At 48.3% G+C, this 47,640-nt stretch carries 51 protein-coding genes and 1 pseudogene (1 of these 52 only partly in view); 1 reads left to right on the forward strand and 51 read right to left on the reverse strand.

Annotated features, from left to right (window positions below; all coding sequences use genetic code 11):
- The 15 genes from ACFO4L_RS04595 to ACFO4L_RS04665 all read right to left on the reverse strand — a co-directional run.
- Positions 1-370 carry the start of a pyridoxal phosphate-dependent aminotransferase gene (locus ACFO4L_RS04595; protein WP_377908498.1) on the reverse strand. The gene continues 815 nt to the left of window position 1, outside the view, so only the first 370 of its 1,185 coding nucleotides appear in the window; its start codon is at positions 368-370; its stop codon lies beyond the left edge, outside the window.
- A gap of 35 nt (positions 371-405) precedes the next feature.
- Positions 406-981, reverse strand: a complete 576-nt coding sequence (locus ACFO4L_RS04600) for a cell wall elongation regulator TseB-like domain-containing protein (protein ID WP_377908499.1) — start codon at positions 979-981, stop codon at positions 406-408.
- A gap of 3 nt (positions 982-984) precedes the next feature.
- The gene (locus ACFO4L_RS04605; protein ID WP_377908571.1) at positions 985-1,152 is read right to left on the reverse strand and encodes a YpmA family protein; all 168 of its coding nucleotides are present in this window, start codon (positions 1,150-1,152) and stop codon (positions 985-987) included.
- Positions 1,153-1,247: 95 nt separating this feature from the next.
- On the reverse strand, positions 1,248-2,543 hold the full coding sequence (locus tag ACFO4L_RS04610) for an amidohydrolase (protein WP_377908500.1): 1,296 nt from the start codon (positions 2,541-2,543) through the stop codon (positions 1,248-1,250).
- Positions 2,540-5,308 carry an ATP-dependent DNA helicase DinG gene (gene dinG / locus ACFO4L_RS04615; protein ID WP_377908501.1) on the reverse strand — a complete coding sequence of 923 codons (2,769 nt, stop codon included), beginning with the start codon at positions 5,306-5,308 and terminating at the stop codon, positions 2,540-2,542. The genes ACFO4L_RS04610 and dinG overlap by 4 nt, the downstream gene beginning before the upstream one ends.
- A gap of 30 nt (positions 5,309-5,338) precedes the next feature.
- Positions 5,339-5,722: an aspartate 1-decarboxylase gene (panD, locus tag ACFO4L_RS04620; RefSeq protein ID WP_377908502.1), complete on the reverse strand. Its 384-nt coding sequence runs from the start codon at positions 5,720-5,722 to the stop codon at positions 5,339-5,341.
- Positions 5,712-6,569: a pantoate--beta-alanine ligase gene (gene panC, locus ACFO4L_RS04625; protein ID WP_377908503.1), complete on the reverse strand. Its 858-nt coding sequence runs from the start codon at positions 6,567-6,569 to the stop codon at positions 5,712-5,714. Before panC ends, panD begins: the two co-directional genes overlap by 11 nt.
- A complete protein-coding gene (panB, locus tag ACFO4L_RS04630) occupies positions 6,566-7,402 on the reverse strand; it encodes a 3-methyl-2-oxobutanoate hydroxymethyltransferase (RefSeq protein WP_377908504.1) in 837 nt (278 codons plus the stop codon). The genes panC and panB overlap by 4 nt, the downstream gene beginning before the upstream one ends.
- A 178-nt stretch (positions 7,403-7,580) precedes the next feature.
- The gene (locus ACFO4L_RS04635; protein ID WP_377908505.1) at positions 7,581-8,540 is read right to left on the reverse strand and encodes a biotin--[acetyl-CoA-carboxylase] ligase; all 960 of its coding nucleotides are present in this window, start codon (positions 8,538-8,540) and stop codon (positions 7,581-7,583) included.
- The gene (locus ACFO4L_RS04640) at positions 8,519-9,613 is read right to left on the reverse strand and encodes a hypothetical protein (protein WP_377908506.1); all 1,095 of its coding nucleotides are present in this window, start codon (positions 9,611-9,613) and stop codon (positions 8,519-8,521) included. Before ACFO4L_RS04640 ends, ACFO4L_RS04635 begins: the two co-directional genes overlap by 22 nt.
- Positions 9,610-10,731 (reverse strand): N-acetyl-alpha-D-glucosaminyl L-malate synthase BshA, encoded by a 1,122-nt coding sequence (gene bshA, locus ACFO4L_RS04645; protein WP_377908507.1) that lies wholly within the window; start codon positions 10,729-10,731, stop codon positions 9,610-9,612. Before bshA ends, ACFO4L_RS04640 begins: the two co-directional genes overlap by 4 nt.
- On the reverse strand, positions 10,728-11,420 hold the full coding sequence (bshB1, locus tag ACFO4L_RS04650) for a bacillithiol biosynthesis deacetylase BshB1 (RefSeq protein ID WP_377908508.1): 693 nt from the start codon (positions 11,418-11,420) through the stop codon (positions 10,728-10,730). Before bshB1 ends, bshA begins: the two co-directional genes overlap by 4 nt.
- On the reverse strand, positions 11,413-11,835 hold the full coding sequence (gene mgsA, locus ACFO4L_RS04655) for a methylglyoxal synthase (RefSeq protein WP_377908509.1): 423 nt from the start codon (positions 11,833-11,835) through the stop codon (positions 11,413-11,415). Before mgsA ends, bshB1 begins: the two co-directional genes overlap by 8 nt.
- Positions 11,836-11,876: 41 nt before the next feature.
- Entirely contained in the window at positions 11,877-12,668 is a 792-nt protein-coding gene (gene dapB, locus ACFO4L_RS04660) for a 4-hydroxy-tetrahydrodipicolinate reductase (protein ID WP_377908510.1), read from the reverse strand.
- Complete coding sequence (locus ACFO4L_RS04665) at positions 12,665-13,000, reverse strand: nucleotide pyrophosphohydrolase (RefSeq protein WP_377908511.1); 336 nt, start codon at positions 12,998-13,000, stop codon at positions 12,665-12,667. The genes dapB and ACFO4L_RS04665 overlap by 4 nt, the downstream gene beginning before the upstream one ends.
- Before the next feature lie 87 nt (positions 13,001-13,087).
- Between ACFO4L_RS04665 and ACFO4L_RS04670 the strand changes: the two genes are divergently transcribed.
- Positions 13,088-13,963 carry a YitT family protein gene (locus tag ACFO4L_RS04670; protein ID WP_377908512.1) on the forward strand — a complete coding sequence of 292 codons (876 nt, stop codon included), beginning with the start codon at positions 13,088-13,090 and terminating at the stop codon, positions 13,961-13,963.
- Between the two features lie 491 nt (positions 13,964-14,454).
- Here the strand turns inward: ACFO4L_RS04670 and ACFO4L_RS04675 are convergent, their stop codons facing one another.
- From ACFO4L_RS04675 to fni, 36 genes and pseudogenes are all read right to left on the reverse strand, one after another.
- A complete protein-coding gene (locus tag ACFO4L_RS04675) occupies positions 14,455-15,144 on the reverse strand; it encodes a zinc metallopeptidase (RefSeq protein ID WP_377908513.1) in 690 nt (229 codons plus the stop codon).
- A 38-nt stretch (positions 15,145-15,182) separates the two neighbouring features.
- The gene (lhaT, locus tag ACFO4L_RS04680; protein WP_377908514.1) at positions 15,183-15,791 is read right to left on the reverse strand and encodes a lipoprotein heptaprenylglyceryl N-acetyltransferase LhaT; all 609 of its coding nucleotides are present in this window, start codon (positions 15,789-15,791) and stop codon (positions 15,183-15,185) included.
- 215 nt (positions 15,792-16,006) lie between these two features.
- On the reverse strand, positions 16,007-16,879 hold the full coding sequence (locus ACFO4L_RS04685) for a menaquinol-cytochrome c reductase cytochrome b/c subunit (RefSeq protein WP_377908515.1): 873 nt from the start codon (positions 16,877-16,879) through the stop codon (positions 16,007-16,009).
- Between the two features lie 24 nt (positions 16,880-16,903).
- The gene (qcrB, locus tag ACFO4L_RS04690; protein ID WP_168007458.1) at positions 16,904-17,575 is read right to left on the reverse strand and encodes a menaquinol-cytochrome c reductase cytochrome b subunit; all 672 of its coding nucleotides are present in this window, start codon (positions 17,573-17,575) and stop codon (positions 16,904-16,906) included.
- Positions 17,576-17,591: 16 nt separating this feature from the next.
- A complete protein-coding gene (locus ACFO4L_RS04695; RefSeq protein WP_377908516.1) occupies positions 17,592-18,095 on the reverse strand; it encodes a QcrA and Rieske domain-containing protein in 504 nt (167 codons plus the stop codon).
- 204 nt (positions 18,096-18,299) lie between these two features.
- Complete coding sequence (locus ACFO4L_RS04700; RefSeq protein WP_377908518.1) at positions 18,300-18,776, reverse strand: YpiF family protein; 477 nt, start codon at positions 18,774-18,776, stop codon at positions 18,300-18,302.
- Between the two features lie 426 nt (positions 18,777-19,202).
- On the reverse strand, positions 19,203-19,751 hold the full coding sequence (locus ACFO4L_RS04705; protein ID WP_377908519.1) for a ReoY family proteolytic degradation factor: 549 nt from the start codon (positions 19,749-19,751) through the stop codon (positions 19,203-19,205).
- 139 nt (positions 19,752-19,890) lie between these two features.
- Positions 19,891-21,180, reverse strand: a complete 1,290-nt coding sequence (locus ACFO4L_RS04710) for a tetratricopeptide repeat protein (protein WP_377908520.1) — start codon at positions 21,178-21,180, stop codon at positions 19,891-19,893.
- A 65-nt stretch (positions 21,181-21,245) separates the two neighbouring features.
- Positions 21,246-22,541, reverse strand: coding sequence for a 3-phosphoshikimate 1-carboxyvinyltransferase (gene aroA / locus ACFO4L_RS04715; RefSeq protein ID WP_377908521.1), 1,296 nt, complete (start codon positions 22,539-22,541; stop codon positions 21,246-21,248).
- Between the two features lie 15 nt (positions 22,542-22,556).
- Positions 22,557-23,660 (reverse strand): prephenate dehydrogenase, encoded by a 1,104-nt coding sequence (locus tag ACFO4L_RS04720; protein WP_377908522.1) that lies wholly within the window; start codon positions 23,658-23,660, stop codon positions 22,557-22,559.
- Positions 23,653-24,753 (reverse strand): histidinol-phosphate transaminase, encoded by a 1,101-nt coding sequence (gene hisC / locus ACFO4L_RS04725; RefSeq protein ID WP_377908523.1) that lies wholly within the window; start codon positions 24,751-24,753, stop codon positions 23,653-23,655. Before hisC ends, ACFO4L_RS04720 begins: the two co-directional genes overlap by 8 nt.
- A 6-nt stretch (positions 24,754-24,759) precedes the next feature.
- A complete protein-coding gene (trpA, locus tag ACFO4L_RS04730; protein WP_377908524.1) occupies positions 24,760-25,569 on the reverse strand; it encodes a tryptophan synthase subunit alpha in 810 nt (269 codons plus the stop codon).
- The gene (trpB, locus tag ACFO4L_RS04735) at positions 25,566-26,783 is read right to left on the reverse strand and encodes a tryptophan synthase subunit beta (RefSeq protein WP_377908572.1); all 1,218 of its coding nucleotides are present in this window, start codon (positions 26,781-26,783) and stop codon (positions 25,566-25,568) included. The genes trpA and trpB overlap by 4 nt, the downstream gene beginning before the upstream one ends.
- Before the next feature lie 3 nt (positions 26,784-26,786).
- A pseudogene (locus tag ACFO4L_RS04740) lies at positions 26,787-27,389 on the reverse strand (phosphoribosylanthranilate isomerase); the annotation flags it as partial.
- On the reverse strand, positions 27,386-28,153 hold the full coding sequence (gene trpC, locus ACFO4L_RS04745) for an indole-3-glycerol phosphate synthase TrpC (RefSeq protein ID WP_377908525.1): 768 nt from the start codon (positions 28,151-28,153) through the stop codon (positions 27,386-27,388). The pseudogene ACFO4L_RS04740 and the gene trpC, both read right to left, overlap by 4 nt.
- Complete coding sequence (trpD, locus tag ACFO4L_RS04750) at positions 28,150-29,154, reverse strand: anthranilate phosphoribosyltransferase (protein ID WP_377908526.1); 1,005 nt, start codon at positions 29,152-29,154, stop codon at positions 28,150-28,152. Before trpD ends, trpC begins: the two co-directional genes overlap by 4 nt.
- Positions 29,132-30,652, reverse strand: coding sequence for an anthranilate synthase component I (trpE, locus tag ACFO4L_RS04755; protein WP_377908527.1), 1,521 nt, complete (start codon positions 30,650-30,652; stop codon positions 29,132-29,134). The genes trpD and trpE overlap by 23 nt, the downstream gene beginning before the upstream one ends.
- Positions 30,653-30,862: 210 nt before the next feature.
- Positions 30,863-31,240 (reverse strand): chorismate mutase, encoded by a 378-nt coding sequence (gene aroH, locus ACFO4L_RS04760; RefSeq protein WP_377908528.1) that lies wholly within the window; start codon positions 31,238-31,240, stop codon positions 30,863-30,865.
- Complete coding sequence (aroB, locus tag ACFO4L_RS04765) at positions 31,233-32,315, reverse strand: 3-dehydroquinate synthase (protein WP_377908529.1); 1,083 nt, start codon at positions 32,313-32,315, stop codon at positions 31,233-31,235. The genes aroH and aroB overlap by 8 nt, the downstream gene beginning before the upstream one ends.
- A complete protein-coding gene (gene aroC, locus ACFO4L_RS04770) occupies positions 32,316-33,488 on the reverse strand; it encodes a chorismate synthase (RefSeq protein WP_377908530.1) in 1,173 nt (390 codons plus the stop codon). It abuts the gene before it with no gap.
- Positions 33,489-33,992: 504 nt separating this feature from the next.
- Positions 33,993-34,760, reverse strand: a complete 768-nt coding sequence (locus ACFO4L_RS04775) for a CheR family methyltransferase (protein WP_377908532.1) — start codon at positions 34,758-34,760, stop codon at positions 33,993-33,995.
- An 833-nt stretch (positions 34,761-35,593) separates the two neighbouring features.
- Complete coding sequence (gene ndk / locus ACFO4L_RS04780; protein WP_377908573.1) at positions 35,594-36,028, reverse strand: nucleoside-diphosphate kinase; 435 nt, start codon at positions 36,026-36,028, stop codon at positions 35,594-35,596.
- Positions 36,029-36,159: 131 nt separating this feature from the next.
- Positions 36,160-37,128, reverse strand: coding sequence for a polyprenyl synthetase family protein (locus ACFO4L_RS04785; protein ID WP_377908533.1), 969 nt, complete (start codon positions 37,126-37,128; stop codon positions 36,160-36,162).
- Positions 37,125-37,979 (reverse strand): menaquinone biosynthetic enzyme MqnA/MqnD family protein, encoded by an 855-nt coding sequence (locus ACFO4L_RS04790; RefSeq protein ID WP_377908534.1) that lies wholly within the window; start codon positions 37,977-37,979, stop codon positions 37,125-37,127. Before ACFO4L_RS04790 ends, ACFO4L_RS04785 begins: the two co-directional genes overlap by 4 nt.
- Before the next feature lie 26 nt (positions 37,980-38,005).
- Positions 38,006-38,872, reverse strand: coding sequence for a UbiA-like polyprenyltransferase (locus tag ACFO4L_RS04795; protein ID WP_377908535.1), 867 nt, complete (start codon positions 38,870-38,872; stop codon positions 38,006-38,008).
- Complete coding sequence (locus tag ACFO4L_RS04800) at positions 38,859-39,584, reverse strand: demethylmenaquinone methyltransferase (protein WP_377908536.1); 726 nt, start codon at positions 39,582-39,584, stop codon at positions 38,859-38,861. The genes ACFO4L_RS04795 and ACFO4L_RS04800 overlap by 14 nt, the downstream gene beginning before the upstream one ends.
- A gap of 11 nt (positions 39,585-39,595) precedes the next feature.
- Positions 39,596-40,315 carry a heptaprenyl diphosphate synthase component 1 gene (locus ACFO4L_RS04805; protein ID WP_377908537.1) on the reverse strand — a complete coding sequence of 240 codons (720 nt, stop codon included), beginning with the start codon at positions 40,313-40,315 and terminating at the stop codon, positions 39,596-39,598.
- 239 nt (positions 40,316-40,554) lie between these two features.
- Complete coding sequence (gene mtrB, locus ACFO4L_RS04810; protein ID WP_377908538.1) at positions 40,555-40,776, reverse strand: trp RNA-binding attenuation protein MtrB; 222 nt, start codon at positions 40,774-40,776, stop codon at positions 40,555-40,557.
- A 27-nt stretch (positions 40,777-40,803) separates the two neighbouring features.
- Positions 40,804-41,370: a GTP cyclohydrolase I FolE gene (gene folE / locus ACFO4L_RS04815; protein WP_377908539.1), complete on the reverse strand. Its 567-nt coding sequence runs from the start codon at positions 41,368-41,370 to the stop codon at positions 40,804-40,806.
- Between the two features lie 246 nt (positions 41,371-41,616).
- Entirely contained in the window at positions 41,617-41,889 is a 273-nt protein-coding gene (locus ACFO4L_RS04820; protein WP_168007413.1) for an HU family DNA-binding protein, read from the reverse strand.
- Positions 41,890-42,115: 226 nt separating this feature from the next.
- Positions 42,116-42,835 (reverse strand): hypothetical protein, encoded by a 720-nt coding sequence (locus tag ACFO4L_RS04825; RefSeq protein ID WP_377908541.1) that lies wholly within the window; start codon positions 42,833-42,835, stop codon positions 42,116-42,118.
- A gap of 25 nt (positions 42,836-42,860) precedes the next feature.
- Positions 42,861-43,088, reverse strand: a complete 228-nt coding sequence (locus tag ACFO4L_RS04830) for a DUF2768 domain-containing protein (RefSeq protein ID WP_377908542.1) — start codon at positions 43,086-43,088, stop codon at positions 42,861-42,863.
- Between the two features lie 224 nt (positions 43,089-43,312).
- Positions 43,313-44,368 carry an NAD(P)H-dependent glycerol-3-phosphate dehydrogenase gene (locus tag ACFO4L_RS04835; protein ID WP_377908543.1) on the reverse strand — a complete coding sequence of 352 codons (1,056 nt, stop codon included), beginning with the start codon at positions 44,366-44,368 and terminating at the stop codon, positions 43,313-43,315.
- Between the two features lie 12 nt (positions 44,369-44,380).
- Positions 44,381-44,995, reverse strand: a complete 615-nt coding sequence (plsY, locus tag ACFO4L_RS04840) for a glycerol-3-phosphate 1-O-acyltransferase PlsY (protein WP_377908544.1) — start codon at positions 44,993-44,995, stop codon at positions 44,381-44,383.
- A gap of 97 nt (positions 44,996-45,092) precedes the next feature.
- Positions 45,093-46,409, reverse strand: a complete 1,317-nt coding sequence (der, locus tag ACFO4L_RS04845) for a ribosome biogenesis GTPase Der (protein WP_377908545.1) — start codon at positions 46,407-46,409, stop codon at positions 45,093-45,095.
- 91 nt (positions 46,410-46,500) lie between these two features.
- On the reverse strand, positions 46,501-47,559 hold the full coding sequence (gene fni, locus ACFO4L_RS04850) for a type 2 isopentenyl-diphosphate Delta-isomerase (RefSeq protein ID WP_377908546.1): 1,059 nt from the start codon (positions 47,557-47,559) through the stop codon (positions 46,501-46,503).
- Positions 47,560-47,640 lie beyond the last annotated feature (81 nt).

Here is a 47,640-nt window from a genome sequence, read left to right on the forward strand (position 1 = left end):
AATAAGGTGTAATGATGATAACTTCATCTTCGTCCTGTAAAATCGTTTGAAAAATAGAAGATAACGCATGCTTGGCACCCGTTGACACGATAATTTCGTCTGGACGGTAAGAAAGCCCGTTGTCCTGCTTTAATTTTTCAGCTATGGCTTGCTTCAAAGCAGGAAGACCCGCTGCGGGAGTATATTTCGTATGTCCTTCCAGCATGGATTTATAGCTGGCTTCAATGATGTACTCCGGTGTATTAAAATCCGGTTCACCTGCCCCGAGTCCAATGACATCATGCCCCTGTTCCCGAAGTTCCTTAGCCTTAGCGGTAATCGCAAGCGTAGATGATGGTGTGATCGATTCTACCTTAGGGGAAAATTGCATTTGTAATACACTCCTCTATTTATAATGAAGTAAGGTTATCTGGAAATACGCGGCGACAGTTCATATCTGCGGAGATAGTCACCATCTTCAAATGAAACGTAATAGTAGCCGAAGCGCCCTTCCGAATCACGATAACGGACCTCGTAAACAGCCGTATCACTGATAAAGCCCGGTTTAACTGAGATAAATCGGCTGATATCCGCGTCAGAAGCAGCGATTGATACAGCCTCGTCCTGCGCAATCCCATCATTCTTATTCAACACGATGATGTCACGTTCTTCTCCCTCAGCCGGTTCTTCCTGTTCCCCAGCCTCGTTGTCAGCTTCATCCAGTTCTTCTGCCGCTTCCTCTTCTTCAGGAAGCGGGTCTTCTACAAACACATAGACATCTTCTCCTGAAGCGTCGACTGCATCAATCACCTGGTAGGAGACTGCTCCATGAAAATACTCGATCTCCCGGATTTCCTGCAGTTCATATTCCTCTTCAGCAGCTTCAGCCGCAAGAGCCTGCCGTTCTTCCAGCGGGTTTAATGCAGAGTTGAGAACAGCGTATACAGTGACGCCTACCGCTGCCGTTCCGGCCAGGCCTAATATCATCAGTAATTTTTTCATGCATTATTCACCCGCAGTATCATATATCGTAAATACCATTCGGCTGCTGTCTTTATCATCCAGCGCAATACCAAACATTAAATCTCTCTCTTTTAACGTGCGATTTAAGGAATCTACCATTTTATATGCGTCCGGACATTTTTCTATCGTGACGCTGTTAAGTAATTTCACCTGATTGCTGCTCACGTTCCGTCCTCCTTTAAAAGCGACGCAGAGTATAGCCGGGTTCTGCTTGCAACGATTTTATTTTATCATACCTGGTCCTGTCAGGACGTTGATTCCGCAATTTTTCTCCACTCTGATTCTGCTTCGGCACGTACCTTCTCTTCATCGATCGTAAGAAGCGTTCCTTCACGCATCAACGCTCGTCCATTACACCAGACGTCTGTCACATCAGAGGATTCAGCTGCATAGAGCAGATGATCCTCAGCACGCTGTTCCAAGTCTGGCGACATGTGCAGCCTGTCTGTCCTTAAGAGTACGATGTCTGCGGCCTTCCCCGTTTTTAGTTCGCCTGTATTGGAGAAACCGAGCATGGAAGCTCCCGTTCTCCACGCAGCTCTCAGCCAGTCCGCCGGCTGCACTGCCGTGCTGTTTTCTTCTGCACCAGTATGAAGGATTGCTGCAGTCTGCATATCTGATAATACGCTTAAACGATTGTTGCTTGCTGCTGAATCAGTGCCGATTCCGATCCGGATGTCTGCTTCCAGCATTCTGCTGATAGGAGCAATCCCCGACCCCAGCTTTAAATTGGAGCGTGGGTTATGTGATATGGAAGCTCCGCTTTCCTGCAACAGAATAGTATCTTCTTCCGTCACATGTACGGCATGAGCAAGCACTGTCTGAGGCGTTAGAAATCCAAGCTCATATAAATGCCGGCAAGGGGTGATACCATGCTTCGCGAGGTGATCGGAGACTTCCGATGCTGTTTCAGACATATGTGTATGCCGAACAACATCATATTGATCAGCCAGCTCAGCTGCCTTGTAAATAAAGTCAGGCGGACAAGTATAAAGGGCATGAGGCGATACCGCAGCCTGAACAAGACCGCTAGTATCAGCTTCAATGGCCTGTATAAGCGTTTCTGACTCCTTCAGCCTCTCTGTCCAGCGCCCATCAAGTGCGATCATTCCTCTTCCCAGTACAGCCTTCATTCCTACTTCTGTAACCCGTTCCGCAAGATGCAGCATATCCAGATGGTACATATCCATAAACATCGTTGTTCCACTGCGGATCATTTCAGCCATAGCAAGGTTGGAGGCCGCACGAACGGTATCACTAGTAAATTGACCTTCCGCCGGCCACATGACATTTTTAAGCCACTCTTGCAGAGGAAGACCTCCGCCTGCACCTCTTAATAACGTGCTGCCTGTATGAGTGTGTGTATTAACAAAACCCGGTGTCACAAGCCTGCCTGCAGCATCTACTACATGATCTTCATCTAACGGCTCTAAGTCCGGTTCAATCCGCGTAATGCTTGTTCCTTCTATCCGAATATCCTTTTTCTCAGCCGGTTGCCCAGGAGTCAGCAGAATACCGTTTTTTATGACTGTTGCCTTCATTCCTGCAGCTCCTTCCTGAACCAGGCCTCGGCCCGGTTTTCCAAATCGTATATTGACTCTTCATACACGGCAACGTCTTCCGGAAGCGATTTTAAGAACTTCCGTCCGTATCGCGCTGTGATAATCCTTCTGTCCATAACGACAATGAGGCCCGAATCCTTTTCATTCCGAATCAGTCTGCCAAAGCCTTGTTTGAATCGGAGAACCGCTTTTGGAAGCGACAGCTTCATAAATGGAGACCCACCGCTTTCTTTCAGTTTATCTGCTTTTGCCTGAAAAACTGGGTCTCCCGGAGGCGGAAAAGGTAGTCTTGCCATAACGAGAACCGAAAGATCATCGCCTGGTATATCGACTCCTTCCCAAAAACTGCTCGTGCCAAAGAGAATGCTCCGGTCAAATTGCTGAAACATTTTAACCAGTTTTGTTCTGCTTTTAGACTGGACGCCCTGCCCGATTAGAAGATAGCTTTCGTCGAGCATTGGCTGCAGCAGACGGTAGGCACGGCGGAGCATATCATAAGAGGTGAACAATACCATCATTTTACCTTTAGTGACACTCGAAAGCCTATACACTGTTTCAACAAGTGCTTCAATATACAGCTCTTCTCCATCGTCTTTGATATGAGGCATATCCTCTGGAATCAAAATAGCTGCTTGTTCCTTCCAGCGAAAAGGAGATGCAACTTGCAGAGTCCTGATTTCAAAATCTTCCAACCCCAGCTCATCGATCATGTAGGCGAAGCTTTTATCGACTGTCATGGTGGCGCTCGTCAGCAGCACACTTTTCTTTTTACGAAAGAATCGGTCGGCAAGCAGATGGTCGACTTCAGTCGGGCTTGAATAAACCGTAATGGACTGCTTCGGTCCTTTAGCGGACTTTTCCAGCCAATAAACATACCCGTCCTGCTGTTGGAGAATAAGCTTTTCCACGAGGTGGAGCTTATCCTCTAGCTCCTGAAAAAACGCTGTCAGTTTCGGCAGATCTTTCTCTGAAGCTTCCTGCTGCAAAAAAACCCATTCATCGAGAATATCCTGCATGACCGCACGAAACCTGGCTGCTGTATCCTGGACCTGCGCCCATCTGCGGTCCATGTGAACCGTTCGTGCTCTTCCGCCGCTTTCAGAGGTTCCTGCTCCATGCGACAAATACTGGTACATCATTAAAAATGTATCATGGTATTCCTGCTTTGCATCCTCAAAAGCAGTCGTTAATCTGCTTAGTTGTGCTGGAAGGTGCTCCAGCGCCCGCTCTAGCAAGCCTTTTTGATCCCTATCCCTGCCAGCGAATTCATTCAGAAGTCTTGCCATATCAGCATATTCAAGTGAAATCCCAAATTGTCTGGAAGCGGCCTCTGATAAATGATGAGCTTCATCAATCACGGCTTTTCGGTATGCCGGAATGACCTGTGTATCATGTGCGATATCTGTCAGAAGCAGCGCATGATTGGTGATAACAAGGTCCGCCTCGCGCGCCTGCTGCTTAGCGCGCTGGTAATAATCACGTGAGAACCAGGGGCAGTCAGGCGAAGAACACGACTCCGGGTCACTCGCAATTTCTTTCATAAAAAGCTGCGAAGCTGCAGCAAGGTTAAGCTCCTCAAGGTCACCTGTCGTCGTTTCCGTCAGCCAGATGAGGAGCTGGGAGCGAGCCAGCATCGTCTCATAGCTTTCATGCAGCTGGTTTTCCAACAGCCTTTCTACTTTCTGCAAGCACGCATAATGATGCCGCCCCTTTAAGAGTGCCGTTTTTGGTCTGAAAGGAAGCAGCTTCTCCAGCAGTGGTATTTCTTTTTTTAGAATCTGTTCCTGCAGCTGGATGGTTTCCGTGCTGATAACGATCCGCTCTTTATTATTCCAGGCATGAACGGCTGCGGGAATTAAATAGGCCAGCGTTTTTCCAGTCCCTGTGCCTGCCTCTGCTAATCCGGTCTCATTCTCAGAAAAAATAGTATCTGTAAATGTCATCATGTCCGCTTGGCCGGAACGGTAAATGTAGCCAGGAAAAATGGCCTCCATGGTTTCCTGCTGTTGAAAGGTAGCGAGTACTTCTTTAAGCTGAACAGGCTCTGTCCGATTTCTCCGCGGAGCTTTAGCTGGCTTTCTTACTGCTATGCCCCGATATGTTTCGGTTTCCGACTCGGCTTCATCTGCCCCGGATGCCGTTTCATAAGCTTCTGCTACGATCGGATACATGTCACTTTTCCAGCTGGTTGAAAGAGAAAGGAGATGCTTTAACGCTGCTGCGGGAAGCTGCTGTAATTTATTATGTATGCGGAGCCATAAATCGGCAGCCGCCTCCGCATCGCTGTCGGCCTGATGCGGATTATCATGAGAGATGCCCAGAGAAGCGGAGAGTTCACCCAGCCGGAAGCTGTCTTCTGAAGGGAAAAATATGCGGCTTAGTTCGACCGTGTCAGCGACCGGTCCTTCAAAAGAGGTGTATCCCGCTTCTTCCAGCGCTTCGTTCAAGAAGGGAAGATCAAAATCAGCATTATGGGCGACAAAACAGGCATTAGACAAGTCCGTAAGCACTTCAGGGACTACATCCTCAAAAGCAGGCGCTCCCTCCAGATCCTCAAGCGATATGCCAGTGAGCTGCTGAACAAATTCCGGAATGTATGCCGCTCCGCTGATAAAGCTTGAGAAGGACTTTATTTTTTCTCCATTGTCAATCACCACATAGGCAATCTGGATAATCTGATCACCCTCTGCGGGAGACACGCCTGTTGTTTCCAGATCCATAACTACAAATTTAGACAACATCATTCCCTACCTTCTCCATAGTACTGTCAGCCTTTAGCGTATCGTCCCGGCAGGCTCTGTTCCCATTTTTTCTACAATCCGGTTCTCTTCATCCAATATGGCGACATTCGGCATGTGTACAGACGCTTCTTCTTCAGTCATCCACTTATAGGAAATGATGATTACACGGTCTCCCGGCTGAACAAGCCTAGCTGCTGCCCCGTTTAAACAGACGGTTCGGCTGCCGCGTTTACCAGATATAATATACGTTTCCAGCCTCGCTCCATTGTTATTGTTCACAACCTGAACCTTTTCGTTCTCCAAAAGCCCTACTTCATCCAGCAGGTCCTGATCAATGGTAATACTGCCTACGTACTGCAAATTTGCTTCTGTTACGACAGCCTGGTGAAGCTTAGCCCCCATCATTTCACGAAACATGATCTTCTTCCTTTCTGGTCCACATAATATTATCAATCAGACGCGCCTGGTCATATTGAACTGCACAGGCAAGCAGCAGGGTTCCACGATAGTTCTCAGCTGGAAGCTCAAGCCCGGGATACGTTCTTACCTCCGCGTACTCTACCGTTCCCTTTACAAATTTCTGCAGCATCGTTCGACCCGACTCTGGAGAAAATGGTTCTTCTTCATAAACGTTTTTCATCGTTTGCAGAGCATAGTATATGTTAGGAGCATCCTTCCGCTCCTCGGGACGAAGCCGGACATTTCTTGAACTCATCGCAAGCCCATCCGTTTCGCGGACCGTTTGTACAGTGATGATCTTCACTGGCACATGATAATCAGACACCATATTTTCGATAACAGCTGCCTGCTGTGCGTCTTTACGTCCGAAGTAAGCCCAGTCAGGTGACACGATCTGCAGCAGCTTCATAACGACAGTCGCTACGCCATCAAAATGACCCGGACGATGGGCTCCGCAGAGCACTTCCACCCCTTTGGTAACATGGATAAAGGTCGACATGCCTTCCGGACCAGCAGGGTACAGTTCGTGCAGATCAGGCAGGAACAAATGGGTGACCCCTGCTGCTTCCGCTTGACGGATATCTTCATCAAGCGTGTCGGGATAGCCCTCATAATCCTGCTTATCATTAAACTGCAGCGGATTTACAAAAATGCTCATTACGACTGCCACATGCCCTGATGCCGCTTCTTTGACAAGGGCCAGGTGTCCGTCATGAAGGGCTCCCATCGTTGGCACAAATGCTGTCGGGGAGGCTTCTTGATCAAGCGCTGATCGAAGCTCTTGAATCGTTCTCAGCACCTTCATTTTGATCCACCGTAAAGACTTTCCGGATTTTCCATCGGTTCAAACGTATGCGACGTTTCAGGAAAGGCGCCGGACCTGACTTCTTTGGCATAGCTGCAAAGCGCTGTTTCAATCATTTGGCCTGCATCTGCATATTGTTTAACGAACTTCGCCTGTTTTCCATTAAATTGACCGATAATATCGTGATACACAAGCACCTGCCCATCTGTGCAACGGCCTGCACCGATTCCTATCACGGGAATGTCCAGCTGACGGGCAGCTTCTTCAGCTGTCTTCTCCGTGACACATTCAAGTACGAGCATGAATGCCCCTGCCTGTTCTGCTTCCAACGCTTCCTTCATCAGCTTGTCCTTTTCTGCCTGTGTTCGACCGCGTACGCGGTACCCGCCATCAACGCCTACTGTCTGCGGGGTTAAACCTAAGTGGGCACATACCGGAATGCCGCCTTCCGTCAGCATGCGAATCTTCGAAAAAACTGTCCCTGCCCCCTCGATTTTAACAGCGTCAGCCCCGCCTTCCTGCATAAGCCGAAGTGCTGCATCGAGCGTTCGATCATCGGAGCCTTGAGCAGTTAGAAAAGGCATATCCGTGACGATGAACGTATTGCCGGCCCCTCGTTTGACGGCCCGCGTGTGGTGAATCATATCACTCGTCGTCACATGCGTTGTTGTGTCGTAGCCGAGCACTGTCATGCCGAGTGAATCTCCTACTAAAATCAAGTCTACACCGGCTGCTTCGGCTGCCCGTGCACCTGGCGCATCGTAGGCAGTTACCATGACGCAGCGCTCGTTCTGCTGCTTCAGTTTTTTAAAGCCAAGTGTTGTTTTTTTCATATTTTCCCCTCCGCTCTTAAAAGAGAAGGGCTGCGCAGACTGCGCACCACCTTCTGTCCCCGTCCGCTGAATGGATCGAGGCAGACATGTAAAATTTGTCTGGTCTTCCTGGTACAGCTCCAATTTATCGGATGCTGTCCAATCGTCATTATAGCAGAATCCCCTCTCTGCGTCGAAGTCAGATGCCTTCAATATCTCCGGAAACAATGGAATGGACTGTTCCGTCTTCAGCTTCCAAAAGCAGCGTCCCGTCCGTTTCAATTCCTTTCATTATACCGGTAACCCGCTGCCTGTTTTGCACGACTGTCACTGGCTTTGTATAAGAGAGCGCATGTTTTTCCCATAGAGGCCGGACAGCTTGAAATCCGTCGAGCTGAAACTGAATCATTCTCTCGTACAGCTCCGCTAGTAAATGAAAAGCTGTTTCTTCCCGGCTTACAGGGGCACCGCGCACGATCGCGAGTGACGTAGCGATTTCCTGGAGCTGTTCAGGAAATTGTTCGGTGTTAACATTGATTCCAATCCCCATCACTAATGAAGATACTCGGCTCGCCTCGCCCTGCATTTCCGTTAAAATGCCGCAAACTTTTTTGCCATTCAGCAGAATATCATTCGGCCATTTAATTTGCGGTCTGAAGTTCATCTCTTCCAGTGCTTCTGCGACGGCGGCTGCAGCGGTTAGAGTGGCCGTTGGCGCCTCACGCATGTCCATTTCCGGACGGAAGATAATGCTGATAGCTAATGCTGTACCGAATGGGGTACTCCAGGGCCGGCCGAGCCGCCCTCTTCCGCCGGTCTGTTCATCAGCAGATACCACCGTGTACGCAGGCGCCCCCTCCGCAGCTAATCGCATCGCTTTAGTCTGCGTTGAAGGAAGGGAAGGCGTGTGGTCGATAGTAACAGGCACCCCGGCTTCATCAAGCCGTGCCTGCAGCTTATCCGGAGATAAAACTGCTGTTTCATCCACCAGCAGATAGCCCCGGTTCCGGACCGCTTTAATATCGTAGCCCATTGCTCGTAAGCTTTGAATATGTTTCCAGACCGCTGTGCGTGATAACTTCAGCGAGCTGCTTATCTTTTCTCCTGACACATATGTGGATGACTGCCTCAGCAGCTTTAATGTTTCCTCTGCTCCCATTCCATTTGTCTCTCCTTTGCATAGCGAAGCAAGCTTTCGCGTTCGTTCTTTCCGCCTTGGAGCACGTATCTTTCACAAGCCTCCAGTACTGCTTTACGATCTGATGCTGCGAAAAGGGAAATATCCTCTCCGTTAAGGGCAAGCTCTCTGCGGTGCTTAATTGGCAGAAGCTGATATCTCCTTTCGGTTAACGCTGCGCCGTTCTTTTCAGGAAGAAGTTCAGCTGCCGCAACTGCCGCTTCCTTTCCATAGTAATATAACGCTTCGTTTGACCAGGGATATGTATTTGCAGCATCGGCAGCTTTACCTGTCATTTTTCTTAAACGGCGCCCGAATCCTAACTCCCGCCCTTTTTTGTCATCCCCATCTGTGAGCATCAGGCTCCAGGCCAATGCGGAGAGTGGATAATCCACGAACTCCCTGTGTTGAGGATCGTAAGAGAAACGAAACGATTCAGGCAGGCAGGCTGCCCGCTGCTCATATGCTCCAAGCAACTTTGACGATGAGATGCATGCCCGAATTGTATCCAGTTCTTTTTGAATTCGCTCTGGTACAGCAAAAAATGAATGTGCATGTACCTGAAAAGCTCGTTCAAGCAGGTCATCCGCTTTAAATCCAAGACAAATCTCAAAACGGATCATTCGAAGCAACCTGAGTTTGTCCTGTTGAAACATAACGGAAGGATCACCCGGAGCCGCAAGCCGCTTTTCTGCCACCGCACGTTCTGCTCCGAATGGATCAATCAAAGCTCCTGTTGAATCAAATGCTGCCGCGTTGCAGGAGAAATCACGCCTTGAAAGATCCTCTTCAATGGTTGCGCCTTTTAAGGGAGTAACTTCAAACGGGATTCGGCCCGAAAAAACGAGAAAAGTGTTATGGCGACGGCCAACACGAACCGTTCGTCCAAACAGCTTCTGCCACACAGCCTCTCCGGCAGAAGAGACTATATCCACGTCAGCAGGTTCTTTCTTCATGAGCGTATCTCTGACTGCCCCGCCTACTATCCAGGACTCCCAGCCAGCTTCTCTTACAGCGTTTATCATATCAACGGCAGTTGAAACAACCCTGCTCATCGGCTGCACGCCTTTTGATAGACCCTCACATAGTCATCTACGATTGCCTGTTTGTTGAATGCTACCGCAGTCCGTTTTACTGCTTCTTCCCCCATCTTTTTACGAAGCTCCGGGTTGGCCAGCATGTGAAGCGCTCTGCTGGCAGCTGCTTCTGTATCGCCGACTGGTACAACGTATCCTGTTACGCCCTCCTCGATTACTTCCGGAATGCCACCAGCACTGCTTCCAATCACCGGCACGCCGCACGCCATTGCTTCCAGGAGAACCAGTCCGAAACTCTCTTTTGAAGATAACAACAGCTTCACATCACTGATCGAGAGCAGATCCGCTACACGTTTTTGTGTACCTGTAATATGCACCCAGGGTTCAAGGCCTTCCTGTTTAACCATCGCGCGGATGACAGGGAGTTCAGGTCCGTCTCCAATTAACAGAAGGCGCACATCCATTTCCTGGCGGACCCGCATAAACGTTTTAACGACATCTTCGACACGCTTTACTTTTCTGAAATTCGATACATGCGTCATAACCGGCACCTCATCCGGTATACTAAGCGACTTCTTCAAACCCGAATCCGGCCGCTTATAGTAAACACTGTCATCAACAAAGTTATATACAGGTGTAATTGGCTTGGTTATATCAAGCAATTCGTTCGTTTGACGGATTAAGTCGTTGGAAACCGCAGTAACTTCGTCGGATCGTTCAATTCCAAAACGGATGATGTCGCTTAGGGAAGGATCATACCCGAGCACTGTGATATCAGTACCGTGAAGTGTTGTTACGATCCGAACTGGGTGAGCGGTCATTTCGCTCGCAAGAAAGGCGCTTACAGCATGGGGCACAGCGTAATGTACATGCAGCACATCCAGCTTTTCCTGCTTAATGACATCCGCCATTTTGCTTGCCAGTGCGAGATCGTATGGCGGATATTGAAAAACGGCGTATGAATTCACCTGAACTTCATGAAAATAAATGCCATCCTGAGCTTCATCGAGCCGGTAAGGAATACTGGAAGCAATAAAATGAACCTCATGCCCGTTTCTTGCTAGTGCTTTTCCCAATTCCGTAGCAATCACACCCGACCCTCCAACGGTCGGGTAGCATGTAATACCAATTTTCATATAAAATCAACTCCCGTGCTCAGAAGCGGCAGTTTCTCTGACGTAAATCCTTCAGCAAACTGGACTCCTGCTTCTCTGCCTGTCAATCTGTCTCTCGCCTCTACATCTTCCAAATAGCCGTTCGTTAACGGGGTCTTCACGCCCCCCGCTTGTTCAAACTGGGAACGATAGCAGCGCAGCGCCTCGTATTTCCGGTCTGCCCAGTCCGAGATATCGACTGCAATTTGAGGAGAGCCAGGGCCGTTAATTTGATAATAAAATAAGTTATCCGGACGAAAAGCAGCCTCGTTACCATATCGGCGTATGCCGCTCGAAAAGAATGCTTCGCGCACAATGACCGAGCAGTCACGATGATCCGGATGCCTGTCGTGAACAGAAGGAGCAAAGAGCCAGCGCGGCCGCCATTCTCTGATCAACCTGACGATCTCATCATGGACATTTCGTTCCTGCAGTCGAAGTCCCCTGTCCGAAAAGGAAAGGCTGCTGGAGTTATGAACACCCAGAATATCAGCTGCAGCTGCAGCCTCTCTCTGACGAAGCTCCGGATTCCCGTTTGACGACATCTCTGCCTGGGTCAGATTAACAAAGATTACTTCTGCTCCAGATGCCGCCAGCCTGGCAGCCGTGCCGCCCATTCCAATTTCAATATCATCCGGATGGGCGCCGATACACAGATACGTATCAGTCATGCTGATCGCCTTTCGAACGCTCGGAAATAACGCGGCGCCACTCCAGCTCCCCGCGCTTCAGCGCATTTACGAGTATTTCAGCTGTCGCCATATTGGTAGCAAGCGGAATGCTGTATACATCCGACAGGCGGATCAAAGCGTTAATATCCGGCTCATGCGGCTGCGCGGTAAGCGGGTCCCGAAAAAACAGCACAGCATCCATGCTGTCTTCTGCGATCATCGCTCCGATTTGCTGATCGCCCCCTAGAGGCCCCGATTGGAAAGCATGAAGTTTCAAGCTCGTCGCTTCCATAATCCGTTTACCGGTCGTTCCCGTAGCATAGAGCGTATGCCCAGAAAAAATGTGCTCATATGCTGTCATGAACGCGACTAAATCATCCTTTTTCTTATCATGTGCGATACAGGCGATATTCATTTTTCGTTCCTCCTGTCTAATTTATCAGGCTCGTCAGCCCGTTAGTCAATCAGATTTTCAAGTCCATACACGAGCCCCGCAGCAGCGACCGCATGCTCTACAGCCATTTTTACTCCTGGCATGAACGAAGCTCTGTTCAATGAATCGTGACGAATCGTAAGCGTCTGCCCCTCTCCGCCAAAAATAACTTCCTGGTGTGCGACTCGTCCTGGAAGACGGACGCTGTGTATCTTCATTCCTTCATAGTCTGCGCCTCTTGCACCTTTCCACGCCTCTTCCTCTTCCGGATGTCCTTGAGAAGCTTCGGGCCGAACGTCTGAAATCATCTGTGCTGTCTTCATCGCCGTGCCTGAAGGTGCATCAAGTTTTCGATCATGGTGCTGCTCAATGATTTCCACCTCCGGCATGTATTTTGCAGCCATGACCGACAGCTTCATTAATAAAATTGCCCCTATTGCAAAATTAGGTGCAATCACAGCCCCGAGCTTTTTTTCCTGTGCAAGCACTGACAATGCCTCAATATCCTCATCTGTAAAGCCCGTCGTACCGACTACAGGCCTGATTCCGAGCTCCAGTGCTCTTCGTAAATGCTTTTTACCAGTTTCCGGATTCGTTAAATCGATGAGAACATCCGGCTTATTTTTCGCAGCGTCATCCAGCGTTTCGAAAACGGGAATGTCGAGAGACTCCATGTGACCAGTATCCTGCATGGTCTTCCCGCCAAATTTGTAATCGATCACGCCCGTGAGCTTCATACCCTCTTCCCGCTGCACGAGCTTTACAGCTTCTCTGCCCATATTCCCTCTCGGTCCTGCAATCATAACGGTAATCATGATTCATCCTCCACCTTTGTCCATCTGTCTTTGTCTCTCGTTTCAAACTTATGCATAACAAGGTTAAACGCTTCCTCTAAATCAATATCGAGCGAGTTTGCGAGACAAATCAGAACAAACAATATGTCTCCTGTTTCCTGAGTCAGGGTTTTCTCTTCTTCCGATTCTTTTTTAGGCTTTTCTCCGTAGTAGTGATTCACCTCTCGTGCAAGCTCCCCCATCTCCTCGGTGAGCCTTGCCATCATAGCCAGCGGGGAGAAATACCCTTCTTTAAATTGACCTATGTACGCGTCTACTTCCGACTGCATTTGCTCTAATGATTTTTTCTCCATTTTTAACACGCCTTTCATTAAACTCGAAATCAGATTGCCAGCCGTCCGCAACTGTCATATAATTAACGGCGGCGGAGGTGATTGTAAGTGATTGCCAGAGTGCATATCAAAAACATCTTTTTTATTTTACTTGGTACTGCTATTTTATCTTTCGGACTCGTCTATTTTAACATGGAAAACAATCTTGCTGATGGTGGTTTTACCGGTATTACGCTTATTTTGTTTTTCGTATTTGATTTCAACCCTGCATACTCCAACCTGCTTTTAAACATTCCGCTGTTTCTACTAGGGTGGAAAGTGCTTGGCCGGAATGCCTTCATGTATACGCTAATCGGCACCTTTGCCCTGTCACTGTTTTTATGGCTGTTTCAGGCATACCCGATGATGTCGATTCCGCTTCAGGATGATATGACACTTGCAGCGTTATTCGCAGGTGTATTTATTGGAGTCGGGTTGGGAATCGTCTTTCGATTCGGCGGAACCACTGGGGGGGTCGACATTATTGCCAAGCTCGGCTTCAAGTATTACGGCTGGAGCATGGGCCGGACGATGTTCGTCTTTGATGCTGCTGTGATCACCACATCGCTTGTTTATTTAAACTACCGCGAAGCGATGTATACGCTGGTAGCCGTTTTTGTTGCTGCTAAAGTGATCGACTTCATTCAGCAGGGTGCGTATTCAGGAAAAGCAGCTATGATCATCAGCAGCAAAGTACCGGAAATTGCCGCAGCCATTTCAAAGGAAATGGACCGCGGTGCAACGCTCCTGCAAGGAAAAGGCTCCTTTACTGGCGACGCTCGAGAAGTTCTTTACTGCGTCGTCGGCCGCAATGAGATGGTACGTCTCAAAAACTTAATTGCCCGCACCGACCCACACGCATTCGTCACGATGCAGGATGTTCAGGATGTAATGGGCGAAGGGTTTACGCTCGATGAGAAAAAGCGGCCGATAGACATCTCGTAGCAAAAAGAGCCGTTCACACTTAAGCTACAGCTCTTCTCCGGCTGGATGGAAAACCCAGCCAAAGTGAAAAAGCGATGATGAAATTTTTATAATTCGCGATGCTGACCAGCAGGGCTGGATTCTCTGTTGGATCAGCCCCTCCTGTTTGGCTGTCGACAAAGCCGTTCTGTTCAATCGACGTCGTTAGATCCGGCTCTGCTTGTGCGAACGCTTTTCAACAGCACCGCGGAAAAACACCTTTATACTGCTAGGCCTGTTCAAATAAGAACAGTCTACGATCCCGTAAGTCGCCATTATCGGAGGGCCACGCCTGCTGGAAGCTCAATACGAAGCGAAGATCCGGCGGCGAGTTCTTTTTCTCTAAAGTGATTGCCAGCAGATACGAAGGCATGCACGAATAAAGACTTTACCACTACGATGAAAGGAGGGACTCTTCCAGCGAAGAGTCCCTCCTTTGCTTACGTTTTTAACTGTGCTTCCGTGATAATCAGTTAATCATTGTTCATGAGTATATACATGTAAACAAAGCGGAGCAGCTCGAGAACGACAACGAGTGCACCAGCTACATAAGTGAGTGCAGCTGCGTTGAGCACTTTTTTCGTTTCGCGCTCTTCATCATTGCGGATAATTCCGCTTGAAACGATCTGATTCATTGCTCTTGAAGAAGCATTAAATTCAACTGGCAATGTGACAAGCTGAAATAAAACCGCAAATGACATTAAAACGATCCCGGCCAGCATCAGCTCGCTGAACTGGAGCAGCATGCCTCCAATGATGAAAAAGATCGCACTGTTTGAACCAAAGCTTGCTACCGGTACGAGGGCTGACCGGAATTTCAAAAACGAATAAGACTCCGCGTCCTGAATCGCATGGCCGACCTCGTGTGCTGCTACAGCCGCACCGGCTACGGAGTTTTTAAAATAATTTTGTTCTGACAGCCGGACTGTTTTTGTACGTGGATCGTAATGGTCGGTAAGCTTCCCTTTAACGGGTTCCACTGTTACATCAAACAAACCGTTGTCGTCAAGTATCTTTCTTGCCGTCTCAGCACCTGTCATGCCAGACGAAGCAGGTACTTGTGAATATTTTTTATAAGCACTCTTCACTCTGGAATTCGCCCAAAGCGGAATCGCAATCAATGCTGCAAAATATAGCAGGAACATCGTCATTGATCCGAACATGAATGAACCCCCTCCTCACATAATATCTAAGGTTAATTTTAGTCAGACTTCAGATGAAAGTCAAAACTTCTGCTCTGATTGGCCCCAAAAAATACAAGCACGATCGCTAGAAGCCCAAGCCAAAACGTGAAATATCCAATTTGAGCTGAATAAGGCTGCAGAGATGCAGAAATCCATGGATGCATGCCAAATACATAATCGATAATATCATTATGGACAGTCCACACACCGGTTAAAATAAGGTGAATCGGTTTAATCTTATAAAACGGTAAATATAAAATAGCCTGAAGCGCCATTCCGGCATGTGAGAATACAAGCATCCAGTGTAAAATGTTCAGTGAATCTCCAGCTGCTCCGGCAGCCAAATTCATGACAACCGCCCACACCCCGTACTTAATCAGAGTGACCGCCGCCAGTGCTTCCATCAACGGCCACTGTCTGCCAGCGAGATAACAACCAAGCACAATTGTGAAAAAGAGGCTTGCTGTAGGGCTGTCTGGAACGAACGGCAGAAAATACCACGGTGTCTGCATCAGCTGCGCCTCATACCAAATATAACCATAGATCGTTCCCAGAAGGTTCACGATAAACAGCGCCCATAGAAAGCGACGATCTTTCAATATGTAAAATAAGTATTCCTTCACCATAGATCAGCCTCCACGAACAAAAGCGCAAAGCGCCTTCTTGTCAGAACGCATGCCCGAGCCGCTGCAGGATGTATGTACTGCAAACACGATCACTAACCTTGCGAATCAGCTTAGAAACTTGACGTTCCTCTCATTTCAAGTAAAATCATTTTTTTGACTAACAGAAAAACATAGAAAAATGCCGGTGACACACACTATCACCGGCATTTTCTTACTTATTCTTCTTCATTATCTCCGGCATCTTCATTCTCTTCGCCGTCGCTATTTTCTTCATCTTCTTCATCGTCACCTTCATCATCGCCGCCGTCACCGTTATCCGGATCCTGGCCGTCATTTGCGATAAATGCAGCAAGTGTCTCAAGCTCTTCGTCAGAGCCTTCGAACTGATCGCCAGGCATTTCGCCAATACCATTTTGAATGATGTCGATTACTTCATCCGTATCATAGTCACTTTCGAAAATATTAGGTCCGGCAGCGCCGCCCATCATATCCCCGCCGTGACAGCCGATACAGGAGTCCTGAGTCTGATAAATCTCATAACCGGCAGCCGATTCGTCAATTTCCATGTCCTCCTGAATCTGCCCCTGCTGTTCTGCAGCTTCCCAGTCGTGCTGGTCAACAGACTCCCAAGTTAGGAAAATGATTGAAATAACACCTAAAATCATAAGTCCAGTACCAATTGGACGCTTATAGAAGCGGCGTTCTTTTCCGCCGTCCAACCATGGCGCGAGAAGCAGTGCCCCAAACGCGACGCCTGGAATAACAACTGCTCCCATTACCGTGTACGGTCCTGCAGCAAATTCATATTTCAGAAGCTGATACAGGAACAGGAAGTACCAGTCCGGCAGAGGAACATAGCCAGTTTCCGTCGGATCAGCAATCGCTTCAAGCGGAGCCGGATGGGCAACCGTCAGAACGAGAAAGCCAATCAGGAAAACGGCACCGACCATCCACTCACGCAGAAGGAAGTTCGGCCAAAAGGCTTCTGTTTTCCCCGGATATTCTGAGTAATCCTTCGGTATATTAGGTTTACGTTCTGCAGGCACTCGAGAGTCGCCTACAAACTTCATCCCTTTTCCGCGATGCATATTGTCCCCTCCTCATCTTTGTTTTTACAATGGTCCGGAAATACCCTGCTTACGGATCATAAAGAAGTGGGCCCCAAGCAGACCGAGCAGTGCTCCCGGAAGGAAGAAGACATGAATCGCAAAGAATCGAGCGAGAGTCTGCGCACCGATGATGTCACCGCCGGCAAGCAGTACCCTGGCAAATTCACCGACAAAAGGTGCTGCCTCCGCGATTTCGAGTCCAACTACTGTTGCAAAGTAAGCCTTCATATCCCATGGCAGCAGGTATCCTGTGAAACCTAGACCGAGAATGACGAAGAACAGAAGCACTCCGACAACCCAGTTCAATTCACGCGGCTTCTTATAAGAGCCGGTAAAGAATACCCGCAATGTATGCAGGAACATCATGACGATAACCAAACTGGCACCCCAGTGATGCATACCCCGGACGATCATACCGTGGGTAACTTCGTTTTGTAAGTAATAAACAGATTCATATGCATGAATAATATCAGGTACATAATACATCGTCAGGAACATTCCAGATAAGATCTGGATGACGACAACAAAAAACGTCAAACCGCCGAAGCAGTAGACAAAAGCTGAGAAATGATGGGCCGGATTAACGTGCTCAGGCACCTCGTGGTCCGCAATATCGCGCCATAGAGGGGTAATATCGAGCCGTTCATCCACCCAGTCGTACACTTTCTGTAACATAGCTGGCCCCCCTTATTTAACCACGCTGATTAATCTGACCTAAATAAATCATTCCGTCCCGAACTTCTACATCATACACGTCAAGCGGTCTTGTAGGAGGTGTCCCCGGAATGTTCGTACCATCCCGTTCAAACCGTCCAAAATGACATGGGCAGAAGAATTCTTCCGGATTGTCTTCGTTCGTGCCCCAGTTTACTGTACAACCTAAATGGGTACAGATTGGTGACAGCGCAAGAATCTCGTCTTCGTACCGGAGCACCCATGCCGATCGGCTTTGTTCCGACGTATACCAGCCGTCATCAAGCTCTACGTTAAAGTCAACACGCTGTGGCTCTTCGGTCACTTCATCTTCGCTGAGGCCGACAGAAACAAACTCTGAATCACCCGCTGCTTCGAGTGCTGGATCCAGGGCCATTCTCACCATGGGAGCGAGCATTCCTGCTGCCATGAAACCGCCTACACCTGTAAGCGTGTAGGTAAGGAACTGGCGTCTAGAGACTCTGTGGTTCTTCTCGCTCACAACCTTCCCTCCTCACTTCCGTTTCTACACACACTTTTATAAAAAATCATACTAAGACATACCAATCATAGCTTATTGGATTAAGCTGTGTCAATAAAATCAATGGATTCATTTTACAAGAATAATATTGTATGAAAGCGCTTTGGACTTCTTGAACTGTAAAGGCTTTTTCGAGCCTGTTGATCATGCGGTCATCAGCTAGCGTTAGCTGTTATTTCTTCCTGCTGACGCCCATTTATCTGTCATAATTGGGATGATCTGCTGGGCTTGCTGCTCAATAGACTTAAGCTTATCCCTGCCGTCCATTCCTTTAAGCGGAAAAGACGGCACCCACACCATTTCCCCTTTTCCCTGCGTATCAGCTGCCCGCCACTCCATATCTGCTGTCAAATACAGAAAATGAGCGAATCCTTCTTTACTGAATGCCTCCTGCCATCCTAGCAGCCGCTCTGTACGGTCTGCCACTGGCTCAGACATCAGGTACGTAAACGGCGGGAGCAAAAATACTCTGCCGGTGTACTGTTGTTCAACGTATTCGGCTAAATAGTCGGTGAACTCGGCCATGGTCACAGCATCTTTCATTTTTTTCCCCGGCGCTGCCGGAATCAATGGAATCACCGCCGTATCGATATATTCAGCAGCCTGCCTGTATGTATCCATGTCCTTTCCAATCCATTTCATGAGTGAACCCTTCCTTTCGCTTTGTTTAAGTTACTCCGAGTGTTCGTAACGTCTTTATGAATAACTATCTTGGTTTCCGCCTTGGTCTGCGGACACCCGCTTTCCAGAGGAGGCGAATTCGGCTGTCTCTTCCGCTGTATGCCAGACCTTCACCTCATCTTGATCTTCCAGGTCCCGAGGTCCTCGTTTTCGGCAGCTGTCAGCTCGGGTGAGACGGCTCACTGTCCCTAACTTATGTAACACCTCTTATATAAATAAGGATATGATTGCTTCGCCACGGACGCCAAATGCGTAACGCTCGTTTTGAGGATGGCTAGCTGTGCTTCGAAAAAAAACGTCGTGACGGTCCTTTCCGAGGGGTTACAGGCCTTTGTTTCTTCCCTCTTCTTAATTACATCATATGATTTATGCCCTGAATAAAGGCCCTTAGCTTTCAAGGGCCTTTAATTCAGCATATTTTTTTGACAATCGTTCAAACTGTTCACGGTCTCCTTCAGATAGAGCCCGGTCAATATCCATTTCTAAACGTCCAATCTCCTGCGTTCTGAGCGACTGGTCCAACACAATCTCCGCGAGAAGCGATGTGACAGCATCTTCTTCCTTATTATCCGGCAGGTACGGATTTTCTTCCAGTACGGCGGCATACTCAGGAACGAGCTGCTTCTCCTGAAAATTAAGCTGAATGAAAATCTCTTCGCTGCGGTTCAGCCGGATATCGTGAAATGACTTCTCAGCGTCCATCGTAACGTGCTGATTTTTATGGAAAGCAAAGGGCACCTGGTCTACGTCATTAGCAGAAATCATAAGCGCCTTCGGACAAAATTCGGCTTTCTCGACGAAGTGAACCCTTTCCATCAAAACGTCATCACTCATCAAAAAGTTCAGGAGCCAGGCACACTCTCTCCGCTTCAGCTGATACTTATCTAAAAACCACTTTAAAAAGTCCTTTTTTTCCAATACAGAAATTGAAGCCACTGCATCTCCCTCCTTCGGGCGTAAGCGCTGTCAGCTTATAGTACTTATTCTACAGCGGCATTGAAATTCCTGCAAAAATTTTTGACTGAGGTTCGTGAAAAGGTTCGTCATTCTCGTTCAAACCGCGATCCAGCATACACTACCTGTCAGATCGAAGACGTTCTTCCATGTCCTCTATTTTTGTTTCCAAATCGAGTCTGTCCGGATCAGCCTGAAGCGCCGCTTTAAGCGCAGCAACAGCTTTTTCTGCTCTTCCCGCTGCGAAATATATGTCTGCTGCTTCTTCAAGCATCAAGCTGTCGTCTTGACCCAAACCATCTGAGAAGGCCGCATCCACTGCCTGTGCAGCTCCGGATACATCATCTTCTTCAAACAGCGCCTTAGCCCGAAACCATTCATAAAGCGGATCGAATTCGTTGTATTCATCCAGAAACCGGATCAGATCGAGCACTTCCTCAAAATCTCCGCGCTCCTCATACAAATACAGGGCTTCTTTTACAGCCGAAACATTAGACGGATTCATGGCAATAACACGGGATAAAAAGCTTCGCCCTTCTGTTTCTTCCCCTCTGGACAACTGCAGTCTCGCCATTTGTAAATAAAGCTCCTCATTATATTCGTCACGGGCTATGCCCTGCTTTAAAATGTCAGCTGCCTCATCCCATTTCTTAACCGCTATATAGACTCTGCCGAGCACGCTGTAGGCCGTCGTATAATCGGGATCCTGTTCAATCAGCTTTTCCAGCGCATCTGCAGCTTCCGTATAGCGCTCAAGCTGAAGAGACGTGACGCCAAGCCCGAACAGGCCGTCGGGGGTCTCGTCCCTTTCCATCCCTGACTTATAGTGATCAACCGCCTCTTCAAACTGTCCAGCTGCACTGTACGCTTCAGCCAGACGGACATGCGGATTAATAGGAAGGTCTTCAGGAAGCTTGCCGCCTAATACGGCTTTCCTAAACCAGGAAACAGCCTGCTGATAGTCGCCGCGGTTTAAATAAAACTCTCCAAGTCCCAGCTGCAGAAGCGGTTCTTCCGGCATCACTTCCTTCGCCTCCAGCAGCTTCTGTTCCGCCACTTCCTCCAGCCCCTGGCTTTCATACAAATCTGCCAGAAGCAGTCGCGCCTGCAGATATGCTTTATCTGAGCTGTCAATCTCATTCAGCATATCTAATGCTTCCTGTTCTCGCCCCAGCTCCATGTAGCACTCTGATGCAAAGGCAAAAAGTTCTCCATTCTCTGGATACTTAAACAGCAGCTCTTCGATAATCGGCAGTGAGCGATCGACGAGCCCCAGCTCAAAATATAGTTCAGCTGCAGTCCGTTTCGTTTCATCATCTGCTTTTACCGTCAGTTGTTCCAGATCCGTTAAAGCTTCTTCATGTTCTCCATTTTCAATCCGGGTAATAATATTCCGGAGTTCTTCATTCATGGTGATCCTCCTCCGTTCAAAAGCAGACAGAAAAAGGCCGTCGAGCAGTTCGACCGCCTTTTTTTCTATCTGCCGTTTATCAATTTCTGCAAATCTTCAAAAAAGCCCGGATATGATACAGCCACAGCGTCCGTATCTTTCACGGTTACTTCACTTTTGGCTGCAAGACCGGCAAGCGCCATCGTCATACCGATACGATGATCATGATAGCTTTCCACCGTTCCGCCTGTCAAGCCGGTACCGCCATGGATACGCATGCCGTCCTCTGTTGCATGGCAGGACGCTCCCAGCTGATTAAGCTGGTGCACGACCGTATCAATGCGGTTTGTTTCTTTCACCTTCAGCTCTGCCGCATCACGGATAATCGTTTCACCTTCAGCAAACACCGCTGCGAGCGCGAGAGCTGGAACTTCATCTATCAGTCTTGGAATATCGCTTCCGAAAACTTCCGTTGCCTGAAGCGGTGCATAATGCACCTCGATATCCGCGACCGGTTCACCGCCTTCAATTCGTTCGTGATGCAGGCGGATATCGGCGCCCATCCGCTGGAGAACATCAATAATTCCTGTGCGGGTAGGGTTGACCCCTGTATTCTCCAGCATGACCCTGCTTCCCGGAATGATGGAGGCTGCCACCATCATAAATGCGGCGGAGGAAATATCGCCCGGAACATGGATGTCTGCGGCTTTTAGCGGCTGTCCGCCTTCAAGCGACACACTTGTTTCACGTCTGTCTATTTTCACGCCGAATGCATTGAGCATCCGTTCTGTATGATCTCGGGAAAGATGAGGTTCTGTCACGGTCGTGCGTCCATCAGCCTGGAGTCCCGCCAGTAAAACAGCTGATTTCACTTGGGCACTTGCGACAGGAGACAAATAATGAATACCAGTTAATCCGCCTCCACGGATAGAAAGCGGCGTCAGTCGGCCTCTGTCTCTCCCATCAATAACAGCGTTCATCATTTTAAGCGGCCCGGTTACTCTCGACATCGGACGCTTTGCGATGGAATCATCGCCTGCCAGCACAGAATAAATCGGCTCACCTGCCAAGATCCCGCTTAGAAGCCGAATGGTGGTCCCGGAATTCCCCACATCAAGCAAGGCTTCCGGCTCTGAGAAGCCACCTTCCGGCTTGCCTCCTACCACGATTTCATCTTGATTTTCTGTTATCGTTACGCCGAGCTGCCTCATGCATCTGATCGTGCTCAGACAGTCCTGTCCCCGTAAAAAACCGGTTATGGTAGTTGTTCCTTCCGCAAGTGAAGCGAACATAACCGCCCGGTGGCTGATTGATTTATCTCCTGGTACCCGGATGGTGCCTGTCAGCGGTCCATTCACGGGACTGATTGTTTCCTGCATCATAGCTGTATCTCCTCTCTACGGGGCTTCGTATGTTTCATACATGTGCTCTGCCAGTACCTGCTTGGCATAAACTAAGTCACTCTCTGAACGGAAAGACAAACGTAAAACTCCCATAATGCCCTCCCGTGCTTCAATAATGCGGATATTGGTAATGCTTATATTTTGCACCGCGAGCAGGCCCGTCACATCTGAGATAACCCCTGGATGGTCCGGGATATCGACAAAGAGGTCATAAAAAGGCAGCATAGCGCCTTTCTGCTTGGATGGAAGCTTATCACGGGATGATTTAGCTCGCTCGAAAAACGAATAAATGCCATCCGCATCATCGCTGCGCAAAAGAGCTTCGATCCCTTCTAGGCGATTCTTCCAGCTGTTCAGCATCGGCAGCAGCGTGTCTTTATTGTGCACGAGAATATCCCGCCACATCGTTGGAGAGGCGGATGCAATTCGAGTAATATCTCGAAAACCGCCTGCAGCAAGCTGCTGAATCAACGGCTCCTCCTGTCCCGCTTCTTCGACTTCATGGACGAGTGCAGAAGCAATAATATGCGGCAAGTGGCTGATTAGACCAGCGTAACGGTCATGTTCTGCGGCATCAAGTCGCAAAAATTTTGCTTTCGTCCCGCGAAGCAGGTTTTGCAGCTTAATCAGCATAGAATCCGCTACATCAGGGCCGGGCGTCAATACGTAAAAGGCGTTTTCAAATAACCGCTCTCTCGAAGCTTCCACGCCGGATTTATGGGAACCGGCCATCGGATGACCTCCAATGAACACAACACCGCTGTCCGCAAATGCAGAGGCTTTCTCGACAACCGACTGCTTGGTGCTGCCAACATCCGTAATAACTGCACCTTCTTTCAACGATAAGCCGGCCAGCTCATCCATAACAGCCAGTGAGCTTTCAACGGGGGCCGCAATGATAATAAAATCTGCTTCTTCAGCCCCTTCGGCGAGAGTTTCAGCTGCGCGGTCTATAATTTGCAGACTCGATGCTAGCCGCACCGCTTTTTCATTAATATCAAACCCGATGATCTCAGCTTTTGGGTGGCCTGCTTTTACTGCCAGGGCGAGCGATCCGCCAATAAGCCCGAGACCTGCAATAAATATTTTTTTAGTCAACGCTTGCCTCCTCCTGACGAAGTGCAAGAAGTTCTTCCCGAATCCGGTCATTGTCCTCAGGACGGCCAAAGGTAATTCGTACGTGCTGAGGGAAGCCGAGAGCTTCACCGTTGCGAACGATAAATCCTTTTCGCTGCAGGTGGTTAAACACATCGCCTCCAGGCAAGTCCACGCTCATTAATATAAAGTTTGCCTGGCTTGGATAGTAGTGAAACTGATTTTCCTCGCAAAACTGTTCAAATTTGCGCTTTTCTGCTGAGTTGCTCTTCACACAGTCCGCAAGAAAACGGCTGTCTTTGAGAGCGGCAAGAGCACCCGCCTGTGCCGCACTGTTCGTGTTAAACGGCTCTCTCCCCGGCTCTACTGCAGCAATAAGCGCTTCCTTCCCGACGCCGTATCCAACGCGCAAAGATGCAATGCCGTATGCTTTGGAGAATGTCCGCAGAACGAGAAGATTCGGATACTCATCGATCATAGAAAGTGTATCCGGGTAGTCTTCCGTATCAACGTACTCGTGATAAGCTTCATCACTTACAACAATGACGTCTTTCGGAATCTGGTTCATAAACGCGCGAAACTTTTCTGCTCCTGTATGGGTGCCGGAAGGATTGTTTGGATTGCAGACGAATACAATTTTCGTGCTGCTGTCCACTTCCTCAGCCATCGCGTCTAAATCGTGAAAGCCGTCTTGTAACGGTACTTCCTTTATCTCTGCCCCCTCTATCAGAGCATTGTGGCGGTACTGCGGGAATGTTGGCCACGCGGTAACAATATTGTCTCCCGGTTCAAGCACTGCCCGGCACAGGATCAGGATGACTTCATCCGATCCGTTTCCAAACAGCAGCTGGTCTTCCCTGACGCCAATACGGGCTGCTGTTTCTTTGCGGAGTGCCCGTGCTGCTCCATCGGGATAAACGGCAACATGAGCAAGCGCTTCAGCGACCGCTTCTGAAACGGCCGGCGAAGCACCGTAAGGGTTTTCGTTTGAAGCGAGCTTTACAACCCGCTCGAGTCCCAGCTCTTCACGAACTTCTTCAGGTGTTTTTCCGGGCTGGTAAGGTTTCAATCCTCTAATGGATGGTTTTACCTGCATTGTTATTCATCCCTTCTGCTTTGACGTCAGATCGTCAATAAATGCTTCTATTTCGTTGAGCGCTGCCTCCCGAGTAGACTGATCCTCCAGCCTTTCAGCTCTTTCACTGATACAGCGGACGAGCGCACTGCCGACGATTACACCATCTGCAATGGAGTGGAAAAAGGAAACATGCTCCGGCTTGGAAATGCCAAATCCGGCTAAAACTGGTACGTCTGCAGCTTCTCTAACCTCTTCGATCGATTTCTGAAGGTTTTCTGAGAAATTTTCTCTCGTACCCGTCACACCGAGAGACGTCACGTAATAAATGAACCCGTCTCCTTCCCGGCTGATTTTTTTCATTCTTGTTCTCGAACTTGGCGCTACTAAGCTGATTAGGGAAATTCCTCGTGCCTTTGCTGCTTCGCGCAGCGGACCGCTCTCTTCAAATGGAAGATCCGGGATCAAGATGCCGTCCATTCCAGCATCCTGCATGCGATCCAGCACCTCATCAGCTCCGGCTGAAAGAACAGGGTTAATATACGTAAATAAAATCATTGGTATGGAAAGCCCTCGCGCTCTTGCTTCCTTCGCCCCTTCAAGTGCTTTATGCAGACTGGCTCCTCTGGCACGGGCGTAGTCTCCTGCGGATTGGATGACAGGGCCATCTGCGAGCGGGTCGCTGAACGGTACTCCCCATTCAAGAGCCGCTGCACCTGCCCGCTCCAGCATCAGCGCAATTTCTACAGACGATTCGTAATTCGGGTGTCCGCTCATGATATACGGAACAAATCGTTTTTCCGCATGTAAAAATGCATCCTGTTTTAATCTGTTCATGACGGGTCCTCCTCGAATGCTTGTCTGATCGTATTTACGTCTTTATCTCCACGCCCGGAAAGACAAACGAGAATCGTCTCCCCCTTCTCCATTTTCGGAGCCAGTTTTTTAACATAAGCTAGTGCATGAGCAGTTTCAATCGCTGGAAGAATACCTTCAAGCTCACACAGATCTTTTAGTGCTTCCATCGCTTCGTCGTCTGTTGCAGGCACATAGCTGACTCTACCTGTGTCTTTTAAATGTGCGTGCTCCGGACCGATTCCGGGATAATCCAGACCCGCGGAAATGGAATATGGCTCGGTAATGTTTCCATGCTCGTCCTGAAGCAGATAGGACATTGAGCCGTGCAGCACGCCTTTTCGTCCGCGTGCAAGCGTAGCCGCATGCTGTTCGGTATCAACTCCCCGGCCGGCAGCTTCAACTCCGGTAAGATGAACATCCGCGTCATTGATGAAGGGATAAAACATTCCCATCGCATTGCTCCCCCCGCCGACACATGCCACTACATGATCTGGAAGCTTGCCGGTATTCTCGATCATTTGACTGCGGCTTTCCTCACCGATAACACTTTGAAAATGACGTACCATCTCTGGATAAGGGTGTGGTCCGACAGCACTTCCAATTAAATAAAATGTATCCTCTACGTGGGCGACCCAGTGCTTAATGGCTTCGTTCGTAGCATCTTTCAAGGTCATGCCGCCGGACGTCACTTCGATCACTTCCGCCCCAAGAAGCTTCATTCGAAACACATTCAGCTCCTGACGCTTAATGTCTTCTCTCCCCATAAATACTTTACATGTGAGTCCAAACCTTGCCGCGGCGGTAGCGGAAGCTACCCCATGCTGGCCGGCGCCTGTCTCGGCGATGATCTGTGTCTTCCCCATGCGTTTAGCAAGAAGGGCTTGTGCAATGGCATTATTAATTTTGTGAGCACCTGTATGATTAAGGTCTTCCCGTTTCAGGTATATATCTGCTCCACCGTAGCTTTCAGAGAGACGGGCAGCGTATGTCATTCCGGTAGGTCTGCCGGAATACGAATGCAGCTCTTGATGAAGCTCTTGCAAAAAGCCTTCGTCTACTGCCGTCTTCCGAAAAGCTTCTTCCAGCTGCTCTAAAGCAAACATCAGCGTTTCGGGTACATACCGGCCGCCATAATCTCCAAAACGGCCCAGCTCATCTGGTGCCTGATACTGATTTTTTACAGTTCGAACCATGCTGATCATCTTCCTTTCATCATTCTGTGCATTCGTTTCTATTCCAGAGGAGACGTCGATTCCATGAGGTCTGAAGGCAGCCAGTTCTGCAGCATTTTCCGGAGTAACGCCTCCAGCAATAAATGCCGGAACTCCTTGAGCTTCCGCCTCTTCCACGTAGGCGGGAACAGCATTCCAATCAAACTGGATCCCCGTGCCGCCCCATGCTCCAGACGCTTTCGTATCAATGACATATCCATCGGCAACACCTTTGTACTGCTTCATTTTTATCAATCCGTCTGCGGCGTGGTGAATGGTTTTCCAAATTTTACAGCCGGTTTTCTCTTTTAATCGGGCCGCCTCATCAACCGATTCAGAACCGTGCAGCTGAATAACGGAAAGACCGGCTGTCTCAGCGGTTTTCGCACAGTTTTCAAGCGTTTCATTAACGAATACTCCGACAGGCTTTGGTGCCGCTCCAGGCAGGGCAGCGATCCATCGGGCTACAGCTTCGGGATCTACGATGCGCGGACTGTCGGCGAAAATAAAGCCGACGAAATCCGGTCCTGCGGAAACGGCCTTCTCATAATCCTGCATATTACGGGTACCGCAAAACTTCAACATCATCGCAGGTCACCGAACAAGTTTTCAAGAAAGGCGGACCGGTCCTTGCTCTTCATCAAGCTTTCGCCAATAAGCAGACCGTCAGCACCAGCTTCATAAAGCCGCTTCACATCGGCAGCTGTATGAATGCCGCTCTCGCTGATAAACATGGTTCCTTCAGGAATCATCGGCTGCAGGCGTTCAGAAACGCCTAAATCTGTATGGAACGTACGTAAATCACGATTATTTACTCCTATCATATCAGGATGGCAGGCGCGCAGCACTTTTTCGAGTTCCGCTTCGTCATGAACCTCTATTAAAGACTCCATCTTACGTTCCCGGGCGTGCAGGGAGAACTCCTGCAGCTCCTTTTCTGTCAGGCAGGCAGCAATGAGCAGAATGGCATCTGCTCCAATTAAATCTGCTTCTTCTATTTGCAAATGATCAATAATAAAATCTTTTCGCAACACCGGCAGGGACGTTTGGCTGCGAATGCTGGTAAGGTACTGGTTAGCACCTTGAAAGAAGTCCCGGTCTGTCAACACCGAAACTGCCCTGGCTCCTGCTGCTTCGTAATCACGTGCAGTACCTTCGGGATCAAAATGTTCAGCGATCAATCCTTTGGAAGGTGAGGCTTTTTTCACTTCAGCAATAACCCCGAGAGGCAGGCTGCCTGAAACGAGCGATTGGGACATGGACCGTTTAGATCCTTCAATCTGCCTGTCGGGCAGCACAGTTGCTTTTACTTCCTCGTGTTTTTTTGCAACGATCGTATCTAAAATTGTCATACCGTCCCCGCTCCTTTCCTGCGCAGCTGTTCCAACTGCTCGAAAGCTGCATGATGTAATGCAGTTTCGGCCTGCTGTACGCCTTCTTTTATCGTCACAGTTTGTCCAGCAGCGTAAAGTGCTGCGCCTGCGTTCAATAAGAGAAGAACCTTGGCATCCTCAGGCCCTTCGTTTTGAAGCAATGCTTCAATTAAAGCCCCGCTTTCGCGCGCGTCGCGAACAAGAGCTCCTTCTAAGGGACGTGTACGCAGTCCGGCATCTTCCGGTGTATATACATATTCGGTCAGCTTCCCGTTTCGGAGTTCAATAACATCAGTAGGCGCCGCTGCCGAAAATTCGTCCAACCCATCTCTTGCATGCACAAAAAGGGCACGGTCAATAGGAAGCTGCATTGCTGCTTCAGCCATCTTTTTTGCAGCCTCCAGACTGTATGCGCCAATTACCCGCACACGGGCCCCAGCCGGGTTTGTTAATGGTCCAAGCACATTGAATATAGTTCGTTGACCAAGCGCCTGACGAACCGGTGCAACGTGCTTCATTGCCGAATGGTAGTGCGGAGCAAAAAAGAAGCTTAATCCGTTTTCAGATAAACGCTGCAGGCATTCCTCCGGATTACCCTCGACCGGAACACCTAATATTTCGAGTACGTCCGCGCTTCCTGATTTAGATGAAACGCTGCGATTGCCATGCTTCGCGACTTTCACCCCGAGGGAACTGACAAGCAGTGCAGAAGCAGTAGAAACGTTATACGTTCCACTCCCGTCTCCTCCAGTACCGCACGTATCAATTACATCAAATTCTGCTGTTACTTTCTGTGATTTTTCAATCATTGCCTCTGCAAATCCTGTAATTTCAGCTACCGTTTCTCCCCGATATGCCATTATGGAAAGCAGCCCGGCAGTAACTTCCGGTGACAGCTTGCCTTCCATCATTTGAAGGGCCGTATGTCTCGCCTCATCTCTGCTCAACGTGTCTCCTCTAATGACTCTGCTGAACGTCATGATTCATGACCTCCTCTTTCTGCTTTCTCTGCTCTGCAAGCTTCACGGCATACAGCAGCGCGCTGGCCTTGCTGCGTGTCTCTTCCCACTCGCTCTCCGGCACAGAATCCTGAACAATGCCGGCTCCGGCCTGCACGTACACGGTTCCCTTTTTCAAAATCATCGTTCGAATAGCAATACACGAATCGATTGCTTTGTTAAATCCATAGTAAGCGACTGCGCCTGCATACACGCCACGGCGCTGCTTTTCCAGTTCTTGAATAATTTCCACCGCTCGGACTTTCGGAGCACCTGAAACGGTCCCCGCAGGATGTGTAGCAAGAAGCGCTTCAAACGGATGAACAGTGTCTTTTCGTGTACCGGTGACTCTCGTCGTCATATGCATCACGTGAGAGAAATAAGAGATGTTCATCATATCGTGTACCTTTACGCTCCCATAATCACTTACTCTGCCGATATCATTCCGGGCAAGATCAACCAGCATCAGATGCTCTGCACGCTCTTTCTCATCTGCAAGAAGGTCTGCTTCAAGCTCACGGTCTTCAACTGCGTTTTTTCCTCGTTTACGGGTGCCTGCAATCGGATGGATTTCCAGCTCTCTGTTCCTGTCTGCTTTCACAAGCCGCTCCGGCGAGCTTCCGATTACTTCTTGATCGTGAAACCGGATGTAATACAGGTAGGGACTTGGGTTTACTTTGCGAAGTACCCGGTAAAGAGATAGTCCATCTGACTGGACCGGCATTTCAAACCGCTGCGAGAGGACGGTTTGAAATACATCTCCAGCTGCAATATAGTCTTTAATCCTGTTCACATCTGCCTTATATTCCTGCTTCGTATAATTGGAGGCGACGCCGTCAAATAAATCCCCTGTCACTTCCTCTTCAACAGGCAGCAGCGGAAGCTCTGCGGATGAGCTGCCCACGTTTGAAATAACCTGCTTCATTCGCTGAACCGCTTCCTCATAAGCAGCTCCAGAGGAGTCTGAGACATCTGTGAAATGAATGACGGTGAGTGTTTCCTCTTTATGGTGATACGCTAATATCGTCTCACAAAACATGAATTGCACGTCGTGCCCTTCAGCATCCATTTTGTTTATCCCAGGTTCATAGTTTCGGAACCCCTCAAATGAAAGATACCCGACAGCTCCACCTGGAAAGGGAAGATCCGGTAGATCCGGTGATGGATCCAGCTCTGAAAATACTCGCTCCCACGCATTATGAAGCGTCTCTTCTTTCCAAATTTTCCGTCTGTTTCGATCAAGACGGACGAACACTTCTCCTTCATCCTCCAGATAACAGAATGGGTCCAATCCAATAAACGAATAGCTGGACCAGGGTGAAAGCGGATCACGGCTTTCCAACAGGAAAGCGGCGCTGTCATTAAACTGATGGAAAAGCTGTACTGGTGTTTTCGTATCTGCTGTAATCGTTGCAGTCAGGGGGATCGTTCGATTTCTGGAGGCTTTGTCCAGAAACGATTCGCGGTTAAAATTGAACACAAAATCACCTCATCTTAAGTCAGATGAAGCCGGAGAGTAGCATGAAGAACATATCCCCTTATGATCGTATCTCTCCAGGGATATGGAATAGGAGGTTATTCAAACGTTCGGAACTAAACTTATCTCAGCTATACTCTTCGGACTCTGCTCCGGCTCTGCTTCAGTCCCTTCGCGTGCGGGACCGCTCATCTCTATTAGCGCTATCCTACGTTATCCTTCATTGTTTGTCAAGGAAAGGTCCGGCCTCAGTGATGCTGCCCTTCCAAGATAGACGTGCTGAATATCCTTTTGCTCCAAATCTGTTTCAGCTGTGACCATCAGTCTGATGCAAAGCGGCATCGATCCCGGTACAGGAATTTCCCTCGAGCACATCACCGGAACGAACTGGTAGCCTTCAATATCTCTCAATGCTCTCGCTGGAAAGGTAGCATTAATATCTTCTGTAACCGTGACGATCACGTGTGCGATTTGTTCCGGATCAAGCGCATTGCGGGATTCGATTTCCTTCATTAACCGTTCAGTATGAAGCAATATCTCTGACTCCGTATTCTCATTAATCGTTGCTGCTCCCCTGATACCTCTAATCATCAGCTGTCACCTCTTTCATTGCCCGCTCCACCATCTCCGGATCCACCGGAACAAGTTCAGGCTCGCCAAGCTCTTTTAACAGTACGAAGCGAAGGTTGCCGCCCTCTGTTTTTTTATCATGCATCATACGTTTAAGCAGCTTCTCATGGTTGAAAGAGCGGGGCAGGGAAGTTTGAAATCCGTGGCTCTTAAGCAGCTGCTCGACTTTTTCGAGCGGAACGTCCGCCTCCAGCTTCATGCGGCTGAGGTGCATGGCAGCGAGCATTCCAAGCGCGACAGCCTCTCCGTGAGTCCATCCCCCGTATCCGGCCTCAGCCTCAACGGCATGTCCCAGCGTGTGCCCAAAGTTTAAATAGGCTCTTACTCCGGCTTCAAACTCATCTTCCTGCACTATATCAGCCTTAACTTGAATCGATCGGTAAAGCAGTTCCTCAAGCGCATCCTCTTGCAAGTCGCTCGGATCTTGTACGTGGGCGTATAACCACTCTAACAGGCCGGCGCGGCTGATCAGACTATGCTTGATCACCTCAGCAAACCCTGAGCGCCACTCACGCTCAGGCAAAGTCGCAAGCATCGCCGGATCATATAACACAGCATTCGGCGCATAAAAAGAACCAATCAGGTTTTTACCGGCTTGATGATTAATTCCGGTTTTCCCGCCAACACTGCTGTCATGAGCAAGCAAAGTCGTCGGAATCTGTACGAAGGAAACGCCTCTTAAAAGTACAGCAGCTGCAAAACCGGCCAAATCTCCTGTGACGCCTCCTCCGAGAGCTGCAACAACACTTTTTCGGTCAGCTCCATGTTCCAGCAGCTCTGTTAAAACCCGCTCTAATTCATCAAACGATTTCGAGGATTCGCCCTGCGGAATAAGGATGACATGCGGCGCTGCAGAAAAAGAGGACATTACATCATCCAGATGATGAGCTGCAGCTTTTTCATCAGCAAGCAAGAAGATCGTCGTAGCATCCGGGCAGACGCGCCGAATCTCCTCTTCTATGCGAAAGCGCAGACCGTGTTCAATTAAAACGGGATACGTTCCTCCGCTGTTGTTGATGTCAAGCCTTTTGGACATTTAAAATTCCCTCGCTTCTTTCAAGTAATGTTCGTAGGAATGACGAATATCATCCATCGTATCCGCTCCAAATTTATCTAGAAACGCATCTGCAAGTTCCCAGGCGACTGCTGCTTCTGCTACTACCGCTGCTGCCGGCACCGCGCAGCTGTCCGAACGTTCAATCGATGCTGTAAACGGTTCTTTTGAATCAATATCGACACTTTGAAGAGGCTTATACAGGGTAGGAATTGGCTTCATTGCACCATGCACAACAACCGGCATCCCGTTTGTCATACCGCCTTCAAAACCGCCAAGGCGGTTCGTTCTCCGCTGAAATCCGCCTTCCTCAGAATACGTAATTTCATCATGAACCTCGCTGCCTTTCATTCTGGCAGCCTCAAAGCCTAAGCCGATTTCAACACCTTTAAAGGCGTTGATGCTTAATACGGACTGAGCAATTTTCCCGTCCAGCTTACGATCGTAGTGAACATAGCTGCCAAGTCCGATCGGAACATTCTCAGCGATTACTTCTACAATACCGCCGATAGAGTCACCGTTTTGTTTTGCATCATCAATAGCCGCTTTCATTTTTTCGGCAGCTTCCCCATCCATGCAGCGAACTTCAGAAGCTTCCGTCACTTCTTGCAGTGCATCTACACTCTCAAAGGGAAGCTGTTCTGCTTTCACATCTCCTATTTCCAATACGTGGCCTGCAAGCCGGATATTAAATTGTTCTAAAATAACCTGCGCCAGCGCACCAACAGCAACTCTGACAGTTGTTTCTCTTGCACTGGAACGCTCCAGTACATTCCGCATGTCGCGGTGCCGGTACTTTATCGCGCCATTCAAATCAGCATGGCCTGGGCGGGGTCTCGTAATTTTACGCTTTACTTCTTGTTCTTCTTGCTCTGAAATCGGTTCAGCACCCATTATTTTCGTCCAGTGCGTCCAATCCTTATTTTCGACAACGAGCGTGATCGGAGCGCCTGTTGTTTTTCCGTGTCGGACTCCGCTTAAAATCTGGACCTGATCTTTTTCAATTTGCATTCTGCGGCCTCGTCCATACCCTTTTTGACGACGTGCCAAATGTTTATTAATATCTTCAGCCTGAAGAGGAAGCTGGGAAGGTACTCCTTCTACAATCGCTGTTAGTTGTGGTCCGTGTGATTCGCCTGCTGTTAAAAATCTCATCCATGATCACCTTCCGTTTTCTTTATCGCTTTTATGCGTTAAATTGCCTTAGTGTCTATTCTTGCTGATTTTGCATGCAATTTCAAGAGGATTACACGATTTTTTCTGAAAACATTCTGATTTTACCTTTCAGATTGCTTCCTGCTCGTGCTATTGTAACGTTTTTAAAGCCGTTTATTCTACGCAAATGCTTATAAATCTCCTTTATCAGATGAATTAATAAAAGAAGAAACCGTCCTGAACAGGAGGGTTTCAAGCTGCCGGAAATATAGTGAATCTTAACAGACGCTCTCTGCCTGCAAATGCAGCCTTATAGGAGACATGCTAACCTCCCTCCACCACAATTATCATCAGCGAAAAAACGATTGTCCTAAGTGGAAGCAGATACCGGACGAAACTCTGTTAACAATAGCAACTATTCATTTCAAGATAGTGTTTTCGCTTGGGAATCCATATTGTTATTAAAAAGCGTAAGAGTCGATGAGGAATCAAAAGCCGTATCTATCAGCTTTTTCGATAAAAAAATGTATCTGCTGATTCCAGACCAAACTTTGCAGGATTGAATATTTGTTCGGTGCTTCCGACAAACAGAATGCCCCCAGTCCTTAATGAATCCGAAAAGCGGTTATAAATGTCTATTTTTGCTTCTTCGGTAAAATAGATCATGACGTTTCGGCAGACTATTAAATCGAGTCCCGCAGGATACGTATCTTGAAGCAAGTTGTGTTTTTTAAAGGTTACCGGCTTTTTTATACGTTCTGAGATCTTCCAGCCGGCCAGGTCCTTAGTAAAGAATTGATCCCGCTGGGCTGGCGGGACTTCCTTCAAGGATTTTTCCATGTAAAGACCTGCGCGCGCCCTGTTTAAAATCGATTCGTCCAGGTCTGTCGCTAAAATACTCCCCTTGAGCTCCAGCAAATGAAGTAAGATTGATAACGAATAAGGCTCCTCTCCTGTTGAGCAGGCAGCACTCCACATTTTTAAGCTTCCTCTTTGCTTTACCAATTCGGGGAGGATGCGCGTTTCTAAAATGTCCCATCTGCTTCGGTTTCGAAAGAACTCGGACACATTAATTGTCATACGCTCTAAAAATTCCTTGAAAAGCTGTTCGTCACTTCGGAGGGCTTTGTAATAGTCACTAAAGCTGATGAATCCCCGCTTGTCCCGTAATGACGTAAGACGCCGTTTCATTTGTGACTCTTTATAAAGCGTCAAATCAATTCCGGTTTTTTTGTAAACAGCTTCCGTAAATGCAATATAGTCTGCGCTCATGCTATCTATCCCTCTTCTCTCATGACACATTTAAGTACAGCTCTGTCTTTACTATCGGCAGATTCTGCTGCTTTTATTATCCCACAGTCCGGCTATTAATAAATAACCCGTCTTCTATCCTCACTGAAACAGATGTTGATATGGAATTCATTTACAGATAACTACAGTCTCAAACCTTCGATTGCGTACACGTTTATTAGATTCTAATTTTTTTGAGGCAGGTCCAACCACTTGCTCCAATAAAAAAACGCTGATAACGAAGAAGCGTTATCAGCGCGCAGGCAGTTGAGAACATTCATCAACTTGCCTGTTTAGTCGTATTTCCTCTCTATTTATCTAGATGCCGCGGGCTTCTCATCTGCTATTTCTCCGGCATCCTCTCGTATGAAGGGAAGAAAGGCACGGGAGGAGGGCGCGGCTTTACTTGGACACAGGCTTCTCAAAAGAAGCCTTCAAGCGCCGGTCCGGGTCCGCACTTTGGAGTAAAACATCACGACAAGCAGAGAGGAGTGCGCTTCTGCTTGCAAGGGCAATGAAGCGAAGTGGCATCCCTTTTGGTCATCGAAATGTCGGATAAGGCAGGTTTCATCCGTCTTGAACCAGATCTTGACTCGTATCATCAGGCACTTAAATCGCACTGTCAGGTTCCGAATTCGGAAGACCTCGTCTCAAAAAGAGGCGAAGATCCGCCGGACAGCAGGAGGGAAAGCCGAGCCCCGTTCCCCCTAAAAGCGAGTGTCGGCAGATACAAGCAGATGCAAGGTGACTCCCTTAAAATGACGATATTAACACTCTGAGCGCTGCGAAACAGACCGCTTCTTTTTAATAATGAATTAGGAAATAGTCTGTGGAGCTTCTACAAGCTCGTCTGCTGAGAAAAATAACGCAATTTCCCGCTCTGCGCTTTCCGGAGAATCTGATCCGTGAATAATATTCTCAGATTTTTTTGTCGCATAATCCCCTCGAATCGTACCAGGTGCAGCTTCCAATGGATCTGTTGCACCAATCATTTTTCGGGCTTCAGCGATAACTCCTTCTCCCTCCAGCACCATAGCAAACACAGGACCCGACGTTATAAATGATACGAGTTCGCCGAAAAACGGACGCTCTTTATGCTCCCCATAATGCGTTTCAGCGAGATCGCGTGACATGGTCATCAGCTTTGCTCCCCGGAGAACGTAGCCCTTCTGTTCAAAACGGTTCATAATTGTACTTGCGAGACCGCGGCGAACGCCATCCGGCTTCACCATAACAAATGTTTGTTCCATCATTGATCATCTCCTGCATACATAATATGTAATTCTATCCTACTATAACAAAAACCCCGACACATGACAACGCTTTCAATAAAATAAACTATGCAGCCGGACAGGGGATATTCTGTCCGGCGCTGATCCAGTTAAAACCGACGCCCGCCGATAAAATGTGCAATCCGGATCAAGGAATCCGTATCCGCACTTGCGAAAGGTTTCAGCATCATGACTGCTTTATTCACATAGGCGTCTGCCAGCTGACGCGACTTGAAGATGGCATTTGTTTGCCGAAGGCGTCTGATAACATCGTCCATCGGCAGGTGCACTCGTTCCGGATCGTTCGTATAGTCACGGATCATCCGGTTAAGCTCGGCATCCTCCTCCATGGCGTAAAGCGCAGGAATCGTAATATTCCCTTGGATTAAGTCACTGCCGGCAGGTTTTCCGAGCTCCTTTTCACTTCCAGTAAAATCTAAAATATCGTCTGTTACCTGGAAAGCCATGCCTGCATAATAGCCATACCATTTTAGTGCTCTCCGCAGGTCATCATCCGCTCCGCTGACGACGGCTCCCAGCTCACAGCTGACTGAAATCAGGAGTGCTGTCTTTCGGCGAATGCGGCGCAGGTAATCCTTAAGCGACTGATCTGCATGATACTGATCCTGCAGCTGTTCGATCTCGCCAATACACATTTCTCTCATCGCCCGGGACAAGATCGGATGAACGTCCAGGAATTTACTCTCCGCTGCTTTTTGAATGGCTTTGGCAAATAAAAAATCGCCAGTATACATCGCCGTCCGGTTGTCCCATCGTGATTTAATGGTTTCCCGGCCCCGTCGTGTGTCAGCATCGTCAATGACATCATCGTGCACGAGAGAAGCCATGTGTATCAATTCAAGCGGCACTGCTACTTTTTTAATCTCATCAAACTCGTACGAACTGCACTTGGCACTGAGAAGCACAAAAACAGGCCTGATTCGCTTTCCGCCTGCCTGCAGGATGTGTGCGGACGTCTGTTCCAATACGTCATGATCGGACGTTATAGCGGCTTCAATTTCCTTTTCCAGCTTGGCAGCCTCTGGTTTAACGTGTCTGTATAATTCTGCTAGCTTCATCGTAAACCCATCCTGTATCTGTCAGATGCCCAGACTTCAATTGTCGGCTTTTCCGGGATATACTGCTCTTCATAAAGCATTCGGCAGAAAAGACTGAGACCCGCAAATTCCTCTTCATTTAGTTCGTAGCGCAGGTTTTGAAAATAGGATTCCCAAAACGATCTAGTAAGCCCGTGCTCAGCAGCAGATTTTTCGGTTAAAGCTTCAAAGCCAGTCGTTTGACATAGATGCAGACTGTCTATCAGCTGCCGATGCAGTTTTCCTGTTCGCTCCGGATCCTGATCCGCTTTTTCTCTCCGCACCGCGAGCAGCGCATACGTCATTGGAAGACCTGTCCATTCAAACCAAAGACGGCCAAGGTCATACTGATAGCTGGCTTCCGCGGATTCTGCCGCTTTTATGGCATCATCACCGATCAGCAGACATGCATCATGACGAGCGAGCATCTGTTTGTAATCAGGTTCTTCTACTGTATAAACAGGCTGAACACCTTCCCGCCTCTCCAGTAAGAGCTTCAGCAGGTGTACAGAGGTAGCCGAACTCGAGGTCAGTGCTACAGAAGCATTGTCGAGCTCTTCAATTGGACGCTTCGAAAACAGAAAAATAGATCGTACGCTGCCTTTGGATGAAACAGACAGATCTCGTAAAATATAATATGCTCCTGGATTGGAAGCATATTCAAATGAGCTTATACCGCCAGCATCAACCACGCCGTTCCGCATTCGTTTGTTCAGTTCGGCAGGGATCGCTTTTTGAAACGTGAATCCTTGCTGCCTCATCGTAGCCCTATCCAAGAAATGAAACATCGGCTGAATATTTGTATAGGTAATTTCACCAATTGTAAAAGACATGTTACCGTCATCCTTTCAAGGGGTCGTCAGGCAAGAATCAGCAGATCTCCAATCGTAAACACAAGCATGAGCAGGCTGATGATCCCATTCATTGTGAAAAATGCTTTATTTACGTTTGAGAGATCATCTGCTGATACGAGTGAATGCTCATACACCATGACTCCGCCCGCTGCTAATGCTCCGACGATAAAGATCCATCCTAACGGTGTTACGAAGGCAAGCAGGATCAGTGCTGTAAAGCTTATGACGTGAAAGCTGCGGGAAAAAATCAGCGCTCGTGCAATGCCAAATCGGCTGGGAATGGAATGCAGGCCGGCATGCCGGTCATAGTCTGCATCCTGCGTGGCATAAATGATATCGAAGCCAGCTGTCCAGAAGGCGACTGCTGCAAACAGCACCACGGCCTCCCACGATAGAACGCCCGTAGCTGCTACCCATCCGCCTAAAGGTGCCAGAGCAATAGTTATACCGAGGATCACGTGGCAAAGCCATGTGAATCGCTTTGTATACGAATAAAACACAAGAAAAAACACTGCCAGCGGCAGCAGGTAAACAGCCAGCATATTCAGCTGGAATGCTGCAAAAAACAACACAAAAAAAGAAACTCCTATAAATACCCACGTTTCCACCTTTGAAATAAGTCCGGCCGGTATGGCTCGATCTGCTGTACGGGGGTTGGCTTTATCGATCGAGGCATCGATTACTCGGTTTAACGACATAGCAGCACTTCTGGCACCAACCATGGCGAGGGTTATCCACACCCAGTCAATAAAGGATGGGAAATGCCCTAAAACATAATAGCTCCCGAGCAGTGCCCCCAGAAAGGCAAACGGAAGAGCAAAAATAGTATGCTCAAATTTAATCATTTCCAAGATAACTTTAAGCTTTTTCATGTTCGGCTCCCCTTTCTGCCTTATAAGCGAAATGGGAGGCAGCTGTGCCGCCTGAGTACGACCGTACATCAACACTGGAAAAGCCAGCGTTCCGGAACATCTGTTTCAGCTTCTGCTTCGACGGGAAGTGCTTAGTCGATTCCTGAAGCCAGGAGTACTCATCGTACTTACCGGCAAACAAACGACCGAAAACCGGCATCACTTTAGAGAAATAAAGCCAGTAGGCGCCGCTGATCAGCGGTTTTTCCGGCTGGGACGTTTCTAAGCATACGGCTGTTCCGCCCGGCTTCAATACCCGATACATCTCTGCAAGAACGGTGTCATAGTCCGGAACGTTCCGCAGCCCGAAGCCGATAGTGACGAAATCAAATGCTTCATCATCAAACGGCAGTTCCATTGCATTCCCCTGAATAAGTTCGAGAGCCGGTATCGCAGCCGTTTTCTTTCTGCCGATATCAAGCATATTCTCACTAAAGTCGAGACCGCAGACGTAGCCTTCAGGACCCGCAGCCTTTGCTAGCTGAATCGTCCAGTCTGCTGTTCCGCAGCATAGATCAAGCGCATGCGCCCCTTTGAAAACCTGCATCCTGCGTCCAGTATCTCTTCTCCATGCACGGTGCAGCTGAAAACTAATAATCGCGTTCATTTTATCGTAATTGCCTGAAATAGATTGAAATACGTCATGTACCTTTTCTTCTTTTGTCTGGGTCATTCAAATCTCTCCTAATAAGGCATCATCATGAGCCTGCGCGCTTCCTGACGCAGAAATGTCTGCGTCCGGCCATCAGCTGCAGGCAGCTCCTTCAATCGCAAAAAGGCCCTTCCCGCAAGCTCGGACCGATCAGATCGTGGGAGTCTGCAGGAAAAAAACATTTCCTTATCCGCATGCTCCTCTTTTAATAGCTGCAGGATAAACAGCTGCTTAAAAGCAGGAATCAGCTCGCTGCGTCCGATGTGAGCTGCAGCTGCGGCAGGGATACACGATGCTGCTTCTGCGAGCAGAGACAGGGTGCTCCACTCATCTTCTGCTTCGAGGGCCGCCATTTTATGCTCATTTATCTTTTGAACCGCTCCTGAAAATAAACTAATATAGGCAATCAGCTTGCGTTCAGCCAGAATGGAATAATACAGACTGCTGTAATAATCTCCTGATAAAACTGTAAGCTGACGTTCCTTGCGATGTTTTTCCGAGTGAACAGGTGTGCTGTCGATACGGTCATGCGTATCCATCGCAGACTGCACCAGCGAAGCTGCAAGAGCTACAGCGTGCTTTTCCTCTGCATGAAGCGCTGTATCTTCCAGCAGCAGCAATATCAGCTCGGCCTGCATCACGTTCATGACAGCATCAGGAAGGAATTTCTGAACATAGGAATACGATGCTTCCCTGTAAAAATCCTCAGTGAGTTTATGTAAATTGTTTACGTGATCATACGTTGCTGTCATGCTCAGAGCCCCCAGATTCGTCATCCGATTGGAAGACGGCGCTTCCATATCTGCTAGTCTAGTATAGCACATACGTTTCTAAACGAGAAAGGATGAGCAATAAGTTTTACCGCAATAATAATTGAGGTTCGTTTGAATAAAGTTCTACTAAATGAACCCTTCGAGCTGATGTAACTGAAACGGGAAAAGGCTGCAAGACCGCATATTCCTGCAGCCTAGCAGCCCGCTCAGAAGCAGGATCAGTCTTCTCCGCTCGTCATTTCGCCGTGTGCAGTCTGTACCTTCGCCCGGCCTCTGATTTTAATCGCAGATGTATGCTCTGTAAACTGTGCAATCATCATCTCATCTTTATCAAGCTTCTCAGAATGATGAAAGCGGGTATCCGTACCTCGGGTGAGGCCAATCACGTTTACCCCGTTTTCTTCTGCTTTGATGACAATATAATCATTCGACTGTGCCATGAAACCGCCTCCTTCCCAGTGGATGTTTTACTGTTTGATCAGCGCCATCACTTCAGAACGAGCAGCCGCATCGTCACGGAATGCCCCCCGGACTGCGGAAGTAACAGTCATGGAACCAGGCTTCTTCACACCGCGCATCGTCATACACATATGTTCTGCTTCAACGATGACAATGACGCCGCGCGGATTCAGCGTATCCACCATGGAATCAGCTATTGTTGATGTAATCCGTTCCTGCAGCTGCGGACGCTTTGTCACAGCTTCAACTGCACGGGCAAGCTTGCTCAAACCGGTAACCTGCCCGCCTTGGGGCAAATAGCCGATATGCGCTTTTCCGAAGAATGGAACAAGATGATGTTCGCACATTGAATAAAATGGAATGTCCTTTACCAGGACCAGCTCCTCATGATCTTCTCCAAATACCGTTTTGAAGTGCTCTTTTGGATCCTGGTGCAATCCCTGGAAAACTTCTTCATACATTCTTGCTACGCGTTTCGGAGTATCTTCAAGACCTTCTCTGTCCGGGTCTTCACCGATGGCTTCAAGTATTAACGTCACTGCCTGTTCAATTTTTGCATGATCTACCTGGCTCATTTATAACAGCCTCCATTTCCTGTTGTCATCAGCCCTGTGTCCAGCCTGCATCTGCTTCTTTGATGAATAGATCGACGGACACCCTGCATATACAAGGTGTATATGCAGCTGAATGTGTTGATAATAGCACAGGGCCGTTCTACCTACAAGAAAACTGTTCCGATACAAAAAAGAATACCCGTTAAGCCCAGGGCCTGACGGGTATTCTCTCATTACATAAGGCTGTTACTATGCTTATGTAATCTATTACTTGACTGCATCTTTAAGCGCCTTACCAGGCTTAAATGCAGGCACGTTGCTGGCCGGGATTTCAATCTCTTCGCCTGTCTGAGGGTTACGGCCTTTACGGGCAGCACGCTCACGCACTTCGAAGTTACCAAATCCGATCAGCTGTACCTTCTCTTGCTTTTCCAGTGCACCAGTGATGATGTCGAAAACGGCATCTACAGCACCAGTAGCGTCCTTTTTAGAAAGGTCTGCTTTTTCAGCAACCGCATTGATCAGTTCTGTTTTGTTCATGGTATTCACCTCCCTGTAAGGTATACTTACCATTGCTTTAAAACGTAAAACATGTGTTAACCCTTATTGCGAAGGGGATAACAAGGCTTATGTTAAACGAAAAACCCTGTGAATTCAACAACTTTCGTGTATTTCATTGTTTTTTTTATTATTATTTTGCTAAATATGTAAAATATTTGACAAAAAGACCGGAACCCTTCATACTGCAAGGTTTCCGGTCTCACTTTCAGCTTAACTCTCCATCGATAAATTCAATCGAGCCATCTTCGGTTAGTGTGGTCGGTACAGAGTATGCAGGTACAAACGGAGCATGATCTGTCAGTAAATCGCGCATGTCTTCGCCATATTCATACCCTTCCAGCCCATATTCCTCTGCATAGTGCTGAATATCAAGTGAAAAATCAATGACGACGTCTCCTTGTGTCGTATACAGAAGAGGAAGCCGGTGATCAGGATGGAACGGACTGGCTACAGTTGGTTCTTCCTCATAGCCCAATGCTTCATAATCAAGCCTGATCAGCTCATTGCCGACGATTTCATCAACTGGCGCGTACTGATTGGAGCTTCGATAGCTGAAAACCTGTGTTTCCACCTCTTGAATCGTACGGACGGTGCGAAGGTCGATCAGCTTCACTTCCGGTGTCTCCTCAACGTTAGTAAGGACGTACTGATACGTTCCGCCATTTTCAAATGCATTAGCCGGCGGTTCGCTCAAATAGGATGGGATTAACTGCGTAAATTGCACCGGATACCTTCTGTACTGAGGTGTGTCCGCATCACGCGTTGCAATTGGCAGAACACCTGTGTTTTCCTGAAATTGCGCGACAGCGGTCTGCACTCTTTCAAGCTGCTCCTCGTTTGGTCCGTGCTGGGCATCACGCTGATCCTGCGGATACAGACAGCCGGTGAGCAGCGCCAGTGCCGCCAGGAGAATAACTGCTTTCATAACCATTCCCGCCTTTAACTAGAAATTATTCCGGTACGGGGCCGCTGAATGTTACTAAGAAAACGATCAGACCAGATACGATAATGCAAATAAAGCTTATTGTCAGCAAAGAATACCGGAGGACCCCCCTCAGCTTCTCTTTTGTAAAAATAGTAATGATTACAGAAACAAACATAAGTCCCATTGCAATAAAAGATACCCACATTTTCATTAAGGGATCCTCAAACATTCTCATTCCCCCTCTTGGTTCCATTCTGCATCATTATAGCACAATACTGCCCTCTCTGCCTTTGCAGGCAACTGGTTCGCGGTCAGGGATAATCACGTGTTCAGCAGATTGTCACATTTTCTCATGCACGCTTTTTAAGATGAGGCAATCAGCTCGCCGTCCTAAAGAAATTCTGCAAAAAGACAGCCTGGAGAAAGCAATGCTTTCTCCAGGCTGTCTATAAGTCCGATAAGCTTTTTTTATGGCCATCAAGGCTCGAGGTGATCGAGCGGGTCTTTGCCGCCTTCCGGCAGTGTTCCGCTCATAATCCCTTCCACTTCCTTCTTTTTCACGCGGCCCATGAGTGCTTCCACCGCTTCTTTTACATCCTTCTCTTCAAACAAAACTGCATACAGCTCTGACGTGATCGGCATATCGATATCCAGCTTATTTGAGAGCTGATAAGCAGCTTTTGCGGTTCGCATCCCTTCTACGACCATCCCCATCTCACTCTCAACCTCATCAGCAGTTTTGCCTTTCCCAATCATGTTCCCCGCCCGCCAGTTGCGGCTGTGATGAGACGTACAGGTAACAATTAAATCGCCAAGACCTGAAAGTCCGGAGAACGTCAGCGGGTTGCCTCCCAGCTTAACACCAAGCCGGGAAATTTCTGCGAGGCCTCTCGTCATTAAAGCAGCACGGGCGTTATCACCAAAACCAAGTCCGCTCGTCATGCCGGAACCGATTGCAATGATATTTTTAAGCGATCCGCCAATCTCAACTCCAATCAGATCAGGGTTTGTATACACGCGGAAGAACTGATTCATAAATAAATCCTGCGCTTCTTCTGCGAGTTCCATATGTATAGAGCTGCACGTAACCGTAGTCGGCTGCCTTCTGCAAACTTCCTCTGCATGAGAAGGTCCGCTTAAACAAACGACGTCGGTGCGATCAAGCTCTTCTGCGATAATTTCAGAAACGCGAAGATGGGTTTCAGGCTCAATTCCTTTGCTCGCATGGACGAGCAATGCTTCTTCCTGTAAATGCGGACGAATATCCTGCAGGACAGCACGCATTGCTTTAGTCGGTACGACCAGAATGACGGCATCTGCGTGTTCTACAGCTCTTCTCATATCTGTAACTGCTTTAATGGTCTCAGGCAAGCTGATGTCTGGCAAATATTTGCTGTTCGTCGCATGTGTATTAATTTCTTCAGCAATTTCTGTTTTCCGTGCCCAAATCGTCACGTCGTGACCATTATCAGCCAGAACACCAGCTAATGCTGTCCCCCAGCTGCCTGCTCCAATAACGGCTGTTTTCTTCATACAAGCGCCCCCTTACGAACTGGATTCTGCTTTTTGACCGAGCCTGCTCTCTGTTCCGTCTTTCAAACGTTTTATATTCGTTCGATGCCTCCAAATCGATAAAGCTGTTAAACCTGCAAGGAAGTACAAATAAACTGGCGGATAGTCAAAGACTGGCAGCAGTGCCGCCGTGAGCAGCGTCGTTCCAGACATGAACAAGAGAGAGCCGAGCGACACGTATCTTGTCACCGCTATGGAGATGATCGCTGCAGTACCGGCAATCAGCGCGGGCCAGAAGACGAGCACCGCCATGACCCCTATCGTCGTTGCTACACCTTTACCGCCTCGAAAACCGAAGTATACCGGCCAATTATGACCGATTACAGCCGCAGTACCAGCCATGGCAGTAAAAAGCGGATCTCCCCCGCTCCAGCTGAAGCCTAGCCATACTGCAGCTATCCCTTTAGCTGTATCCAGCAGCAGAACAGCAATGGCGGGACCAATGCCTAAGACACGCAGCGTATTCGTAGCTCCTGCGTTTCCACTTCCGTGATCTCTGATATCCAGCTTCTTTAAAAGCTGCCCCATTAAATAGCTGAAGCTTACAGCGCCGATCAAATAAGATAAGATGACAGCTGCAATTGCCATCAAAATTCCTCCTTTCCACTGCAGGCAGACCAGAGTCGAGCAGCGCGCGACTGATTACCTGCAGGCGTTTTGTTTCTGAAGCGAATCTACGAATGGTTTAGTCACTTTTCTTTCTCGCTAAGATACGAATCGGTGTGCCCGCAAATCCAAACGCTCTGCGGATGTTGTTTTCCAAATACCGCTTGTAGGAGAAATGCAGCAGTTCCGGATCGTTAACAAACAGCACGAACGTCGGCGGTGCAACAGAAACCTGGGTCGCGTAATTAATTCGCAGCCGTTTGCCTCCGTGGTCGGTAGGCGTCGGATTAGATGTAACCGCATCGACGATGACATCATTAAGCACGTTTGTTTTGATTCGCAGATTATGGGCTTCACTAACTTCATTTACAACCGGAAGAAGGTTTTGAATCTTCTGCTTCGTCAACGCTGATAAAAACACGATTGGCGCATAGTCCAAATATTGAAACTCCTGCCGGATTTTATCTTCAAAACGCTGCATGGTTTTATCATCTTTCTTAACGGCATCCCATTTATTAACGACGATCACAATGGCTCTTCCTGCCTCATGCGCATACCCGGCTATCTTTTTATCTTGTTCAATAATGCCCTCTTCTCCGTCCAATACGACTAATACAACGTCTGAACGTTCAATAGCTCGCAGCGCGCGCAGCACACTGTATTTTTCCGTCGATTCGTACACTTTGCCTTTTTTACGCATGCCGGCTGTATCGATAATAACGTAGTCGCGATCATCCTTTGTAAAAGGCGTATCGATGGCATCCCGTGTTGTTCCCGGAATATTGCTGACTAGGACACGCTCCTCACCGAGAACAGCATTAACGAGCGACGATTTTCCAACGTTTGGACGGCCGATCAAGCTCATCCGGATTGTATCATCCTCGTAGCCATCCCCTTCATCTGCCGGAAAATGGGACGCTGCAGAATCCAGAAGATCACCGAGACCCAAACCGTGAGATCCAGATACAGGAAAAACATCTCCTACGCCAAGGCTGTAAAACTCATAGAGTTTATCATGCATAGTAGGATCGTCAAGCTTATTAACGGCAATAACGACCGGCTTGTTTGAGCGCTGCAGCAGCCGGGCTACTTCTTCATCTGCACCTGTAATGCCGTCTCTTCCATTTACGACAAAGCAGATCACATCTGCTTCATCAATAGCCAGTTCGGCCTGGGCGCGCATTTGTTCCATGAGTGGCTCGTTCGTGATTTCAATTCCACCGGTATCAATGATAAAGAACTGGTGATGGAGCCAGTCAGCCGAGCTGTAAATTCTATCACGAGTTACTCCTGGTTTATCTTCTACAATTGCCAGACGTTCTCCTATTAATCTATTAAAAATAGTAGATTTTCCAACGTTTGGTCTTCCAACGATTGCTAATACTGGTTTTGACACTTCTATCCCTGCTTTCTGATCCCGTTCCTAGCTTTGGAATCATTATATCATAGACGGCCCGTCATTTTAGACAAGGTTTTAGGAGCTGATGCTAGTTATCAGCCATGCGTCTGGCAAAAGCTGATGTGCTGATTCCCCGCTCTTCCAGCCAGTGTCCGGTGTTTCCGGAAATAAGAATCGGGGACTGGGTTAGATTTCGTACATGCCTCTTTCCAAGTGCCGTCATTCCGAGCCTTATATATTCTATCATATCGTTCATTTCCTGAGCGGTTTTTTCAAGACCTTTTTCCTGAAGGCTTTTTAAAACGGCGCCGGCCATTCCGCACGCTGCAGCTCCGCAAGAAAGTGATTTCAACACATCATCCACCGTACGAATACCGCCTGAAGCGATCACTGGAACGTTAACAGCATGCAGGCTTTCAATCAGTGAAACGGCAGTAGGAATTCCCCAGCTGTCAAACATTGTTAATGCCTGCTGTCGCCGGCTGTTCTCTACCGCAGAAAAGTTGGTGCCGCCGCGGCCGCCGGTATCAATGATGTCTGCTCCTGCTTCGACTGCAAGTTCCGCTGCCTCCATAGACATGCCAAATCCAACTTCTTTTACGATTACAGGCAGCTCCAGCTCTTGCTTGATCGCCGCAATTTTCGTTAACACGCCAGTAAAGTGGCGGTCCCCCTCCGGCATCACCAATTCCTGAATTGGATTAATATGAACCTGCAAAGCGTCTGCTTGAATCATTTCAACTGCCGCCTCTGCATCAGCAACGTCCGCTTCGGCACCGATGTTTGCAAACAGCGTGCCCCGAGGACTTCGGTCCCGCATCACGGAAAACGTAGTACGCTGTGAAGGGTCCTTGACAGCAGCCATTTGCGAGCCGCATGCAGCGGGAATTCCTAATGTGCCTGCCAATTCAGCGATAGCCCCATTTATTTCTTTTGTTTTATCACCGCCGCCGCCTGTCATCGCGTTGACCATGAAAGGCGCAGCTGATGAAATCGGACCGATGGCTGACGTTAAATCCGTTTGATCTACATCCAGTTCAGGAAAGCTCTGGTGAATGAACTGTATATCATCAAAGCCGTTTCCTGAGGTTTCTGCTGTGGTTAGCGCATGTTTAATATGATCCAGCTTTCGTTGTTCACGTGTCATAACGGCCTCCTTTATCTCGAGTTCGACAGTAAATAGGCACATTTCCGCTTTTCTGGACCTCATGGTCCACTCCTGACAAGG

It is taken from the genome of Bacillus daqingensis (assembly GCF_042654445.1).
Taxonomy (GTDB): Bacteria; Bacillota; Bacilli; order Bacillales; family Salisediminibacteriaceae; genus Alkalicoccus; species Alkalicoccus luteus.

What these genes read in the sequence shown, in the direction of transcription:
- qcrB (WP_168007458.1), bottom strand. Translation starts at nt 17,575, where the DNA reads ATGTTACAGAAAGTGTACGACTGGGTGGATGAACGGCTCGATATTACC.
- bshA (WP_377908507.1), bottom strand. Translation starts at nt 10,731, where the DNA reads ATGAAAATTGGTATTACATGCTACCCGACCGTTGGAGGGTCGGGTGTG.
- panB (WP_377908504.1), bottom strand. Translation starts at nt 7,402, where the DNA reads ATGAAAAAAACAACACTTGGCTTTAAAAAACTGAAGCAGCAGAACGAG.
- ACFO4L_RS04665 (WP_377908511.1), bottom strand. Translation starts at nt 13,000, where the DNA reads ATGGAGAAAAAATCATTAGAGCAAATGCAGTCGGAAGTAGACGCGTAC.
- aroB (WP_377908529.1), bottom strand. Translation starts at nt 32,315, where the DNA reads ATGTCCAAAAGGCTTGACATCAACAACAGCGGAGGAACGTATCCCGTT.
- ACFO4L_RS04785 (WP_377908533.1), bottom strand. Translation starts at nt 37,128, where the DNA reads ATGAAGCTAGCAGAATTATACAGACACGTTAAACCAGAGGCTGCCAAG.
- dinG (WP_377908501.1), bottom strand. Translation starts at nt 5,308, where the DNA reads ATGATGTTGTCTAAATTTGTAGTTATGGATCTGGAAACAACAGGCGTG.
- ACFO4L_RS04685 (WP_377908515.1), bottom strand. Translation starts at nt 16,879, where the DNA reads ATGCATCGCGGAAAAGGGATGAAGTTTGTAGGCGACTCTCGAGTGCCT.
- dapB (WP_377908510.1), bottom strand. Translation starts at nt 12,668, where the DNA reads ATGATTACCGTTATGATTGCAGGACCGAGAGGGAATATGGGCAGAGAA.
- ACFO4L_RS04830 (WP_377908542.1), bottom strand. Translation starts at nt 43,088, where the DNA reads ATGGAACCAAGAGGGGGAATGAGAATGTTTGAGGATCCCTTAATGAAA.
- ACFO4L_RS04820 (WP_168007413.1), bottom strand. Translation starts at nt 41,889, where the DNA reads ATGAACAAAACAGAACTGATCAATGCGGTTGCTGAAAAAGCAGACCTT.
- ACFO4L_RS04835 (WP_377908543.1), bottom strand. Translation starts at nt 44,368, where the DNA reads ATGAAGAAAACAGCCGTTATTGGAGCAGGCAGCTGGGGGACAGCATTA.
- ACFO4L_RS04675 (WP_377908513.1), bottom strand. Translation starts at nt 15,144, where the DNA reads ATGTTCGGATCAATGACGATGTTCCTGCTATATTTTGCAGCATTGATT.
- ACFO4L_RS04775 (WP_377908532.1), bottom strand. Translation starts at nt 34,760, where the DNA reads ATGAGCGCAGACTATATTGCATTTACGGAAGCTGTTTACAAAAAAACC.
- ACFO4L_RS04635 (WP_377908505.1), bottom strand. Translation starts at nt 8,540, where the DNA reads ATGGGAGCAGAGGAAACATTAAAGCTGCTGAGGCAGTCATCCACATAT.
- ACFO4L_RS04800 (WP_377908536.1), bottom strand. Translation starts at nt 39,584, where the DNA reads ATGACCCAGACAAAAGAAGAAAAGGTACATGACGTATTTCAATCTATT.
- aroC (WP_377908530.1), bottom strand. Translation starts at nt 33,488, where the DNA reads ATGAGATTTTTAACAGCAGGCGAATCACACGGACCACAACTAACAGCG.
- trpB (WP_377908572.1), bottom strand. Translation starts at nt 26,783, where the DNA reads ATGGTTCGAACTGTAAAAAATCAGTATCAGGCACCAGATGAGCTGGGC.
- ACFO4L_RS04610 (WP_377908500.1), bottom strand. Translation starts at nt 2,543, where the DNA reads ATGAAGGCAACAGTCATAAAAAACGGTATTCTGCTGACTCCTGGGCAA.
- panC (WP_377908503.1), bottom strand. Translation starts at nt 6,569, where the DNA reads ATGAAGGTGCTGAGAACGATTCAAGAGCTTCGATCAGCGCTTGATCAA.
- bshB1 (WP_377908508.1), bottom strand. Translation starts at nt 11,420, where the DNA reads ATGACTGATACGTATCTGTGTATCGGCGCCCATCCGGATGATATTGAA.
- lhaT (WP_377908514.1), bottom strand. Translation starts at nt 15,791, where the DNA reads ATGGTGAAGGAATACTTATTTTACATATTGAAAGATCGTCGCTTTCTA.
- ACFO4L_RS04600 (WP_377908499.1), bottom strand. Translation starts at nt 981, where the DNA reads ATGAAAAAATTACTGATGATATTAGGCCTGGCCGGAACGGCAGCGGTA.
- panD (WP_377908502.1), bottom strand. Translation starts at nt 5,722, where the DNA reads ATGTTTCGTGAAATGATGGGGGCTAAGCTTCACCAGGCTGTCGTAACA.
- ndk (WP_377908573.1), bottom strand. Translation starts at nt 36,028, where the DNA reads ATGGAACAAACATTTGTTATGGTGAAGCCGGATGGCGTTCGCCGCGGT.
- ACFO4L_RS04640 (WP_377908506.1), bottom strand. Translation starts at nt 9,613, where the DNA reads ATGAGCAGGGTTGTTTCAACTGCCGTTGATATGATAAACGCTGTAAGA.
- ACFO4L_RS04790 (WP_377908534.1), bottom strand. Translation starts at nt 37,979, where the DNA reads ATGTCTTTTACAATTGGTGAAATTACCTATACAAATATTCAGCCGATG.
- mtrB (WP_377908538.1), bottom strand. Translation starts at nt 40,776, where the DNA reads ATGGCACAGTCGAATGATTATATTGTCATCAAAGCAGAAGAAAACGGG.
- ACFO4L_RS04795 (WP_377908535.1), bottom strand. Translation starts at nt 38,872, where the DNA reads ATGAAAAAGCTTAAAGTTATCTTGGAAATGATTAAATTTGAGCATACT.
- aroA (WP_377908521.1), bottom strand. Translation starts at nt 22,541, where the DNA reads ATGATGCAGGAAACAATCAGTCCCGTGAATGGACCGCTGACAGGCACC.
- ACFO4L_RS04825 (WP_377908541.1), bottom strand. Translation starts at nt 42,835, where the DNA reads ATGAAAGCAGTTATTCTCCTGGCGGCACTGGCGCTGCTCACCGGCTGT.
- ACFO4L_RS04805 (WP_377908537.1), bottom strand. Translation starts at nt 40,315, where the DNA reads ATGACAGCAACGTATGATCACGTAAACAATTTACATAAACTCACTGAG.
- hisC (WP_377908523.1), bottom strand. Translation starts at nt 24,753, where the DNA reads ATGCAGGTAAAACCATCCATTAGAGGATTGAAACCTTACCAGCCCGGA.
- ACFO4L_RS04710 (WP_377908520.1), bottom strand. Translation starts at nt 21,180, where the DNA reads ATGAATGAAGAACTCCGGAATATTATTACCCGGATTGAAAATGGAGAA.
- trpD (WP_377908526.1), bottom strand. Translation starts at nt 29,154, where the DNA reads ATGACGTTCAGCAGAGTCATTAGAGGAGACACGTTGAGCAGAGATGAG.
- aroH (WP_377908528.1), bottom strand. Translation starts at nt 31,240, where the DNA reads ATGATTAGAGGTATCAGGGGAGCAGCAACGATTAATGAGAATACGGAG.
- plsY (WP_377908544.1), bottom strand. Translation starts at nt 44,995, where the DNA reads ATGGCAATTGCAGCTGTCATCTTATCTTATTTGATCGGCGCTGTAAGC.
- folE (WP_377908539.1), bottom strand. Translation starts at nt 41,370, where the DNA reads ATGAGCCAGGTAGATCATGCAAAAATTGAACAGGCAGTGACGTTAATA.
- ACFO4L_RS04700 (WP_377908518.1), bottom strand. Translation starts at nt 18,776, where the DNA reads ATGAAATGGATTGGAAAGGACATGGATACATACAGGCAGGCTGCTGAA.
- trpC (WP_377908525.1), bottom strand. Translation starts at nt 28,153, where the DNA reads ATGACAATTTTAGATACGATCGTTGCAAAAAAACACGAGGAAGTAAAA.
- fni (WP_377908546.1), bottom strand. Translation starts at nt 47,559, where the DNA reads ATGACACGTGAACAACGAAAGCTGGATCATATTAAACATGCGCTAACC.
- trpA (WP_377908524.1), bottom strand. Translation starts at nt 25,569, where the DNA reads ATGAACAGATTAAAACAGGATGCATTTTTACATGCGGAAAAACGATTT.
- mgsA (WP_377908509.1), bottom strand. Translation starts at nt 11,835, where the DNA reads ATGAATATCGCCTGTATCGCACATGATAAGAAAAAGGATGATTTAGTC.